The sequence below is a fragment of the Planococcus chinensis genome (assembly GCF_020071995.1).
GTDB classification, from domain to species: domain Bacteria; phylum Bacillota; class Bacilli; order Bacillales_A; family Planococcaceae; genus Planococcus; species Planococcus chinensis_A.
Map to the genome: position 1 here is coordinate 173,014 of NZ_JABWTK010000005.1, position 57,671 is coordinate 230,684.

The window sequence follows — 57,671 nt, forward strand, 5'->3', positions numbered from 1 at the left end:
AGAACGGAAGACCAAGGGGCAAAACTAGCCGTTTTCTCTACAGGGCCCGCTGTGCGAAGCCCATTCTCGAACTTGGTAAGTGAAATCATCGGCACTGCTGTTCTGGTCATGGGATTATTGTTCATCGGCGCTAACCAATTTACGGATGGGTTGAATCCGTTGATTGTTGGGGCTTTGATTATCGCGATCGGCATGTCGCTTGGCGGCGCTACAGGCTATGCCATCAACCCGGCGCGCGATTTGGGGCCGCGCATCGCGCATGCTTTGCTGCCGATTCCTGGAAAAGGCAGTTCCGATTGGAGCTATGCCTGGGTCCCTGTAGCCGGACCGGTTTTTGGCGGTATTTACGGAGCTGTTTTCTACAGTGCCGTCTTCACGGGAGATTACAACTTGCTGTTCTGGATCCTCAGCGCTGTCATGGCCTTGATCTTGGTCGGTGCAGCTAATGCTGAGTTGAAGAAAGGCCACACATTGGCGAATGAACTTGAAGACAAGTTAGTGGATGATGACGAAAAAATTGCAGAAAGAACGATATGAGGGGGAAATGAAGATGAGCAAAGATTATATTTTGGCAATCGACCAAGGAACGACCAGTTCACGTGCAGTTTTGTTTAACCACAAAGGGGAAATCGTGGAAACGGCACAGCAAGAGTTTGAACAGTTCTTCCCGAAACCGGGCTGGGTGGAGCATGATGCCAGTGAAATTTGGACTTCGGTTCTGGCTTGTATAGCGGGTGTCTTGCGGAAAGCGGATGTGGAGCCGAGCCAGATTGCAGGAATCGGCATTACCAACCAGCGCGAAACGGCGGTTGTCTGGGACCGCAACACCGGCAAGCCGATTTACAAAGCGATTGTCTGGCAGTCGCGCCAGACAGACGGCATCTGCAAAGAGCTGAAAGAGCAGGGGCATGAAGAGCTGTTCCGCAAGAAAACCGGATTATTGATCGATGCTTATTTTTCCGGCACAAAAGTCAAATGGATTCTGGACAATATCGAAGGGGCACGCGAAAAAGCGGACAATGGCGATTTGATGTTCGGAACGATCGATTCCTGGCTCGTCTACAAATTATCGGGCGGCCAAAGCCATATCACCGATTACAGCAATGCCTCCCGTACATTGATGTACAATATTTACGATTTGGAGTGGGACGATGAACTGCTGGAAATCCTGACGGTGCCAAAAAGCATGCTGCCGGAAGTCCGCCAGTCTTCGGAGATCTATGCCAATACCATCAATTATCACTTTTTCGGCCATGAAGTGCCGATTGCCGGCATTGCCGGTGACCAGCAGGCAGCTCTTTTCGGACAGGCCTGTTTCGAGAAAGGGATGGCAAAAAATACGTATGGCACGGGTTGCTTCATGTTGATGAATACGGGGGAAGAAGGCGTGGTTTCTGATCACGGCCTGCTGACCACGCTCGCATGGGGCGTTGGCGGCAAAGTGGAGTATGCGCTGGAAGGCAGTATTTTTGTCGCCGGGTCCGCCATCCAATGGCTGAGAGACGGCTTGAAGATTCTGGATCATGCGCCGGAAAGTGAAGGCCATGCCACATCGGTCGAATCGACAGACGGCGTCTATATGGTGCCGGCATTTGTTGGCCTCGGCACGCCTTATTGGGATACCGATGCCAGAGGCGCGATTTTCGGTTTGACGCGCGGTACGACCAAATCGCATTTTATCCGGGCCACGCTTGAATCGCTCGCTTACCAGACAAAAGATGTAGTGGATGTCATGATCAAGGATGCGGGCATTGAGCTGAAAACCTTGCGCGTGGACGGCGGGGCCGTTTCCAATGACTTCTTGATGCAATTCCAGAGCGATATTCTGGATGTTCCGGTTGAACGCCCGGTCATCCAGGAAACGACAGCACTTGGCGCAGCTTATCTCGCAGGGCTGGCAGTCGGTTTCTGGCAAAGCAAAGAAGAAATAGCCCAGCAATGGCAAATTGACAAAACGTTTAACAGCCAAATGCCTGCTGAACAAAGCGAAGAGCTTTATAATGGTTGGCAGAAAGCGGTAGAGGCAACCAGAACGTTCAAAAAAGAAGCAGTGAAAGCACCAATCGTTATGTAAACGAACTGAAAATCGGGAGACCGGCACCATCTGCAGATTCTATTCTGAGGATGACGCCTGGTCTCCTTTCTTACTTACGGATAAAAGGGTCATTAATATTGTTTCTAAGTTATTTGGAGGTTGAAAGAGTCCTAAAGATTTGCATATTCACATTTTTATTGGGAAAACTATCGACAGTAGCTTACTGTGCTTCTCTTATAAGAATAAAAGAGAAGCAGAGAGTCATGAGGAGGTCAATCATGAAAATGTTTTTCCACTACAACTGGATGGTCCGGGAAGAATGGTACCGGTGGTGCGAAGAAATCAGTGAAGAAGAGCTGCTGAAGAAACGGACCGGCGGACAAGGCAGCATCCTCAAAACGCTTTTCCATATAGCGGATGTCGAATGGAGCTGGATTCGTTTACTGGAGGGAAAAGACGATTTTCAGGAAGGGTTCGAAAACTACAACAGCCTAGAAAAGGTGCGTCAGCTTGATGCAGCGTTCCGGCCGGAAGTCGAAAACTTTGTGGCGAACTGGGACGAGAGCATGGAACATCGTCTACTTAAGACGCCTGGACGGGATGGAACCATCGATATCGACCAGTGGGGAGAAGTGATGCGGCATGTCATCGCGCATGAGATTCATCATATTGGCCAATTGTCGGTGTGGTCGAGGGAACTGGGGAGAGAGCCGGTGTCTGCGAATTTAGTGGGCAGGGGTCTTCCGGAAAAGAATTAAAACCAATAAAACCAGAAAGCGGCAAAGCGTATGCTGCTTTCTGGTTTTTATTCTGGGGTTTTATATTGCAAAGAAAATTTATCATTAAATAAAATAAATATTTAGAATAATTAATAATTAATAAATTTTTTATGATACAATATTGAATAATTTTAAGTTGAAGAAAGGGGCGATTACTGGAATGACAACTAAGCTTTAAAGTAAATACCTAAAATAAAAAATACGAAGTGGGGGAGAAAAAATGAAACTTGGTCTTATTCCGAAATTGTTAATGGGTCTTGGCATTGGGATTTTAATTGGCTTGTTTGGTCCGGATTGGATGATTCGTTTTACGGAAACAGGAAACATGCTATTGGGGAACCTGATTAAATTCTTCATTCCATTAATAATCTTTGCCTTCGTTGCAGCAAGTATCGCAGAGTTTTCTTCAAAAGCTGGCAGGTTGCTCAGCTTTACGATTGGGATATCTTATTTGGATACCATTCTTGCATGTATGCTAGGAGCCGTGGCAGCTTATCTAATCGTCCCAGGATTCGCTTTGCAGGCTAACCAAGCTATTGAAGCGGTAGAAATCGGCGCTCCTTTCGTAGAACTGGATATCCCGCCGATCATGGGAATCATTTCAGCGCTTGTATTAGCGATTGTGGTTGGTATGGCGTCATCGTGGGGAGAAGCGAAAGTTCTGTCCGCAGCAGTTATAGAGTTTAGAAATTTAATCGAACGCGTGATCAGAGGATTTATCGTTCCTGTTATTCCGATTTTCATCGCCTGCATCTTTGCGGGTTTAGCCGCAAAAGGAGAACTCTTTGGAACAATGGCGGTCTTTGGAAAGATGCTCGCCTTGATCCTGATTTTACAAGTCGTATGGCTGGTTATTGAATATACTGTAGCGGGAGCCATTTCAAAGAAGAGTCCGTTTACGATGTTCAAAGCAATGCTTCCCGCGTACTTTACAGCGATGGGAACCATGTCGAGTGCTGTTACAATGCCAGTTTCCCTTAAGCAAGCGAAAACCGTTCCATACTTAAACAAGAAAATTGCAGACTTTGTGATGCCGCTTTGTGCGAATGTGCATCTTTCGGGAGCGGCCATGACATTGACGATCAGTGCCATTACGGTTTCTCTATTGACCACAGGAAGCCTGCCGCCGATCGGGCTGATTATTTCCTTTATCCTAATTCTAGGTGTAATTGAAGTTGGAGCGGTTGGTGTGCCTGGAGGTTCGGCTTTAGCGGCGATTGGGATTTTGCAATCAACACTGGGCTTTGATGAAGCAGCAATCGGGCTTATGCTCGCGTTGTTCATGATCCAAGACAGTTTTGGAACTGCGACCAATATAGCAGGAGATGGTGCAATTGCAATGATTGTTAACCGTTTCTTCGGTAAAGAAGATGAAGGTTCCGAAACAGCCGAAGAACCAGAAATTGCTCTTGATTTGGAGGAAGCTCGACCATGATAAACGGCTATCTGGATTTACGAAGCGATACAGTCACATTGCCGAAAGCCGAAATGATGGACGCCATTGCCAATGCCTCTCTTGGAGACGATATTATGGGGGAAGACGCAACGGTAAATGAATTGCAAAGAAAAGCAGCGGACTTGCTTGGCATGGAAGATGCCTTGCTCGTCACTTCAGGAACCATGGCCAATCAAATCGCAATTATGAACTTCGCGCAAAGAGGCCAGGAAGTCATTGTTGGAAATGAATCCCATATCTTAAATTTGGAAGGTGCAGCGTTAGCGGCAGTTGCACAAGTCCAAGCAAGACCAATGACAGTCAAAAATGGATACTTTGATCCCGAAATAGTGGAATCGTTAATTTCTTCTGGAGATATCCAACGAGCCAAAACAGCGTTGATCTCCATCGAAAATACGTATAACTTAAATGCAGGGCAAATTGTTTCCATAGAAAATACGAAGGAAATTAAAGAACTTGCTGTTCAACACGGACTGCCGGTTTACTTGGACGGTGCAAGAATCTTTAATGCTGCCGTCGCGTTAGAGGCAGCACCGAAAGATTTGTGCAAGCACGTGGATGCCGTGCAATTTTGTTTAACGAAAGGGTTGGGCTGTCCACTTGGGTCGATTCTTGCCGGCTCAAAAGAATTCATCCAACATGCAAAAATGAATCGCCAACGACTCGGAGGTGGAATGAGGCAAGCAGGAATCATAGCGGCTCCAGGCATTTATGCGTTGGATCATATGATTGATCGTTTAAAAGAGGATAATCAAAAAGCGTATCAGCTTGCGAAGAAGTTATCGGCTGTAGAAGGAATCCATATTAATTTGGACAATGTGCAAACCAATATCATTGCTGTCAATATTACCAAAGAAGACATAGACGCTGATAAATTTATTGAGCTTCTAAAAGAAAAGCAAATTAAAGTGAAGAAGATTGGCAAGAGAAAAATACGGATGATTGTTCATTACTTGATTACGGATGAAAATATCGAATATCTTTTTGAAAACATGAAAGGCATTATGAGCGGCAGCCGAACTGTTCAACATCAGCTTTTTGATTGAAAAGGGAATGCCTTTTGTACTTTAGATCTCAAATTGCTTAAGCTAATCAAAAAACCTGAAACGCAGAAAATGCGCTTCAGGTTTTTTTTTGCTATTAAAAAATTTAGTTATCTCCTATTTAAAGAATTGCTTCCGCAATCAATTTATCCAGCTTCCGGATATCTACTTTCTTGTTCAAGTTCAACTTGAACTTACCGGCTTTCGTCCACAATTCCAGCTCTGCATTCAAATCGAACGTTCCGCCGTTTTCGGATGAATACATGATGATTGATTTAAACGGAATCGTATAGACTTCGACTTTTTTGCCGGTCATGCCTTGCTTGTCTGAAATGATGATTCGTTTGTTGGTCACTACCGCAACGTCGCGGATGGTTTTATAGGCGATGTGTGCTTCTTCTCCTGCAATAAATAAATCATTGATGGAATCCGGTATATCGATTTCTTGTGTGAACGTCCAAGCCATCATGGTATTTAAATCAGCCATTCTTTATTCCCCCTTGTCGTTTATTTTAGTTTCTCATACTCAGAGAAGTATTGTAAGTATTTGTAATGTGTAATTTTCCTTCTATATGCTTCTGCTTTTTTATAAAGGTTTTTCTAGTATATACACGAATGTATTATTATGGAAGGATTTATTGATTATTTTTAAAGCATAGAATTCATCGTTATCAGATAGAGCAGAGACAATTATAAACCTGGAAGGGAGAGATCTAACGATGTGGCAAAAGCAGAAAAATACTTTCGTAACCGGCTTCTTGCTGATCCTTCTGCCACTGCTGTTTATATTTACAGGAGGAGTTCCGACTCTCAGCAGGCTGATTGGTTTAGGGGAAGGCTTTCCCTATACAATGGCTGCTGTTCTTCTCTTCATCATCTTTATCGGTTTGCTGTTCCTGATTGTCGGTGTAGCCAAAACTGTCTTTCAAAGAATAATATGAATATCCCAACTTAACACCTATTTTCTTTGTCATCATTTCATATAGCGCAAAGCAATCATATAGCTGGAAAAGAGATGATGAAGCAGCAATAAAAATTGACTACATTCATAAGGCTCTCTTCAAGCAGGTGAACCTGCTTGAAGAGAGCTTTTTATGAGAACGTTGATATTATCAATTTTTTTATTAAAATCGTAAATTGTACAAGAGTTTGTAATAAATATTGTAATAATTATTTTTTATTTATAATATATGGAAAAATTAAATAATAAATGTTATATTTGTGTTATTAATAATAAAATTCCTTAACGAACTATTTAAAAGTTTCTATCGACAAAGAAAAGTCGTATTCCAAAAACAAAGGAGGATTTTTATGAAATTAAAATTTTGGTTAGTATCATTATTAGTTATTTCTACATTCTTGACAGCTTGTGGTTCGGAATCGGCCAATAGTAATGAGAGCTCGGAAAACACATCTTCAGAAAGTGAAGAAACAGCTGAAGAAAAAGAAGCATCCAAAGACACTGAAGCGGCAGAAGAGACTGAACAAGGAGAGACTAACTCTGAAGACGTACAAGAAGATGATAGCCTTAAGGCAACAAATACTTATACAAATAAAGAACTTGGCATTACTGGAGAAATAGGGCCGATAAAATACGAAATCCCTGGAGTCCAATTAAAAATAATGGAGCCTAAAGATCAAGCAACTGCTGATTTATTTGGAGTAGGAATCGGAGAAGAGGTTCATGCATTTACAGTACAAGTTGCTGGTGAAAATACTTCAGATGAAGACATGAGTTTTTATTTAGGACAAGCGATTGCCGTTACGAATACAAAAGAACAATTAGAGCCCGATATGTTGCTCTCTGAACATATTGAGGGTGAGTATCTAGGGCAAGTAAGACATGAAGGATTTAACGTTTATATTCTAAAGAATTCAAAGGTAGATGAATTAGAAAGTATCGAACTACGAATATCAGCGCCTAGTGATAGTAACTACGAGATTGTAGGAGAAGATGTATCACATACTATTGAAGTAAATAAATAAAAGAATAATAAAGTATTAAATTATAACCTCTGGCATTTTCTCTGCTGGAGGTTTTATAAACTAAATGAATCGGAGGTCATTATAGAGGCTATTAGATAAGTTACAATGCCCCTATATATGTGGTAAAATTATCTAAATTGTAGCTCGTAATTTGAAAGGGGTAGTCCCATGGTTTATCAATCCCGAACACAGACAGAAGCACAGCTGGAAAACGAAATGATCGCCCAGCTGGCAGGGATAGGATATGAGAAAGTAGCCATTCCTGACATCAAAACTTTACAACAAAACTTCCGGCAGCAAATCAGCCGGTTAAACAAAGAAAACTTGAACGGCACGCCGCTGTCCGACAAGGAATTTGAGCGGCTGTTGTTAAAAATAGAAGGCAAGAGCGTCTACGAATCAGCCAAGTTATTGCGCATCAAGCAGCATATTTCCCGTGATGACGATAGCACACTTTACCTTAAACTGATGGATATTCAAGACTACAAAAACAACCATCTACAAGTCACCCATCAAACGACCGTCGTCGGCCGTTATACCAACCGCTACGACGTAACCGTTTTGCTCAACGGCTTGCCGGTTGTCCAAATCGAACTAAAAAGAAGAGGGCTCCATTTTGTCGAGAGCTTCAACCAGATCATGCGCTACCGGAAAGATTCCTACGGTGGTTTATTTAACTTTCTGCAGGTTTTTGTGGTCTCAAACGGCGTAGACACGAAGTACTTCGCAAACTCGGACAAAGAGCCGCTGAAGAGCTTGATGTTTTTCTGGTCAGATAATAAAAACAAGCGCATCACAAAACTCAGCGACTTTACGGCTTCTTTCCTAGACCCGCTTATGCTGCAGAACATCCTGACCAAATACATGGTCATCAACGACACCGACAAGCATTTGATGGTCATGCGCCCTTACCAGATCTATGCGGTCGAGCGCATTTTGCACCAGGCAATCGAGAAAGAAGAAAACGGTTACGTCTGGCATACGACCGGGAGCGGGAAGACGCTGACGTCGTTCAAGGCGAGTGAACTGCTCGCGCAGGAAGAAGACATCAAGAAAGTCATTTTCCTCGTTGACCGGAAAGACCTGGACTCCCAGACGATGGAAGAGTTCAACAAATTCGAGAAAGACTCCGTCGACCGCACGACGAAAACCGGCGTCTTGGTCAAACAGTTAAAAGACCCACAGCGCAAGCGCATCATTACGACCATCCAGAAAATGGCGAATGCGGTCAAAACGGAAAAATACAAAGACATCATGAAACTTTATGAGAACGAAAAAGTCGTATTTGTGATCGATGAATGCCATCGTTCGCAGTTCGGAGAGATGAACCTCCTCATCAAGCGTCATTTCAAACGAGCACAGTACATCGGCTTTACCGGAACGCCGCGCTTTGTCGAGAACCGGAGCCAGGACGGCCGCACGACTTCCGACTTGTTCCAGGACTGCCTGCATACGTACTTAATCAAAGACGCCATCCATGACGGCAACGTTCTTGGCTTTTCCGTTGAATATATCCGCACCATCAAAGAAAAAGAAGGCGTTGATGATGTCACGAAAGTGCCTGGGATTGACCAAAACGAATTGTGGATGGCAGACGAGCGCATTGAAAAAGTTGCTAAAAACATTATAGAAATCCATGGCAATAAAACACATAATCAAAAATACACGGGCATGCTGACGGTCGAAAGCATTCCGGCAGCCATCAAATACTATGATGCGTTCAAAAAGCTCAATACCGATTTGAAAATCACCACCATCTACAGCTACGGAGCGAATGAAGAAAGCGTCGAAGACCAAGAGCATTCCCGCCATGCACTGGAACGCGTCATGGGGGATTTTAATAAAGAATTCGGCACGAATCATAAGACCGATAACTTTTCTTCTTATTTCGCAGACGTCTCGAAAAAAGTGAAGACGGCACAAATTGATTTGCTCATCGTTGTCGATATGTTCCTCACCGGATTCGATGCCAAAACTTTAAGCACCTTGTACGTCGACCGGCAGCTGAAGCACCACGGCTTGATTCAAGCCTATTCCCGCACCAACCGTGTCGAAGGTCCGAAGAAAATGTACGGCAATATCGTCTGTTACCGCAATTTAAAAGACGCCACAGACGAAGCAGTCCGCCTGTTTTCACAGACGGGCGATACAGACACGGTATTGATGAAGGAGTATAATCAATATTTGGATGACTTTAGAAAACAGCTGGAAGTCATGCATGATATTGCCCTTACACCGGATGACGTTGATGAACTTGAAGGCGAAACAAAAGAGAAAGAATTCGTCGTTGCCTTCCGTGATTTGACGCGTGTCCTGACGAAGCTAAAGACCTTTGTCGATTTCGAATTTAACCCAGAAGATTTGGGCATCAGCGAACAGACCTATAAAGACTTCCGCAGCAAATTCCTGCATCTGTATGAGAAGTCGCAAAACGTAAAAGAAAAGGTATCCGTCATCAACGACGTCGACTTTGAAATCGAATTGATGCAGACCGACCGCATCAACGTCGATTATATTCTGGAACTGCTCCGCAACATCAATTACGAAAATAAAAACGAGCGTGACACCGCAGTGCGCCGCGCCATCAAAGAAGTCAATGAAGCGTCAAGCGACGAAATGCGCTTGAAACGCGATCTATTGTTAGAATTTCTAAAAGGTGTGGCACCGACCATCACGAACAACGACTCGGTCGACCAGAAATACCGCGACTTTGAAAGCGAACGTCGCAAGCGGGAAATCCAGGCAATGTCACAAGAAATTCAAGTGGCAGAAGACAAACTGGAGTATTTCATGAAAGAATATGAATTTACCGGAGTGTCGCCGGACCAGGAAATCAACGACGCCATCAAAGCGCCGTTCAAAGAAAAACGCAAACGCGTACAGGCATTAAAAGATTTCATCTATACAAACGTACGCAAGTATTCATAAAAGAGGAGAACTAAACCATGACAACTTCAGAAAAACAACGCCAGCAACAAGCTGAATTGCATAAAAAGCTATGGACAATGGCCAACGACTTAAGAGGCCAGATGGAAGCCTATGATTTCAAAAATTATATCCTTGGATTGATTTTCTATCGTTACTTGTCCGAGAAAACAGAAGCCCGCATTACGAAACTATTGGAAGAAGACAATATTTCGTATCAGGACGCTTGGCAAGATGAAGAATACAAAGAAGGATTGGTCGAAGTCTTGCTTGAAGAAATCGGCTTTGTCATCGAACCGGAATTCCTGTTTTCTTCAATGATCACAGAAATTCTGAAAGGCGACAAAGGAACGTTCGACGTGGAACTTCTGCACAAAGCCGTCAAAGCGGTTGAAGAATCGACGCTTGGCACGGATAGCCAGCAGGACTTCGAACACCTATTTGATGATATGGATCTGACTTCAACAAAGCTTGGCCGTGACGTGAAATCACGTTCCAAACTGATTGCGAAAATCATGCTGAGCATCAACGACATTCCGTTCCTGCACGACGATGTGGATATCGATGTATTGGGTGATGCCTATGAATACTTGATCTCACAATTCGCTGCGAATGCAGGGAAAAAAGCAGGCGAATTCTATACGCCACAGCAAGTTTCAAAAATCCTGGCGAAAATCGTCACACACGAAAAGCCGAACTTGAAAAACGTCTATGACCCGACTTGTGGGTCAGGCTCATTAATGCTGCGCGTTGCCAAAGAGTCAAATGTCCGCCAATTTTACGGACAGGAATTAACAACCACAACATTCAACTTGGCGCGCATGAACATGCTGCTGCATGATTTACGTTACACCGATTTTGATATCCAAAACGACAACACATTGGAAAACCCAAAGCACATCGACATGCGCTTTGAAGCAGTCGTCGCCAACCCGCCGTATTCTGCCAACTGGAGCGCAGACGCGAAATATCTAGACGACGAACGCTTCAGCAACTACGGCAAACTGGCGCCGAAATCAAAAGCCGATTTCGCGTTTGTCCAGCACATGATCCATCAATTGGACGATAACGGCACAATGGCAGTCGTCTTGCCGCACGGAGTTTTATTCCGCGGAGCAGCAGAAGGAACCATCCGTAAATTCCTTATCGAAGAAAAGAACTATCTGGATGCAGTCATCGGCTTGCCGGCCAATGTCTTTTTCGGCACGTCTATTCCAACATGTGTACTGGTCTTCAAGAAGACCCGCAAAGCAGATGATAACGTCATTTTCATCGATGCATCAAACGAGTTCGAAAAAGGCAAGAATCAGAACAACCTGACAGACGAAAACGTCGACAAAATCGTTGATACTTATAAATCGCGTGAAACAATTGAACGATATTCATATGCTGCTAGCTTGGAAGAAATCAAAGAGAATGACTATAACCTGAATATTCCTCGATATGTCGATACTTTTATCGAAGAAGAGCCGATTGATTTAGAAGCGGTTCAAGTGAGATTAAAAGAGATCGATCAGGAGATCGAGGAAATTGACCGGGAGCTTGAGGAGTACTTTAAGGAATTGGGGGTTGGTTTAAGTGAACGTACCTCAGTTGAGATTTGATGGATTTAATGAAGAATGGGAAGTAAAGAAATTGAGTGATGTTGCAATAACAAAAGGAGGCTTTGCATTTCCGAGTCAGAGATTTAAAAATGAGAAATCGAATTATCAAGTAATCAAAATGGGGAATTTATATAACAATAAATTAGATCTCGATAGATCTCCTAGTTACCTTGAAAGTATATCGAATCGGGATCAGGAATATCTGCTGAATGAAGGAGATATTATTATTACTCTTACAGGTACAGTACACAAAACAGACTTTGGATATTCCCACATGATTACTAATGAAAAGAACCTGTTGGTAAATCAACGATTAGCTTTAGTAAAAAGCAAGGCGAATAGTGATTCCTTTTTTCTGTTAAATCTTATCCGTCATAAAAGATTTCTTCAGCAGTTTTTTACGTCTTCTATAGGTGGGACAGGTAATCAAGCAAATGTTAGCACTAAGGCTATGGAAGGCTTCAGCATTGTTACCCCTTCTCTTTTGGAACAAAAGAAGATTTCTAATTTCTTCACACTGTTAAATAATAGAATAAGTAAGCAACAGGAGAAAATTGAAAAGCTGGAGCAGTTTAAAAAAGGTATGATGCAGAAGATTTTCTCGCAGGAGTTGCGGTTTAAGGATGAGGATGGTGGGGAGTTTCCGGAGTGGGTAGAGAAAAAACTTGGGGAAATGGCAGAAGTTGTTATGGGTCAATCTCCAAAAGGAGAGAACTACTCTACAGATAATCAAAATACTGTCTTGATCCAGGGGAATGCTGATATGAAGAGTGGTAAAGTTGTTCCTCGTATCTACACTTCAGAAGTCACTAAAGCTTGCCTGCCAGGGGATATTATTATGTCTGTAAGAGCACCTGTTGGTGAAATAGCTTTAACAGATAAAACAGCATGTATTGGACGTGGTGTGTGTGCCATCAGAGGGAATATGTTTGTTTATCACTTTTTATCCTACTTCAATTTAATTAAAGCTTGGAATAGTTTATCGCAGGGAAGTACATTCGAATCAGTAAATGGCGATGATATAAAAACTCTTACAATTCCTGCACCTTCTATCAAAGAGCAAGAGAAGATTGCAGAGTATCTCACAAAGTTAGAGAAAAAAGTAGAAAAAGAAAAAGAGAAGTTGATGGTTTTGGAGGAACAGAAGAGAGGATTTATGCAGGGGATGTTTGTTTAATAAGAATTGATAATTTCATCTTGCATAGATTTGTTGCTATTTTAATAAAAATTTTGTTTTATCCTTTATAAGTATTTTTGGAGGGGTTTATATGAGCAAGGCGGTACTGATAGGTAACGGTTTGTCTGTTGGTTTGAATAAAGATTTTGCTTTACCAAGGATAACAGAAAGATTTTATAATCGACTAAATGCAGAACATAAAGGTTTTGTAAAGCATCATATGGAAAGAATAGAAAAGAATGAATACATCCAAACAGATTTTGAAGAGGCCATTGCTAGTATTGAGCAATCTTATGACGCTCTAAAGAATTATTATGATTTTATATCTAATGGGAATGAAGGAGAATATTTCAAAGACTCTTATAATCTAGAAGAACATGAACTTTATAAACATGTAAAAGCAGTGAAAGAGATTATTTATGAATACACTGCCTCAATTTTAGACTTAATAGATGGTCATGTTAGATGGGGAGAGATAAGAGATAACCTACAAGGTTTTCTAGAATGGTTGGATACTATTATTGATAGTTCTACAACTGTAGAATTTTTCACTTTAAATTTTGACCTATTGCTTGAAACAATTTTGTTAGAAACGATAGGGACAGAAAACTTTCAAGATTTTCATGTTCCACGAGATAATTGGAATTTGATTGATAATAGACGCAGATTTTTCTTTAGTCCAGATTTATCTCAAAATATGTTTGGGAATAGAAAAGTAAAATTGCATCATTTACATGGTTCACTTTCCTCCTTTAAAGATATAAAAACAGGTAAAACGTTCAAAATCACAACAGAAGATTTACGTATGCATAACGTTTACAAAAATATTTTTAATTTAAATATAACTCCCTCTATAGTAACGGGAGGAGGCAAAAGTGTGAAAGTCCAAGAGGATCCATTCAAATTCTATTACAATAATTTTCGAAAAAAGATGGCTCATGAGGATGATTTATGCGATGAGTTGTATATCATTGGCTATAGTTTTAGAGATGATCATATTAATGAATCCTTATGTAAAAGGTTAGAATTCGAGAGAAAAAAAGAAAATCCAAGATTCTTAAAAAACTTATTAATTGTTGATTTTAAATCCTCTGAGGAAGATAAAGAAAAATTTGTTAATGATATAAATAGAGCACTGAAGCTTGGACCTCGTATGAGCAATAGGTTTATTAAAAATGACCCTAGAATCAAATTTAATGGTGTTAACAATATAATTGAGGGCTAATTGTATGTACTTGATGAAAAATTTTGAACATATAATAAGATGAACTAATTAAAATTAACTCTAAACGATTCAAATGAAAAAGATAGTAAAGAGAAAATATGACGAAGAAAGAACAACTACTTGTGCCTATTATGGGAGCATGATTTAGTTATTACTATGGTTTTCCCCTTTGGAGTAAATTACTCGAAATGCTCTCTAATTTACAAAATTTTCATTTATCTATATTTTCTATCCTGACCTTCTTTTAATATCCCTACAATTGAGGAGGAAATAAATCATTAACTAGGAGTTGCATTCCTTAAATTGTTAGTTAGTCAATTAGAATATTATCCAGTATTGCTAAAAATTAATAATGTAGATGATATATTATTAGCTTCATCAATTTTGTTGAAAAAAGTAGAGGTTTTTATTAAAAACACGTCAGATTAAAAGTTTCTATAGAACTGTGCAAAATTATTCAATTTAAAGATATTGAGAGAAAAGGATACGGTGAATATTTAGAATCGATATTTGAATTTAGTTATAATGCTTTAGGGGTAATGTGTAATATTTTTAGAGACTAGCTGAAAAGTATGCTTAATGGTTTCAATCTAATAGGTAATTTTTTAAACGCCCATAAAAAAAGATTACAATAAGAAGAATATTATTACCTTACCACTCCTATTCAGTAATGGTTAAGTAAAATAATTGAAAAATTCCTTAATTTGAGCATGATATAGAAAACTTATTTCGTCGAATAAAGAAAAAGGAGAATTATGAACATTAAATTAGAATAAGAAAAAAGTTTCTTTCTTAAATTAGGGACTTAATTAAAAAATAAAATAAGAGGTGGAGAATATTGGAGAAGCAGGATGATGGTTCATATAAAGCTGAAAATTGGTTAGACTTACAAAAAAAATTATTTAGCTTTAAAGAAGATGAGAAGCATGGTCGTTTTCGTTCTTCTCTAGCATATAGAGGCGTTGATAATGCTAACTTCGATTTGGAAACTAGTTTGATGCGAATCCAAAATCAATCTATGGAATCACATCTTCTTAGAAATTTTAAAAAGTACGCTAAGCCTTTATTAAAAGATAGTCAAAATATATGGGAATTACTTTCCGTAGCACAACACTATGGTTTACCCACACGTTTACTAGATTGGTCATTCTCTCCATATGTTGCTTTACATTTTGCCACTTCAGACATTGGGTGGTTTCAAGAAGATGGAGCTATATGGTGTTTAGATATTATAAAGGTACATGAATTATTACCAAAGGATTACAAAGATAAATTAAAAAGAGAAGAATCTTATGTATTTACAGTAGATATGTTGAACGATATTAAACATGCCAAAGGATTGTCTAGAGGTGTTGAAGTTGAAGAAAGTTTGTCTGAATTTGATAATTCAAAGGATGAAGATGACTTTTTGATTTGTCTAGAACCACCTTCTATAGATGAAAGAATTATAAACCAATACGCAATGTTTACAATAATGTCGAATTCTGACCGAAGCCTCAGTAATTTATTAAAAGATTACCCGAGTATGTATACGAAAATAATTATACCAAGCGAACTAAAATTAGAAATTCGCGATAAATTAGATCAAGCGAATATAAATGAAAGAATGATTTATCCAGGACTGCAAGGAATTAGTGCTTGGCTAAAAAGATACTATACTAATACTAAATTATTGAAATCTTAAAATTAGAATAGTAAATCGCTTCCCTGTGTCAAATACTATTGAATTTATTTACTACAATTGCATCAAGAAAAAGCCGTATCCAGTGACCACAAAGGTTGACGGATACGGCTTTAGTATTTTTAAATATTCATAACTGCTCTCGACACAGGGGCAAACTAGAAACTGCTGAGAATAATATATTCAACAATAGGAGTCAAATTTTAATCAAGCTCGAAAAATGCCGTACTCCCTAAAAGAACTTCCTGTTCAACCCCAAACCTCCACGGGTTATAATCGAGCCAGGGGGAATTCTCATGAACTTAGAAAACCTGAAAACAACCGTGCCGGCAAAGCTTTATGAACGCGGCCTGGATTATTTTGAACAGGATTTTGTTGAGCAGTTGACAGAAGACGCGCCGAATCGATGGCATGCGCTGGTAATGGGCACGCGGGATTACGAGGTGTCAGTCAATTTGACGAAGGATGGGACGATTGTGGGTTCTTACTGCACCTGCCCGTTCGAACCGGATTCTCTGTGCAAGCATGAAGTGGCGGTGTGCCTGGCGATTCGCAAATACAAGAAAGAAAACGGTTCGTCTGCAGCGGATCTGCAGGCGCGATTAAAATCGCTGAAAAAAGCAGAGCTGCTGGAAATCCTGGAAGAGCTGGTGGAGAAGCAGCCAACCGTCCAGCTTTATTTGGCAGAAAAGCTTTCAAATCCTAATGGCATGGACGAAGAAAAGGCGCGTCGACTTATACAGAAGTCGGCTAACCGCGCCAGCCGCAGGGGATTTATCGAATGGGACCGGACAGACCAGGCACTCGAAGGGGTTTGGGAAGTCCTTGAGTATTTGGATGGACTAAACTCATCGCATGACGCGGAAAGAATCATCCGTCTCAGCCTGATTGTCGTCAAGGAATGCACTGAAATGCTGCAAATGGCGGACGATTCATCCGGAGGCATCAGTTCGGCGATTTACGAAAGTTTGGATAAGATAAACGAAGCGCTGGCAGAGTGGCCGGAAGATCTGGATGAAGCGACTGTCGATAATATGCTTGTCCTGCTCTATCAGCATATTCTCTTCGCGCTGGAGCAGGATATCACAGATGCGGCGAGTCATCTGGTGCAAGCGGTATTGCAATGGAATGAAAGAGGCGGTTTCACCGAGAAGTTTTATAATTTCATTGCTGATTTGATTGCCAGTGACGAGATGCAAAACAAGACATACAAGTATACAGAAGAGCGGTTCCATATGTACCAGCTGGCAATTTTGCGGCAGCAAGGAAGACAGGAGTTGGTCGAAGCCTTTTACGTGAAGTACCGGCACTATCCAGCAATCCGTAAAGCGCAGGTCCGGCAGGCACTGGATGCCGGTGAATTTGAAAAAGTGATCCGGTTGTGTGACGAATCGGAACAGCTCGATGCAAATTTCGCGGGACTCCTGAATGACTGGAAAAAGCTGCGTTTTGAGGCTTATGAAGGAATGGGCAGCACGGAGGAATTGATTGGCCTCAGCTTTGAGTTCGCACTGGACGGGGAAGAAGAATATTATTACAAACTGAGAAGACTGATGGATGTGGAGCGGTGGCCGGAGAAGCTGGAAGCCCTGCTTACGGAGATGAAGACCCGTCCACGGAGCCGGCCGCTTTATCTCGGGATTCTGATTGATGAAAAGAGATTTGAAGAGCTGCTGGACTATTGCCGGACCGATATCTCTGCAATCAAACACCTGCATCCGCATCTGGTGGCTGATTATCCGCATGAAGTGAATGAAATCTATACAACTTATATTTATCGCCAGATCGAACGGGCTTCCAACCGCAAGGCATACTGGAGCGCCTGTCAAAAAATCAAGGATTTCCAGCAGGCGCTGGGGACTGAAGCGGCGACGGGGCTGATTGAAGAGCTGGAGTTTATGTATCCGAAACGGAAAGCGCTGCTGGATGAGTTGGGGAAGATAAAGTGAAAATAAGCGGTGTCTAGTATATGCTAGACACCGCTTATTTGTTGCAGTTGAAAGGCAGTCTACAGGAAGAGGAAACAATTCTAAACTCTTCTGATAGAAACTGCCAATTGATGATAAACTGAAAAGAAAGAAAACGCTTGGAAAGAGCAAGATAAGGAGCATATTATGACTTACTCACTAGAAGCAATCTCGCAACTCGAACATTCTAAAGAATTTGCTCGGCTGCATCAGAAGTTCCATCAATTCAACCCGCTGAAAGTGCTGCGGGTTGATCAGTTTGAGATTCGCCATTCAAATATCCTGGCATGGCTGTTAGACCCGAAAGAGACGCATCAATTAGGCGGTTTTTTCTTGAAGAAATTGCTGACTCGGCTCGTGACTCGTGTCGAGAACGAAGGTAAAGGAGCGGGAATAGACTTTTTATCGTTTCTCCATAGTTCATTCCATGATGCTGAAGTGGCGCGAGAAGTGAAGACGCACACAAACCGTTCGATAGATTTGCTTGTCCATGTGCCGTCGCAGAAATTGGTGCTGGTCATAGAAAATAAATTCCATGCAGGAGAGTCAGATGGCCAACTTGCGGATTACTTGGAATTTGCGAAACTTCGTTTTTCAGAAGCTGGCTATACCATCCTGCCGATTTTTTTGACACTTGCAAATGAAGAACCTTCGAAAGATGATTATCTGTTGCTTGGATACGAAGATGTGCTCGAAATTATCGAGCAGCAGCTTGAGTTTAATAAAGAAACGACCGCAGATGCCATCTATGACTTTCTGTCGTTTTATATGGAGGTCTTAAAAGAGCAGTTGGTCCACGATGAAGTGGCTGTACAGTTGGCTTTAGAAGTATATGAAGGAAATAAAAGTTCGATCGATCTTTTATTCCTGAGCCAAAATAAAAACTTTAAAAAGCAGGCAATATATAAAGGCATTTATCAACAAATCGGAAATTTAAACGAAACAGAGAAAACAGCCCTTCGCAAAATTTACGAAGCAAAGAAAAAGACGATTGATTTCATCTTTAATATTGGCAGCAATGTATTGCGGGAAGCGTTTCTTGAATTTGTTAAAGAAGCAGAAATACCGGAAGAGGCTTATTCTGCCAATATCCGCTCCCCGAACTTTGTCTTGCCTGATTGGTTCGACTTTGAGGAAACGCTGGGCAAACCCGATTCCTCGTATTGGCTTGGCCAAGCTTTTATCATCTGGTTCGAGCGACAGGTGGGGGAGCGTTTAAAAATTACGGTAGAAATTGGTCCGATCCCATATGAAGAACGGTATCAACTGCTGACGATGCTCGAGGCGCATGGTGTCCATTTCCAACAGAATGCAAAACAGGAAGGAAAGAAATATACGCGAATCTACACAGCCTGGACAGAAGTCAAAGATTGGGCATCCAAACAGGAGGTGCTGAAAAGCATGCTGGAATTATACGATGCTCCGAAACTTAATGAACTCTTCCAGAAAATTGCCCTGTCTGTCGAGTCGATGTCAGAAAAGGCGGAAGCAGAAGAAATCGTAGAAAGTGAGCGAGAAGAGTTAACGCCTGTCAGGAAAATTCTTCCTTTTCCAACTTCAGCATTTCAAAAGTTTTGCGAGGAACACAGTATAGACGCTGCGAGCAGAAAATATCATCAAAGAAATCCTTCGTTCATTGTTCCAACTTTTACAAAGCTGGAGCAGCGATTCGGCACGACACGGATTAATTGGTGGTGGCAAAATGGGCCATTCCTTTTCTGGTTTGAGCGTTTACGTGATGGACGACTGAAGCTGGTGCTGGAACTCGGTCCATTGCACGGTGATGCTCGTTTAGCATTGATTGAGGAACTGGAAGCATACGGAGTAAATTTTAAACCGGTATCTAAATTGAAAACAGCTAAATATACCCGGCTCTATACCAACACAAAAGTGATTAATGATTGGCAGGATGAGAATCAAGTGGCTGAGGCAATGACGAAGCTTTTCAAACATCCGAAGCATCAGGAGTTGCTTGGGGTTATTGAGCGGATTGCTGTGGAGAGTTCTGTTCGTTATTAAATTGCTTTTGGAGGAAGAATAGTATGCAAGTTTAGTATAGCTACCAATGTGAAAGATACTTCAGGGTTAAAAGTTAATGGGAAATTTAATATGTGGTGTGGGAATTAATTTATAAAAATTTACATTATTTGTTGTTTTAAGTAGGAAATAAGATATAATACGATTAGTCCATTCCTTTAGGTTCCCAGTAGTGTTTCGCTGCTGAATAACAGTACAAACCAATATTGATCTGACGATCGCAGCTTACGCTGCTGAAGGCTGACGCCTTCACCCGTTCTGCATCCGCAGAGTGCTTCACTGCGTTGCGCAAATTGTGAAGGAATGGACTGTTTTATTACTTAAGTATCTCGGGGGTTCTTATGGGGGAATTGGTCTTCACTAAGGTTACGAAAGATTTGAAAACAAAATATCCTATTCTTAAAGATGTTATAAATTTTAAAGAGAAGCACTATCAGACAATAAGCATTAGGATGAAGAATGGGAAGTTACGTACCATTCATAATCCGAGCAAAGCTCTTAGATATTATCAGAGAGCAATCGTTGAAAAGTTTCTAAATGAAGTTCCTATACATATATGCTGCACCTCTTATCAAAAAGGGAAATCGTTAAAAGCAAATGTCCTTCCTCATGCCAATAATATGTACTTTTTGCATGTCGATATAGCCAACTTTTTTGACCATATAAAGTTTTCTCAAGTCCATAAACTCTTTACGGATCTTATAGAAGACAAGTATGAAGCCAAATTCTATGCCGAACTTTGTACATTAAAAGGTACCTTACCTCAAGGAGCTATTACATCACCTTCCATATCGAATGCAGTAAATTTTAGAATGGATAGCCGAATTTTTGGATATAGTAAGAAACACAATATCGTATACACTCGTTATGCTGACGACATTACTTTGTCTTCAAATGATTTTGCCTCCATACAACGTTCTTTATATGTAGTGAAACAAATTCTTCAAGATGAAGGTTACCAGTTGAACACTCGCAAAGTAAGAATTACTAAACCAGGCATTCAAAGAAAAGTGACTGGACTTTTGATTAATGAAGATCAGGAAGTTAGAGTGGGCAGAAAAAAATACCGTGAGTTGCGAAGCATGATTTACAATTATAAAAATAATACGTCGGTTACTCGAAAAGAAAACCGGGCGTTGTTTCGGAAAATTGTAGGCTGGCTTTCGTACTTAAATGTGGTAGATGAAAAAACATATTCGCTCATGGTTATGTACATTAAGAAACTCTATGGAAATACAAAAAATCCGTTTGAAACAATGCTAATCAGTAAAGAAAAGATATAAATTCTTACAGCAGAGCTGCTTATTCAGTAAAGTTGAAACAGTCATCGCTTGGATTAATTAATATCCATGTAGGTGGCTTTCGTTTGTGGTTTTGAAGTTTGGTAACGGCAACTTGATTGCATTAAGTAAGGGGGTATACAGATGATCAAAACCATCCTTTTATGCACAGTTGCCTCGATAGTGATGTTAGTGGCAACTTTACTTTTTGTAGGGGGAATTACACGGAAATGGAACAATGAAAAAAGATGGGCTGCTATCAAATGGACAGTAGTTCCAATGAGCACACTTATGACACTGCTTGCTTTATATATTACTGATTTTATTTAATACAGGAAATCTATAAGAAATTGTGATGCATGAAGTATCAATAATGACCATGAAGTCCATTACTGAAAAATTAACAAAGATTTTTTCTTAAATGTTTCAAAGAACAAAAGCTAAAATACTCCTGATCATTTCTCAGGAGTATTTTTTATTTTTTAATAAGCATTCTATACTAATACTTTGATAATTTACATGTTACAAAATTTACAAGTTGTATAGATATAACACCATAATAGGTGATATGATTAGATGAAAAATAAATGACGGGGGAATTTTTATGATAATTTTTGGATGGTTTGATGACCTCTTCAAATATATATCTGAAAGAGGTCTGGATCCTTTCACGAACGGATTTATGGCGTTTCAGTTGATTGTATTTGGAGGCTTGATAATAGCACACCTACTAATGAATCGGCATAACTACAGTTCAATGATAAAAGTGAAAAAAGGGCTTAGGGAATTGGATTCTCAAACCAATATTGAAGCGCTTAATTTTGAAATTAATAAAGTATTTAATGAAGCTTCTGACAAATCCCTCTACAAGCAGCAATGGGACAAATACTATAAGCGGATTAAAAAAGGCCAAGCAGTTGATGAGAAAATCCGAGTCGAACCTTTCTTTGGATATGATGCAATGCACGATACGCTTGGGCGTAGACATATTCTGGATTATGGAGGAGGTCTCCATGTATCGTTAGGTGTATTAGGGACATTTATAGGGTTGGCCATTGGCCTCTCCGGACTGAATGTTATTGATCCGGAAGTTTTAAGGGAAGGGGTTGCGGGCTTAATCGGAGGGATGAAAACGGCATTTTATACTTCGGTGCTTGGTGTTGTTCTCTCACTGATATGGATTTTTGTCGATAGAGCTATTTCTGCCAAAACTAATAAAGAAATTGATTGGCACATAGATAGACTGCATTATTTCTTGAATGCAGATGATGAAGAAATTTTCTTGAATCGTCTTGAAAAAATTACGCAACAGCAGTCAGAACAAATGAAAACACTCTTAACCGATGCACTAGAAAAAGCGATGAATCCATTTATCCAAACGATTGAGACCGGAAATAGAGAAATTACCAACCATTTAATTGCACAGTCAGAAACGTCGAAAGAGCATCTTGATGTCATCAAAACGCAGGGTGATGAATTGACTTCTAAAATAGCAGAGCAGATAACACCTTTTGTTGAGACAATAGAAGCCGGCAATAAAGAAATTACGAGTCATTTAATTGCTCAGTCAGAAACATCAAAAGAACATCTCAATATTATCAAAACACAAGGTGATGAATTATCTTCTAAACTCATAGAACAGATAACGTCAGCTACAAGTGAAACTATAGAGGACTTTAATAAACTATTAAAAAACTCACAAACTACTCAACAGGAAATGTTTAGTTCAATCGATGGTGTAGTCGGCCAGATTAAAGATGCGTCTACCACGAATGTAGAAATGCTTACTCGAACAAATGAAATGGTATCCAGCTTTTCTACACTTACTGATCAGATGGATTCTACACAGAAAAACTATGCGGAATCCCAGGAACAAATCGCAAATCTGGCTGCTGATATAGGATTGATGCAAGGGATGATGATACAACACGTTGAATTGCAAGGCGACTTGAATCAACAGAACCGGGAATTCATGTTGAAGTCGGATGAACTGGTGAATCAGTTTGTTGATTTTGGAAATAAAATGAGTGAAGTCCAGCAAACGATGATAGAAGATTTGGTACAGAAAACGGACATCGTTTCTCGCCGTTTTGAAAGCTTGTCCAATGAATTAGTGAAATCAACAGAACTACAGTTGAGCGTGTCGAAAGAGTCTGCTGACTTTATGGAAAGAGCCAAAACGGCAATTGCCGAATTAATTCCTTTGAGCTCTTCATTGACAGAGACCGTCACAGGACTTGGGGGATTAGCTCAGTCCTTCATGGAAATGAAAGAGGCACAAAGTGAATTGATTCCGCAGCTTGAAGGTTGGAATCAAAATTTAGCCGGCCGTATGACGGACTTCATGTCACTTACTGAAACGAACTTAAAAGAAACCACATCGCAAATTAAATATTCCAAAGAGCAATGGGATTCGACTGCTAAAAACTTTGCAGCTGTGAAAAATGAGTTGTCCAATTCATTAGGCGAGTTTAAATCAAATATTGAATCTGGTGTACAAACGACATTCCAACAGTTTGACCAGGAATTAAAAGAAGCAGTGCAGCACTTTAAAATCATCTCGGACAATTACGGAGATTCTATTGAAATTTTAACGGATTATGTAGAGCAATTAAGAAATAAGGTTGAATTAGAAGTATGAGAAGGCAAAGAAAAGAAACAAATTACTGGATGTCATATGCCGATTTGATGAGTGCCATGCTTATGGTATTTGCGTTGCTATTGACAATTGTCATTTTGGACTACCGGGAAGATATGCTGGAAAAGCAAAAACAAATCGATGCGGTCACTAATGTGAAAAATGATATAATCGCAGCTTTAACTGAAGAGTTCAAGGGTTCGAATTTGAATATTGAAGTGGATGCCCAAACGGGAGCTATCCGTTTTCCAGGGAATATTCTCTATGATACGGGTTCCTCAGAAGTTTCGAAAGAAGGGAAAAAGTTTTTAAGCACATTCGTCCCGAAATACTTCAGCATCATCTTGCAGGACAAATTCAAAGATGAGATTTCCTCAATTATTGTCGAAGGGCACACGGATAAAGAAGGTCCTTATATTTACAATTTGAACTTATCTCAGAGCAGAGCATTTTCAGTAGTAGAGGTGATTTACTCGGATGGGTTCAAAGATTTCCCATACAAGGAGTTATCGAAGAATTATTTGACTTCTAATGGCAGAAGTTTTACGGTTCCAATTAATAATGAAGATGGCAGTTACAATGCTGAAAAGTCACGAAGAGTAGAATTCCTATTTCGTTTAAAAGAGGAAGAAAGAATTGAAGAAATTCAAAAGTTGGTGAATGAAGAATGAATTTCGTATACAAGCCGGTATATATTTCTGACTGGGTAAATCGCGAAATCAAGCATCGACGGAGAACGGATTATGATACGGCTGAATTTCAGACGCTATTAAATGAATTCAAAAGTTTAATTTACTATTACGCTGATAAAAAGTACGGAGAGTTTAAAGAGTGGTTTGAAAAGGTGAATCCTAAAAAATTTAAAGTGTTTCCGTTTTTGATGGAACATATTTCACCGAAGAACAGGTGGAAACTTGTTCAAGATAAGTTGCTGCAAAGAAGTAAAAAAGATCCGCGGTTATTTGATTATGCGTTGGAAGCTTGTTATATCGATCATCGGTTTGAAGGCAATTGGAAAATTGTCCGGGAAAGCTATATAGAAAATAAAGCGGCAGTAACTCAAGGATGGTCTTCGAAAAAAAAGATTTTTTGGGATGACTTTGTCAAAGTTGAAAATCGGCAGCAGCACTTTATATTAGGCGAAATGAAGAAATCGTTAAATTTTAATGATTTAATCGATTTTCTAATGCTGAAGGAAAGCCATAGTTTTTACAATAGTGTCCTGTTGGAGTTGTTTTCCAATGGTACTCAGGAGTTTTATAAGGACCAGCAGGAAAAGTTTATTGAACTGATGAATCAGTCGGATAATGTTAAACAGCAAATACTTGCCGGAGGTTTCATTCGTTCAAATAGTGTCTTTAAGTTGCAAAAAATTAGCCAAGTGATTTACAAAAATCTTGGAACGTATGTACGCCAGCCGATGAAGTGGTCAGATGTTGGCGAAAAAGAAAAAATCGCTTTTCATGGGTGGGTAATGTCCAAAGAACTTAAGAACTTCTTCGGGAACTTAAATCAGAACCATGAACGCTTTAAGTATTGGGAAAAGTTTTCAACAAAATTAGAAAAAGTAGTTGTACTAAGCCAAGATAAAACAATGCTAATGTACTTTTATGATGTAGTGATCATTGAAGTTTTAGGGGTCGGTGCCGTATACGTATATGATAAAGATTTCTTTAATCAGAAATTTGGTCAGCGTATTGCGATGCATGAAAATGATACACAATCTAATCGATATTCTTATTCAAGACATGTGGTTCGAAGAAGTTTGCTGATGGAAAAAGAATGGGTAGTAACAGGTGGGTGGCTTACACACAATCAAGGATGGCAAGCTAATTTTGATAGGTTCCTAAGCAGAAGACTAGGTTGGGAAGTGAATGAAAATGAAATTATTCGCAAGCAGAAAATCTTTGATAATCAGTGAGTATAAGGTGGAGAATGGGAACATCCGCTTTAAGTTTTTTGAAAAAGTTAAAGCGCAGCTTAACCCGATTAGCGTTCCTTTATCAGACGCTGATTTCCGGAAATATTATAAGCTTGAAGGATTCGATCAATATGCAGCTTATGAAGAATTAAGTGAGACTGAATATATGGAAGGTCTCTCCTTACCAGTTGAACGCTATTATGAATTGATAGCTATAGAAGATTTTAAGCCCATTCTGACAAGAATGGGCTTGCCTGTATCCTTAAAAGAAGTTAAAGCTAGTTTGAAAATGGTTGGAGATTCAGGACGGGACCCGGTCTTTTCTTTGAATTTATACAATGATAAAAATGAATTGATTCAGTACGAAGGGAAAATAGAGTATCCTTTCTATGAAACGATAAACGATTCACACTACCTGCCAAAAGAGGTATGGCAACTGCACGAAGCAATTGAAGATTCTTCATTTTCTACAGGCTATGAAAAGATGGCAAAGATACAAAAAATTGCTCTATTAAATAATTTTGAAATTGATGATTTTTTAAAGCGGGAAAATTATGAGTATATTGAGGAAATTTCGATTGAACCTGAGATGCTTAGCCAGGATTTAATGAAATTAAAGATTATCGGAGAGAGTGCGGAAATCACAGAACACCTTAACAATAACCTGCAGAATTCGACAATCCGCAATGGCGATAAAAGAACACGTATTGCGACCAGCAAAAAGTTGCGCGAAGACATTTCCATCATTAAATCTCATGATGTATTGCAAGGAGATGAGATTCCTCAGTTTTTTGAGAATCCGAAATCTCTGTTCCCAGACCATGAATTTAGTTTTGATATTGAAGCTTTTTCGGAAAGAGTAAAAGGGTTTGTAGTCATAAAAAAACCGCGCCCTATTGTTCGGGAAGGAAAGTTGCAGTGGTTTGATGCTGAAACCGGTGAAGAAATTCTATTTGATGAACAAGCGTTAAAGGATGAAATTACAAAAAGTCCGGAGAAGAGTTTTTACCAGCTTAACCGTGAATTCATATACGCAGACAGTAAACTAAAGAAAGCTTTAGGATTTGGTAACGAAGAAGAGAAAACGGATAAAGAACGAATGGCTCTTGATATTTTTGATAACGAACAGGCTCTTGAGTTCGATACGACAGCTGCTTCTGAAAAGGCATATGAAGATTTTTCGGTTCCTGCTAATCTGAAAGCATCTCTTTATGATTATCAAAGAGAAGGATATAGCTGGATAGCTAGCCTTGAAAAAAGTAATACAGGCGGATTATTGGCAGATGATATGGGGCTGGGCAAAACGCTTCAGGTTATTGCTTTTCTGCTCCATCAAGAATCGCAAGGCAGGCTCGCACCTTCCCTTATCATTCTCCCTATAGCCCTTATCGAGAACTGGAAAAACGAAATCAAAAAGTTTGCTCCATCGCTAGCCGATAAAATCTATATCCACTTAGGAAGCCATCGGATAAAAGATGTAGAATACCTAAAGAGCCGGCCTATAACATTTATTAGCTACGACACTTTAAAATTAGATCAGCTTATGTTTGGACAGATTAAGTATAAAAACATAATTGCAGACGAAGCCCAAAATGTTAAATCCCATGGCACTTCTAGATCAAGAGCCATTCGGGCCATGCAAGGAGACTTCAGATTAGCAATGACCGGCACCCCGGTAGAAAACACTCTTGAGGAATTATGGTCTATCATGGACTTTGTTGAACCTGGAGCAATGGAATCTCTTGCGGATTTCAGAAAACAGTTTATAAAAAATCGGAATGACGAGCTGTTAATGGAAACATTAAAACCTTATTATTTACGCCGTACGAAAAAAGAAGTGTTATCAGGGAAGATGCCTGATAAGCATTTGTTGGAACCAAAATATTTGAACGCATCGCAAAAACAGAGTGCACTTTCTGAAGCGATTGTATCTTCATTGCGTTCAAAACAAGGAATGGTCTTAAACGCAATTATGAATTTAAGACAAATATATGCACACCCAGCAGTCTTGTTCAGTGAAGAACCGGTACTAGAAGATTCTCCGAAGCTCGTCGAATTAATGAAGGTATTGAAAACAGTAAAGAAGAAAGATGAAAAAGTACTGGTTTTTACAGAGTTTAGAAAAGTACAATCCATCTTGAGAGCTGAAATAACCAAGGAATTTGGAATTCATGTACCGATTATTGACGGAATGACAAAGAACCGTGCCGACGTCGTAGAAGGATTTAATAGTATAGCAGGGTTCGGAATAATGATTCTTTCTCCAAAAGCAGCTGGAGTGGGGTTGACTATAACTAGTGCAAATCATGTTGTTCACTATACGAGATGGTGGAATCCGGCAGTAGAAAATCAAGCCACAGATAGAGCCTATCGGATTGGACAGACTAAAGATGTCTATGTTTATCAGTTTATAACACAAGATAAACGCAACTTTCCGAATGGCACGGTAGAAGAAATTATGCATAATTTGCTTCTGGAAAAATCAGAACTTGCCGAGAATGTAATCATTCCATTTGATACTGCATCATTTCAAAATCAAGTGCTTCAACAAATTCAAAAATAGACTGAAGTTAATTCCATGTAAGCACCTCCATTCAAGATTTTCAGAGTGGATGTGCTTATTTTTTTGTAAGTTTTCCGAGGTGAAAAATATTGTACTAAATACTCTTAGGCAAAATTGAGTTCTTTGAAAAGCGGGGTAAAAATAAGGCCAATATAGATAAGGGTTAATGGATATTTAATCTTTTAGAGAGAATATATTACATTTATTTGTAATATATAGTTAATTTTTAGTATAAAGTGCTATACTGATTTTAGTTATTAGTAACTATTTATTTGTAATATAGGGGGGTATGAAGATGCATGAAGTATATTTTGATTACATTAAGGCAGAACAAATAAAGTTGTTGGAAAAACTAAAAATAAATAGTGATGAAACTGAAGTTCAAATATATATAGAACAAGCAAAATTAATACAACTCGTCCTTCAAATGTTTAAAAAAACTTCGGAGGTTCTTGAATCTCTACCAGAAGAAAAATTTGAAACAATGTATGGCTCAACGGAAAAAGAAATCGATCTACAAAGACTATATTTGAAACAGGATTGGTCTATAAAAAATTACGAAGAAAACCGCGGCGATGATCTTGCGGAAGAAATATCAGCAGTTTACAAATTCAGTCGTCTTTTAGTAGGAGGCGAATTATCCGGCATCAAAGCCTATCTTCCGGAAGAAGTAGTGCGAAAAAATGATATCGAACACGGAGATATGGTTAGAGTATATCCAATTGGTGTTTTGCCTAATGGAGATACTAAGTATGCTTATGCCCTTGAAGAAAAGATGGGAGAAGAGGCCCCAAAGAACAGAAAACAACATAATTATTGCTTAGTAGAAGAAAGTTCTTCAAATCTGATTTGTAAATCTAATAAAGATGGCATCTTTCGTGAAGACGACATTTTCCCGGTTTTTCATATCTCGGATAAAGATGCATTTAAGCATGAGTTAGCCCCAGGAGATATTGTAGACATTGCTATTGAAAATAATGATTGGCAAAAAGGAAAAGTAATTTGGAAGCATGAAATTAAATCAAAGCAAATTCAAAAAAAGCTTACCGTGAAGTCGGACAAAAAAACAAAAGTGAAATCTAGCAACCAAAATGAAGAAATAAAAAGATCTTTAAAAGGCAAGACAGTTCTAATCGTTTCGAATAAACATGACCAGTCTAGCTATGAATCTCCTATAGCTAAACGCGGCGGGAAATTATTGATGGCCGACAGGGACTATTCAGTAGACATACTGAATTCTCTAGTTGCAAAATCAGACGCTGTTATTTTAATTACTTCAGCTTGTTCTCATAGAGCGATGTGGACAGTAAAGGATAAAGCAAAAGAGCTTGGGATTCCATTTATTCCTTCCAGACATAAGGGGACGACTCATAATGTAAATCTGGCAGAACAAATATTTATGAAGGAAGAAATTTTATTTAAATAAAACAATGTGACCTATCCTCACTTGAAGATAAAACTTTAAAAAACTAGTATTTAATCTTTTTAAAATGTCATTTTGGTCTCAAAAAGAATTAAAGAATTTCATACTTGGCGAACAAGAATAAATTAAAAGAGGAGAATTAATTAATGGCTATTTTAGTACCGACAATAGAAAACATTAGGAAATTAAGACAACGACCCACACAAGGTGAAGAAAATTTACTTGCCCTATTACAGAAATTAAATGATGAATATACCGTTTTTTTTCAACCCTTTTTAAATGGCAGTATGCCTGATTTTATTATTCTTCATAAAATAAAAGGTATATTATTAATTGAAGTAAAAGATTGGAATTTAAACTTATACAATATTAAGGATAAAAAATGGTCATTAATAAGCAACGATAAGGCAAGAATAAAGTCACCCCTTAAGCAAGTAAAAGATTATAAGGATCATATATATTCTTTTATAAATGGCTTCGTCGAAGAGAGCGTTCATGATTCAAAGAAATTTGGATACGTTCAGACTGCAGTTTACTTTGATTCACTTAATGAAAAGGAATCTTTAGAGTTTTGCATAGAATGTAAATCTTATAATGAAAAAATTCATATTTTAGGAAAAGATTCGATAAATACCGATAGATTTAAAGAATTAAGTTATTTCAAAAGAAATCTCTCGAATGAATTTACATTAAGATATTACGAAGAATTTCAATTACTTTTTGCTCCCTCAGTTCATATGCTTGAACTTGGTCAGGAAATTAAATATAGCAAAAGCCAGAATAAATTAATTAAAAGCAGGAAAGAAGAAATTAAAATAAAAGGGGTAGCTGGCTCAGGAAAAACATTTGTCTTAGCAAAAAGAGCTGTTAATGCTCATATAAGAACAAAAGGTAGAGTTTTAATATTGACTTACAATATAACTTTAAGAAACTTTATACGAGATAAATTAAGTCAAGTTAGAGAAAAGTTTTCTTGGGATATGTTTCATATAGACAATTATCACAATTTCATTGGAATAATGAGTAATGAGTATGGAATCGAATCAATCGCATACAATGATACGAATTTATTTGATGGCGTAGAGACACAAAAATACCAATCAATCTTTATAGATGAGATTCAAGATTACAATCTTGAATGGCAAACAATAATTAAAAAATACTTCCTTGCTGAAAATGGAGAATTAGTAGTATTTGGAGATGAAAAGCAGAATATTTATGGAAATATATTAGATGAACAGAATATTAGTACGATTGTAGAGGATAAAGAATGGAAAGTATTAAATGAATCATATCGTTTATCTACAGTAATCAATGATTTATCGATTAATTATTATGATAAATATCTAAAAAATAGATATTTACGTTTAGAATATAATATGCAGCAAGAACTGAGTTTTAATATTGGAGATATAAGTGAAGTGAATATAAATGGCTCTAGAGATATTTTAAGATACTGTGAATATATTTTAGAGTATATACGAAAGCATAAAATCCCGAATAACGACGTCGTTATTTTAGCACGCCATATTAGTACATTAAGAGAGATTGAAAATATTTTCAGAATTCAATATGGTCTAAATGTAACTAAGACTTTTGAAAAGCTAGAAACTTACAATCATTTACTTGCAAAGTATGGAGAAGACAGTTGGCAATTTAAGGACGAGATAAGAAAAGTTCGAAAAAATGAGAAGTTTGCGTTTCGAATGAATAGGGGGACTATAAAAATGTCTACTATTCATAGTTTTAAAGGATGGGAGGCTGAAAATGTATTTTTATTCTTAGAAAATCCACTGGGAGAAGAAGAATTAGTAGATGAAGAAATTATGTACACTGGTATTACACGTTCAAAAAACAGATTAATATTTTTAAATAAGCATGACACAAAATATAAAAAATTATTTAGTGAGAATCGAGAAATTGTAAAAGAAATTAATATTACTTTAAATTCCCTACCAAATAAAGACTTCTTTGATGAAGAAACAACAAATTTCGATTCTATAAAGGATCTTCATAGTATTGAAATAAAAGAATCTGCAAATGAGGATTTTATTGAATTTGCTGGAGACTATGAGAGCGAATCAGATTATTGGGAACGTGTTGCTGAAGATTCTGATATGACACTAGAAGAATACTTTAATTCGATGGATTAATATTTCAGAATACTAGATCTTATCAGTATATAGCTGGTGAGATCTTTTAATTAGTTTTATGAATAGTGCACTATTTAATATTAGTAAATGATAAAGTGAAAGGTAAATATCACCAATTATTAAAAAAACTTTATGAACTTCTAAAATTCGTTTATGTGTGTAAAAATAATTCTAAAACGATTTCGACAATACACTCTAATCTATACTCGAGACATTCCCACACATGCTGCATCAACATCACGAGTGTATTTTTTCATCAGTATAAATTATAAAATCACACATAAGAAAAAATCAAAATTATATTGAAATCGCGTCCCTGTAAAGAACACCAGAAGCGGCCGTCATAAAGGACTACCGTAAACTGATAGAGGCGTTCAACGGCAAACAGGAGCTTGTGCTGCTGAATATCAAGTTTGATGAGATTGTTGCTGACAACGACAACATCATCAGTGCAATCGAAACGAAAGTGAAAAACATTGAAGAGAACTACAAAGTGAAAATGAACTTCGGTTTAAAAGCTTTGAAATACAGAAATCTGGAGAGTTTAAAAGAAGTGATTCCGTTGAGGATCAGCCAGCAAAAACTTGCCGCAAAAGAGATTCCTACCGAACTGCTGTTTGAAATCACTAATAAAGAAAAAGTGTATGCGTACGTGCTTGAACAAGGGAAATAATCACTTGATATTCAAAGTTGAAACCATAAAAAAGCCCGATCCAGTTGGACTCTCCACTAATCGGGCTTTTCACATTAAATAGTAATTTTAGATTTTTGGACAGTGAAATCGGTTTCCGGGTAATATGCGTCTTTCACTAACAAATTTGGTCCCAAACATTTTGCTGCGGGGCAATGGCAGCCGATGGTCTTCGCTAACGGCCGTTCCAGCCAGCGGTCAAGCATCGCCGGCAACGAATTGTTCTGGATATTGCCCATCGCTGGGGTATCGCCGAAATCAGTGACGATGACTTCGCCGGTGAAAATATTGACGTTTAACCGGGAGCGGCCATCCGGGTCATTGCGGACCGTGACATTTTTGCTTGAGTGAATGCGGTTCAGCAATTTGATATCTTCTTCGTTTTGGCTGCACGGGTAAAACGGCAAAGTGCCGAATAACATCCAGACATTTTCATCACGCGCATCGAGTAAGTCATGAATCGCTTTTCTCGTTTCATCCAGCGATAACACTTCCAATTGACTGGCGAAATCGCTTGGGTACATCGGATGTACTTCGTGGCGTGCGCATTTCATTTCTTCCACGATCTGTTTGTGGATGCTCTTCAAATGAGGCAATGTCCGTTTGTTCAGCATCGTTTCTGCCGATACCATCACGCCAGCCTCCGCCAGCGCCCGGCTGTTGTCAATCATGCGCTGGAACTGTTCGGCCCGCCGCTCCCTCGAAGGTTTGCGTTCCATATTAGCAAATCCGCCATCGACGAAATCATCGATGGTGCCCCAGTTATGGGAAATGTGCAGGACATCCAAGTAAGGTGCGATTTCCATATAGCGGTCAAGCGGCATCGTCAAATTTGAATTCATCTGGGTGCGGACACCGCGTGCATGGGCGTATTTTAATAGCGGCAATACATAATTGGCGACCGATTTTTTTGAAAACATTGGCTCTCCGCCCGTCAAACTGATTGTCCGCAAATGCGGGATTTCATCTAATCGTGCAAGGAGCAGCTCGATCGGCAACGCATCCGGATCTTTATGCGCCAGCATATAGCCGACAGCGCAGTGTTCACAGCGCATATTGCATAAATAGGTCGTGGTAAATTCGATGCTGGATAAAGTCAGTTTCCCATGTTCCTCGATATCCATATACGCTTCCCACGGATCATATTGGGGTGTGATCTTGGTAAGTGTTGTTGCAGTGTTTTCCATATATACCGAACTCCTAATAATTTTCTCGACTATTAAGTATGCGCTTTTCGAATTGCTTGTGCAAGGCTCGTTTTTAACTCTTAGTTCAATCAACCTAAACGTTTCTGGAAAATAACTGCAGGAGGCTAAACCTCATTTTCTTCGGCTCCGATGATATCCAGCGATTTTTACTTTATTTTTCTTTTACAGTGTGTGGAACAGAGGATGCAGTTAACGATTCTTTGAGCACCTGATCCCTGCTGGTATATAATGGTGAAAAGTCCTTGGAAAGGAGCGAATCTTCTATGGAGATGATTCTTGCAATATGCATCGGCCTCGCTTTAAGTGCAACAGTGGGATTCCGGATTTTTACGCCTTTATTTATAACAGGTGTTTTTGAACGAGTAGACTGGATTACGGTGACAGAAGGTTTCAGCTGGCTCGGCAGCACCCCTGCGTTGGTTGCTTTCGGAGCGGCCACCATTTTTGAAATCGCTGTGAATTATATTCCAGCGGTCGGTTCGATGATGAAAGTGATCGCAACGCCGATCGCGGCAATTGCCGGTGTTTTGCTGACAGCGTCCTTTATCGGAGATATGAATCCGCTGCTGGAATGGAGCATCGCGATCATCGGCGGCGGGGGAGTGGCTTCAGCATCGCATGCTGCGGTGACGGGTGTTAAAGGTGTAAGCGAAACCGCGCTTCTCAGTCCCGCTGTCGCCGCCGTAGAAGATATAACAGCAACGACAGTGCCAATCGCCATTTTCCTCGTTCCGGTGCTGGCAATTGTTTTTGTGGTGCTGATTCCTTTGTTGATTTTCTCTCTTTATAACAAGCGGAAGCGCCGGAAGAAAAATCGCCCCCCCGTTTAAAAACAGTTTATCGAAGTGATTGTGCCGAGCCCTATGGCGTAGGAGACCTTAGAAGAAAGTTCCTCGGACTCTTTCGAGACTTGCTCCGTTTGCTATTGGACGAAAGAAGTTTCTTTAAATCAAGCTTCGAGAAATTTTGTTCGCTTTGCCACTCCTTAACAATCGCGTCCTTGGGAAAGAAAAAATCCTAAACGATTTTGACAATCCACTACAATTTATACTTAAGACGTGACCACACCGAATCCATCAACATATCGGTTGTGGTTTTTTCTTTATGTTCATCTGTATAAATTGATTGGGAATTATGTAGCTCCCAGGGAAACTCATAATCAGAAATCCGTCTATTCAACTCTAGAGCGGATTTTTTTATACCCATTTGTGTGAGCCTGCCCAAAACAGGGAACCCTTTTATTAGCAGGGAAATACCCTGGCCGGATTGAAAAAGGAGGCTGTCAAAATGGCAGATAAAAGAGATGAAATCATTTTGCGGGGGCTTCGTGAAAATAATTTGAAGAATATTGATTTGAATATCCCGAAAGAAAAGATAAATGTTTTTACCGGCTTATCAGGTTCGGGGAAAAGCTCGGTCGTATTTGATACCTTGGCGACCGAAAGCAGAAGGCAGATGACGTTGAACTATCCGCTCTATATCCGGCACCAGATGCCGAGGTATGAACGGCCGCAAGCCGATTTGATGCAAAACTTGAGTCCCGTGGTCGTGGTGGAACAGAAACCGGTCCGAGGCAATTCGCGCTCGACGGTCGGCACATATACGGACATTGATCCATTGATCCGGCTGTTGTTCTCACGGATCGGCAGCCCGCCAATCGGCTCAGCTACAGAGTTTTCCAGTGACAGTTCTTTCGGGAAATGCCCGGAATGCAGCGGGTTCGGGGAAATCGTAGCGCCGGATATCCACAAACTCATCGACCACTCGAAGTCACTCCGGGACCGCGCGGTGAGATTCAAGCCGCTGGCACCGCCGAGTTGGCAAGGGAGGTGGATGGTGGACGGCGGCTTGTTCGACCCCGATCTTCCCATCCAAGATTACCCGGAAGATAAATACAATCTGCTCGTTTATGGTCCGAAGGAAGGTGAGCGGGCATTTAGCAAATATTATTACAAAGTGGGCAATCGGGACATCGAATGGGACGGCATTCTTCCTAGGTTTATTCGCCTGTATATTAACCGGGACCTCACGAAACTGAAAAACATTTCACAGGAAGATGTTCTGGCGGTGACGGCCAATACCCCGTGTCCGACCTGCGAAGGTTCCGGATTGAATCCGAAAGTGCTGGAAAGCAAGATCAACGGACTCAACATCGCCCAATATGACCGTTTGGAACTGACGGAACTGCTGGGTGAACTGGGGAACATAAAAGATCCGGTCGGCACATCCATCGCGCAGCAGGCCTATCCGAATGTCAAACAGCTGGTGGACCTGGGCTTGGGCTATTTGAGCCTGGCGCGGAAAATGGGGACTTTGTCGGGCGGCGAAGCGCAGCGGGTGAAAATTGCCCGTCATCTGGGCAGCAGCTTGAATAATATTACGTATATTTTCGATGAACCCAGTGCCGGGCTTCATTCGGAGGAAATAAACAAGCTGACGCATATGCTGAAAGATTTACGAGACAATTATAATACGGTCGTCGTAATCGAACACAATTTAGCCGTCATCAAAACGGCGGATGAAATCATCGAACTGGGTCCGGGAGCGGGCGTGGGCGGTGGCGAAGTGGTCTATCAAGGCGCACAGGAAGGATTGAAGAAAGCTTCTGCTATCACCGATTTGGATCATAAAGTCACCATCAATAAAAATCCGCGAAGAGCAGAAAATAGCTTCTCGATCAAAAATGCCGCTGCCAACAACTTGAAAAATGTAAGTGTTGAAATCCCGAAGAATGTGTTGGTCTCGGTATGCGGCGTATCCGGTTCCGGCAAGAGCTCTTTATTGTTTGGCGCATTTAGGGACAACTATCCCGAAACCATTTCGGTGAGCCAGGGCAGCATCGGAACGTCCAGCCGTTCGACACTTGCAACCTATATGGGGATCATGGATGACATCCGGTCGATTCTGGCGAAAGAAACAGGACAGCCGGTGGGATTGTTCAGCTTTAATTCGATCGGAGCTTGTCCGGTCTGCGAAGGAAAAGGAGTAACAACGCCGGACGTAGCGTTTGCGGATCCCGTGACCGTCACCTGTGAAGCCTGCAGAGGAACACGGTATTCAGACGAAGCCTTGTCCCATCGCCACTTAGGAAAAAATATCGTAGAAATTTTAGAGCTGTCGATCGATGAAACCAATCATTATTTAAAAATGCCGAAAATCGTCAAAAAAGTGGATACGTTAAAGGAAGTGGGGTTGGGCTATCTGACACTCGGACAGACGACAAGTTCGCTCAGCGGAGGCGAAGTGCAGCGCCTCAAACTTGCCAGCCACCTGAAAAAAGAAGGGCAGATCTATTTGCTGGATGAACCGTCATTGGGTCTGCACACAAGGGATAATGCTCATCTATTAGACGTTTTCCAGGGACTCGTCGACAAAGGGAATTCGGTCATCCTCATTGAGCACAACCTGAACTTTATCGCCGCGAGCGACTGGGTCATCGAAATGGGTCCAGGCGGTGGAAAAAAAGGAGGCGAAGTCCTGTTTGAAGGAACACCGGAAAAGATGCTGCAGTCGGATACATTGACAGCGAAGTGGTTGAGGAAGGGTATGGAGGGGTGAAAGAGTTCTTCTATGTGATGCGGCCTATCCGCTAAGTTTCATGCGAATGAATTCTTGTTTAACTCTTTCTGGATAGAATCTTTTTTAAACCATACAGAAAAACACCTCCAGCTTGTCGTTGTTGCCACATACGATGCTGGGGTGTTTTTTCCTTGTCTCATTTTATTGGGTCACTCTATTTTCGGATGACAGGTCTTTTTTGAAACTATGTTATTTATTACTGATGAACATCCGTGATCTCTTCCATCAATCCAATCCAGTCTTCTCGCTTGAAATCATACATATCCAGCTCGATCTTCCGCAGAACCAAATGGATGCTGTCGAACTTTTCGTCTGAGCGGAATCTCCACCAGCTTTTCACATTTGACGCCTTTGTGCCTGGCTCATAATACATCAAGGTGCCTTCCGGATTGATGACGTCCTCGACCCGGTCAACGTCCAAAAGATTATGCGGGAAATCAATATAGAGGCCGAGGGACGCTTTATGGGGCGCGATAGACCCAATTTTGTGCATCGATTCCGCGTCTGACTTTTCAAGGGAATCGCTCCAGGGAACCGGGTTGTGGCTGGCAATCAAGATCTTGCCTTCTGCATTCGTTTCAATCTTGCAATTCGGAAGACTGTTAAAGACTTCGAGCATTTCGTCCATTTGTCGCTTTACTGATTTGTTCATTTTGCCACTCCTTCAACTAAGCTATTCGTCCTATCATAATTCAAAACCCCACTGCTGTAAATTGAACAATATTTCCAACTGTTTCAGTATCCAGTTTTCTACATTTCTTGATGCTTAGTTCCTTAATTCACTTACAGGGAGAGAAACAATTGATTTTTGGGAATCGTGTCATTCTCTGGGAAACAAAATTAAATCGAAGACGATTTCAAGGCGAAAAAAGGTTGAATGATCATAGAATCCCGATTACCGCTCATAGAACTCCGAAAAGTGATCATAGAATCCTGATTACCGCTCATAGAAATCCGAAAAGTGACCATAGAACGCGATTAACTGCTCATAGAAATCCAAACATATAAATCGCTTTTATAATAACTCCCGTGCCAGCAACCGATAGACATTCAGCCGTTTTTCCTGGGAATGCGGGATGCTGCAAATCATGGCTTCTTCAAAGCCGTATTGCATTTGCTCCTGCTGCAATTGATTGGCGACGTCTTTTGCGGAACCGACCAAATGGATGTTGCGGCTTGCCTGGATTTGCATGCGGTCCATTTCCGTCAATGCGGAATTTTGTGCTTCTTCCGGTGTCATGAGCGGCATGATGCGGCCTTTCATCAACATGAGGCGTGAAATGTCCTGCGGCAACGCTTCGTATTCCGCTTCTTCGGCGGTTTCAGCCGTTGTCACCAAATACGATACCGAGATTTGAGGTTTCTCCATAAAAGCGGAAGGGACGAAATTTGTCCGGTAGGAATCCAAAATGTCTTTTGTCATGCCTCCGTTGAAGAACTGGGCAAACGAATAGCCAACACCCATTCTTCCCGCTTCCAATGCGCTATTGCCGCTCGAGCCGAGCAGCCAGGCTTCCGGCAATTGGATATGGGTCGGAGAAGCGATGGTTTTATTGTACAGATTGTCTTCCGGTGCTTCGTCGTTGATCAGTTTCAGTGCGGTGTCGAATTTGCCGTACATGTCATCCGTCATCGCCCGTCGTCCTTCAGACAACGCATATATGGAACTGTGGTCGCCGCCCGGTGCGCGTCCGACGCCGAAATCGATGCGGCCAGGTGCCAGTGCACTCAGTGTCTTGAACACTTCCGCCAGTTTCAACGGGGAATAATGCATCATCATCACGCCGCCTGTGCCGATCCGGATATTCTCCGTTTTGGCGCTTAGGTACGCGGCAGTGACTTCAGGCGCTGAGCTGGAAAAGGCACCGGAGCCGTGGTGTTCTGCCATCCACATCCGGCTGTAGCCTAAACTGTCGGCAAGAACCGCAAGTTCTACCGCTTTTTGCATGGCAGCTTCTGCCGTGTTTCCTGTTGTCACAGGAGCTTGGTCCAATACACTTAACTTCATCTATATGACTTCCTTCCTTATATTGCAAGTTTGCACATTAAGGAGTATAGCAGTCGGGCATTGTGAAATCACTCTATCTGCCTGTACCTGTAGGTAGGCTAAGTGGCAACCGCAAATCTTTCCTTGCGGACCTTGCAAAAGCTCGCTACGATGAAAGAAAGACTGAAGAAATGGAAGGGGCGAACGGCGTGAAGGACAAGAAGCAGGAAGTAATTGACGGTTTGACGATCAAGTATCACGCAAACGGCAAAACGATCTGGTCAAAAGGCAAAATCACCGAGAGCCAATCGGAAGGGTACTGGGAATGGTACCGGACAGACGGGACGATTAAGCGCTCCGGCTATTTTGAAAAGGGCGATCCTGTCGGGGAATGGATAACGTATGACAGTGAGGGGAAGACGTACAAAACGACGAACCGGGATAAGTGAAATTGGGCCTTTGAAACTTTTGAATCTTTTTCAGCAGGTGTTCCGTATAATTAAAGCGAGCTAGAAAAAGCTTTCACTTATTCTTTTCGAAAGGCATGATCCAATGGGTACCGTTGCACTTGTCATCTTAATCTTTTTTCTACCGTATGCCTGGTTTCTCTGGTCCAGCATGAGTTCGAAAACCGGGAAACCGCGCTGGAAAAAACCGCTGGCCGTTCTTTTGGCATTGATCCTGATCAGTGCGGGTTTAAACTATTATTTTTCCGATACATATCAGCTTTCTTTTTTCCAAAATGGATTTGAAAGCAAAGTGGCCATCGTGGTTTCGCTGGCGTTTCTGCTAGTTGTTTCAATCATCAACGTAATCACAAGCATTCTTTTCAAAGGGGCGCCCAAGTCGTTCCATAACCCGAAAGTGGCATGGGTTGTCACAGCGGTGCTCTGTGGGACCATCCTGTTTTTCACCATATGGGTGTATCCATTGGCAGAGAAAGCATCCTATATCAACAAAGTCGAGAATGCTTTAGCCTTGTCCGAGGAGCAGCAAGCCGATGAGGAAATCACCGTCGTGTTTATGAGTTCTGAAAAAGAATGCTTCCGGACTTCCACGAATAATTGCACTAACGAAACGTACAAAAACGCATTTTTCCTCAAAAACAATTTGGATACACAAAAAGAGGTCCAGGTGCGGATTCGGGCACTGGACTCCGAAGAAAAAGAATTGAAAGTCATCGAATCGGATATCATGACGCTGGAAGCAGGGGAATTGAAGCTGATCGAGACGGAAGAATCATCTGATCTCGAGAGCATCTGGAGCCGAACTTCCTTTGAAACCGATAAACGGGTTCGTTCTTATGAATCTTTGTTCCGGTACCGGGATGCCGAGTAAAAAAACTGTCAGGTCAAACAACATTCTATCTATATAAAAAATCCGCCCTCTTCAACATGAGGGCGGATTTCTTTTGGCTATCTGTGTATTCGTGTTTAAGGCTTACTCGCCGACCATGCCGTCATGATCATTATCCCGCATGTACGGGTATAACCAATGGTCGCTCATGATTGGCATGCTGAAACCAGCATCTTTTGCTTCTTTGATTGTCACTTGTCCGTTGCCGTTTGTGTCCACGCTGGAAACATCTCCGCCTGTGTTTGCAGGAGCTGACTCCACAGGGGCACTCTCAGCGGCTGCAGTGCTTGAATCAGCAGGTTCACTATCGGTTAAGCCGAGTGATGCATTGACTTCATCCGGGTTCACATTGTCGAATGTATCAACGACTTCGTTGCCCGCTACCGTATACGTGTACTGGTAGCTTGAAGGAATCTGTGTGTCCGTATCCGGGTAAGTGATGACGGCTTCAAAATTCGTCGCTCCGCCTGCATCGCGGATGACGTCTTCCATATAAGCTTGGTCACCATGGCGGTTGAGCGTGCTTTCTTGCGGGGTGATATTGTAGGCATTCGATACCCCGCCAAGAGAATCCGCAATGACATGCCCTTCGTCTAATATGTCACTTTCGACACCTGGAACCTTCGCCTCATCCGAATAATATCTGCCAGCCGATGTTACAGGTTCGCTATCATCATCCTGTAGAATGATTTCGGCAGCAACGACGCGTTCCAGTTGCCCGTGCTCATTCGTGAAGGCCCAATATTCCCGGTCCCCAAACCCGATGTCGACAACGATTTTAGGTTCGCGGTATCCGGACAAATCTCCGCCATCCACTTCGACCAGTTGGTATCCTGCGAACAAATCAGTCTTTTGTTTGGCCGCGGCTTCTGCAGCTGCTTTTTCTTTAGCTGCTAGTTCCTGTGCTGCTTTCTCTTTCGAAAGCTTCTCGGCTTTCGCTTTTTCTTCGGCTGCTTTCACTTTTGCCAGCTCTTCAGCCTTTGCTTTTTCTTGGCTTTCTTTCTCTGCTGCCAGACGCGCTTCTTCTTTTTCCTTTTCCAGCGCCGCCTGTTTTTTAGTTTCTTCCTGAGCAATCCATTGTTCTTCGGCTTTTTCCTCGGCCGCTTTTTCTTTCTGCGCTTCCATCTGTTCACTTTCGACATCGGCTGCAGTTTCAACTTCTTCTGCTGTCATTCCAAAACCGACAAAAGAGCCAATGATTACAATAAATGAAGCACCCGCCGCCAGAGCATTTTGCTTAACCGTCAGCCCTTTTTTGAACAAGGCACTAACCAATAACATAACGATGCTTGCAGCAAAAGCGAGCAAGGCAAGCAGCAATAAGACTAAAAATAAATTGCTCATTTCGTATTTTCCCCCTAATTTCTAACTAGATCTATATGACTATTTTCCAAAGTTGACTATAACATGATTAGGAAGGGAAATACTAGGGGGTGGTAAGTTTTTGTATGGAATTATTTGGATTTATTTATTGAAATGAAATTCCCTTTATCTAATAAACGCTAAGAAATCCGCTCTATTGTTGAATAGAGCGGATTTCTTCATGAATAGGAAACAAACATTTATCGGGTATGTTCGAACTCGATCGCATTCGAGTGATCCAATTATTTTTCCGCTTCCAGCACAGCCTTCACGCTGTTCGGATCAAAAAACTTATCCACTAAATCGTAGATCGTGATGAGCTCGTAAAGAATCGTGAACTCCGGCGGGAATAGGGTAGGCTCCACCGCATCGCTTGCCGTGACGCCTTTGCTGTTCTCCCAAAACAGGTTGGTAATCCGTTTTAATTGGTGCTGATGCTTTTCATGGTCGTAGTCGAGGGAATGCTGCAAGTCGTCCGCAAGTTCCGCAACGGCCTGCATAATGGTATTGCGCTCAGCGGGTGTCCACTCCAAATCATCCAGCGGGATCCGAAGCAAAGCATCCAAATGGAACTCGAGGTTATGCAGAAAGAGCAATTGCCTTTCGGCCATCTGAAGCTCGGCTTCACGGTTGCGAACCCACGGGTATAAGCTGAAATCATCCCGCTGGTAATGAATCAATTTCTCCGTCTTTTTGATTTCCGTTGTCAGCCCTTTAACAATTTCCCGGTCTTCCTGAAGATCCGCATCTCCTTCAAAGAGAATCGTATGGAATGTGTGTTCCAACAATTTGCCTGCACGTTCGCTGATGCTTTGGATGCTGTTTAGAATATCGGCCCGGTAATTCGGCGGGAACACGAACATGTTGACAGCGGTAGAAACGAGCAGCCCAATTGTCGTTGTGCCTAAGCGGATGAAGAACGCAATCAGGAAATGATCGTGGATGACTTCAACCATCGCGACAGAAGTCAATGTCGCGACGAGCAAGCCCGCGTGCAGATTGAGTCGATAACAGATGGCAATCGTGGCAATCGCGGCGAGTGTATAGGTGATCGGGGAATTCCCGAAGAAGGTAATGAAGAGAACGGCGAACGCAGAACCGATCGCAGATGCCGGGAACCGGACAAGTCCTTTTTTGATCGAATCGCTGACGGTCGGCTCAACCGTCACAATGGCCGTGATGACCGCAAAGACAGGCGGCCAGCCGAACCATTCGCAAATAATGGCTGTTAAAAAGATCGCTATCCCGGTTTTTAAAATCCGGCTGCCATTGAAATGAAAGGATCGCATCATCTGTTAACCATCCTTTCTTTTATGGAGTATTTTTACCGTATTTTAGTATATCATTCATTTCTAACTGGATTCCATGGCAATTCTGGTGATGGAGCCACTGAAATCTAGACGTACCGGGAATTTGAGTGGGTGGAGAATCAGGTGGACAGAGTCCAAAAAAACATGGGAAAATGCCCATCCATTTTCGGGTGGGCATTTTTTATGGCAGGCGTCGCATATAAATTTAAGAGAGTTTCTTCCATTAACAAGTTCTACTGATATTCCGCGTATATCGCGACCCATGTATTCACGCCGACAATGCCGTCCACTTTCAAGCCTTTGTCCCTCTGGTACTGCCGGACATTTCTGTTGGTCTCGGCTCCAAAGACCCCATCAACCGCTGTTTTTAATCCGTACTCGTTCAATGTCCATTGGAGAAGCAGCACTTCCATGCGGTTGCTTCCTTCGCGCATGATGAACTGATGCTCCGGTGCAATGTCCATCAAGTTTCTGAGTTCGGTCGGAAGTTCCCCGTCTGGATCTGTTGGTTTTTTATGCTCTGCGTAGATGGCGACCCACGTATTCACGCCGACGATGCCATCGACTTTCAAGCCTTTATCTTTCTGGTACTGCCGGACATTCTTGTCGGTCGCAGCGCCAAATACGCCATCGACCGCTGTTTTTAATCCGTACTGGTTCAATGTCCATTGGAGGAGTTTCACTTCAATCCGTGTGCTTCCTTTGCGCAGCGTGTACTGATGTTCCGGGGCGACGGTCATGAGCTTCGCAAGATTGGCTGGCAGCTTGTCTTCCTTGACTGCAGTTGCATGGCTTACAGCTTCCACCGGCTGAGAGGAGAAGGGAGAGGCAAGCAATAACCCGAATACCAGCAACATGGGAACCCATTTTTTCTTCACGGCTGATTCCTCCTGAATTTGTAGTTGCCCCCTGTGTACCCAGTTTTTGGCTACATGAAACAGCTGGGCAGAAAAATAAAATCCATCAAAATTACCGCTTTTTTGGACAGCCGAAAAAGGAGACGGCTTACCAACTATGGAGGCAATTGTTATTTCTAATACTTTACATTTATAGGGAACTGCTGTCATTGTGACCGCCGTGAAGGTATACTTTAGAAAAAGAAGCATACAGGGGGCGAAGGTTTTGGGTTTATTTGATAAATTTTTAAAAAAGCCGGAAAAAACAGCGGATTTAAGCGGCATTTCATTGAAGAAAAAGACGGCAACGATTGTGTTGGAGAAGAAAAAGCTGACGGGCGTTTCGGCCAGAGTCGGCATTGTGCTGGATATTTCAGGTTCGATGCGGAAATTGTACAACGAAGGCGTCGTACAGGACGTGGTGGAGCGCGTGCTGGCAGTCGCGAGCCAGTTTGATGATGACGGCGAGTTGGATGTTTGGGTTTACGACAACGAATTCTCACGGCTGCCGGCAGCGACCGAGGCAACATTCATGGGCTATGTGGAAAAGAACATCCTGTCAAACTCGGGCGTCCACAAATTCGGCCGCAACGATGAGCCGAAAGTGATGGAAGACGTGATCCGCAAGTACACGAAACAAGACCCGAGCGGTGAGCCGGTGTTCCTTGTCTTCATCAATGACGGCGGATGCAAACCGGGCATCAAGAAATTCATCGTCGAATCTTCAAACCAGCCGATTTTCTGGCAGTTTGTCGGCATCGGCGACTCGAATTTTGATGTCCTGCGGAGACTTGATACGATGGAAGGGCGCGTCGTCGACAACGCGAATTTCTTCCATCTCGACGACATCAGCCAAGTATCAGACGCGGAATTGTACGACCAGCTGTTGAATGAATTTCCGATGTGGCTGAAGGAAGCGAAAGGAAAAGGGATTTTGAAGTAAGCTCTCAGGCCTTCAGTTTACAAAACGTCACCCCATTGGTATATTGAGCGTGAATGCAATGTTTTACAAATACGGCTAAGGAAAGAGGTTGGACAAATGGATGTGCAATTCCCCATTGGAAAATTAGAAGTTCCTGAACACGTAACAACTGAACATGTGCAAGAATGGCTCGGGAAGATCAGCAGCTACACGGCGCGCTTAAGAGAAGCGGTCGATGGACTGGACGATGAGCAGCTCGGCAAAAAGTACCGGGAAGGCAGCTGGACGGTGCGCCAGCTGGTGCATCATATCGCTGATTCGCAGCTGACGATGTATCAGCGCCTTAGACTGGCGTTAACGGATGACAATCCGACGGTCCCGGCTTTTGACCAGGAAAAATGGGCAGAGCTGCCGGACAACGACTTGCCGGTGGAAAGCTCGGTCCGCATTTTGGAAGGCTTGAATGAACGCATCGTTGCGATTGGGAAGCGCGTGACGGACGAGCAATTGACGCGCGTTTTCACCCACGAGACGAACGGCGAAATCAGCGTTGCGACCAAACTCGCCAAACTGTGCTGGCACGAAGAGCATCATCTGGAGCATATCAAAATCGCCTTAGCGAAGTGATGAGCACTAGCTTATCGAAGTCAAAGTTAAAATAAACTTTAATCTTTAGACAAAATCCGTTCTATTTAATGATAGAGCGGATTTTTTTTACCAAAAAAGGGGAATAGGAACTTGTATATAATACCATCGGTGTCAGCTCATCAAATCGAGAAATTCCATGGTTTGATTAGGCAAATCTGCATTGGTTAGTTGTGGTCCTGGAGAAACGCTCAGGAAGGGAGTTTTTTAGATGGATCCGGTCATAGACATCATCCGCATCGTTTTGCCAATTGTTATTGTAGGAGCGATTGCTTTATTTGTAATCAGTCGGCTGAAAGCGAAACAGAAGCGAGGCACGCTCGGCAAGAAAGAAACAACAGAAGCTCAAACGCTGTTGGACAGCTTGATTCCGCTCGGCATGATTGTTGGAATCGGAGGCGGAGTGCTGATCAGTCTCTTGTTCTCCGTTTCCATGTGCCTGGCCATTCCGCTCGGCGCTGGAATTGGGATGCTGGCCGGCTACTATGCTTACGAATCTTACAGCAAAGCAGAAAAGAGCCATTCCTAGAAAATGCCGATACAGATGCAAGGGATTGAATCGATTGAGTTTGGAATCAAGGAAGCGTACGCTTAAAGCAGAAACGAGAGGAGTGGTTGGGAATGGAAGGAGCAATACCAGAATGGACGTTGAATGATGGAACGGTGCTGCCGGTTACCGGACTTGGTACATACGGGCTTTGGGGCAATGCCGGGGCGAACGCCGTCAGCAGCGGCATTTCGCGTGAAGACATCTGGGTGACGTCCAAACTGCCGGGCCGCTACCACAATTACGAGAAAGCCGTAGTGGCGATTCAGGAATCCTTGTACCGTTCAAACCTGGATTATTTTGATCTGTATGTGATCCACTGGCCGCTTCCGAATCAGGACCAATACGTGGAAGCGTGGCAAGCCTTGATTGATGCGCAGAAATGGGGGCTCGTCCGCTCGATTGGCGTCAGCAACTTCCTGCCGGAACACTTGGAGCGCATCATCGGGGAGACCGGAGTCACGCCGAGTCTGAACCAGGTGGAACTGCATCCGTTCTTCAATCAGGAAGAACAACGGAACTTTCACCAGAAACACAATATCCAAACTCAGTCATGGAGTCCGATTGCCCGGGCTGCGGATATTCTGTCGAATGAAACGGTCCAAAAAATCGCTGGAAACCACAACAAGACGGTTCCCCAAATTGTGCTGCGCTGGCAGTACCAGATCGGCTCTGTATCGATTCCGAGATCCACTTCGCCCGAGCGGCAACGGGAAAACCTGGAGATTTTTGATTTCGTTTTAAACGAAAATGAAATGGCTGAAATCGCTGCTTTGACACGTCCGGATGGCAGATTGTTTGATATGGACCCAGCGACTCATGAAGAGTTTTAAGATAAGCACATGCATCAGCACACCCGTCGCAAGACACTGGCGGGTGTGTTTTTTATTCCCTTTTGGCAGGGTTTTGCTGGAAAACAGTTTTGCCGCAAAGCCAATAAGGGAAGAGAAGGGAGAGGAGGGGTTAAAACATGAATAATTTTAAAGCGATTGTTGTGAAAGAGCAGGAAGACGAAGTGGTTTACGGCGTGGAACAAATAGGCGAGGACCAATTGTCAGAAGGGGAAGTCACCATCCAAGTGGCGTATTCGTCGATCAACTACAAAGACATGTTGGCGGTGCAGAAAAAAGGCGGCGTCATCCGGAACTATCCGATGATTCCCGGCATCGATTTGAGCGGTACGGTGGTCGAGTCGGCCGATTCCCGTTTCCAAAAAGGGCAGGAAGTCATCGTCACCGGATTTGAAATGGGCATGAGCCATACCGGCGGCTTTTCCGAATATGCACGCGTGCCAGCAGACTGGGTGGTCGCATTGCCGGAAGGTTTGAGCCTGCGGGACGCCATGGTCTTTGGAACTGCCGGATTCACAGCAGCCTTGTCCATCCTGGCATTGGAGAAAAACGGCATGGATCCGAAAAACGAGCCGAAAATCCTGGTGACCGGTTCGACCGGCGGCGTCGGAAGCGTTGCGCTGCAGCTGCTTGAAAAAATCGGCTACGGGAACATCACGGCATTGGTCCGCAAAGACCATCAAGAAGAAGTGGCGAAATCTCTCGGCGCGCATGCGGTCATTTTCCCGGACGACTTGGGCGAATTGAAAAAACCGTTGAATAAAGAGAAATTCGATTATATCCTGGATACGGTCGGCGGGGACATCACTTCCGTGTTGATCCCGCAGCTTTCCTACGGCGGCAGCATGAGTATGTGCGGCATGGCAGCCGGTGTTGAGCTGAAAGCGACTGTCTTGCCGTTTATCCTGCGAGGCGTCAATTTGCTCGGCATTGATTCGGTCAATGTGCCGATCGACAAGCGCCCAGCAATTTGGGCGAAAATGGCGAAAGACTGGAACATTGCCGGAACGACGTTGGTAGACGAGATTTCGCTCCAAGAAGTGCCAGGCACCATTGATGCCATCAAGAACGGACAGCATCTCGGACGGACGATTGTAAAATGCCAATGAAAAGCTTTGGGCAACAAAAAATAAGGAAAGGATGAGGTCACCATGAATGACAGCACGCTGAAAAAAGTAACGCTGCTTACAATATTAAATCTGGTTTTTTATTTTTTGACGCTCGGCGTCAATTACCTCGGCTCTTCCGGGTTTTTCAACGGACAAAGCCAAGGGGACATCTCCGACCAGTACATGACACTGATCTCCCCGGCGCCTTTTACGTTTTCGATTTGGGGCGTCATTTATAGTCTGGTGCTGATTACGCTGGTTTATTTGTTGATCAAACGGAAAGACGCGGGAGTCAGCAAGCTCGTCCTGTTGATCTCGCCGTGGTTTATCTTAAGTTCGGTATTCAACATGGCCTGGATCGTCGCGTTCTCGTATGAGCAACTCTTCATCTCGACGCTTTTGATCATCGGCCTGCTGTTCTCCTTGCTCCTGATCATCGGGAAAATCTATACGCACCGCTTTGAAGTGCCGGCGACTTTGGCCGGGCTCAGCTTCACGCTTTACTGTGCATGGGTGACCATCGCGACTGTCGTCAATACCTCGTTGCTATTGGTGCAGCTCGACTGGAACGGCTTCGGCATTTCCTATTCGGTGTGGACGCTGATCATCCTGGTGGTGGCCATCGCGTTTGTGCTTATTTACATCTCGCGTTACAAAAACGCTGCCTACCCGCTGCCTTTGGCATGGGCGTTCTTTGGAATCTACGGTTCGTATCGAAGCGGCCGGGTCGACCCCGAGCTGGCGACAGCCATCCAAGGGCTTCTGATTGCCGGCATCGTCATCTTTTTGATCGCTGCGGTGTGGAGATTTATTAAGAACGGGAATGCACTTTTCTATAAACATACGGGAGAAGGGCGTTCTTGATATAAAAGCAGCCGCACAAGCTTCCTTCAAAGAGCTTGTGTGGCTGTTTTTTACTGTTCAAAAATGAAGCGCAGAAAAGCTGGAGTGAAACTGCTCTGGAGAAATTGAATTGTCTACCTTATCAGTTTGTTTAGTCGGGAAATCATTCGGGAAATACTAGTTTCAGAACGATGTATAAATCAGAGGAGGAAATTGAACATGGCAAAAGTATTAGCAGTGCTATCAAGCGGACACACGGATACAGAAAACAACTACGAAACCGGCTGGTGGGCAGAAGAACTGTTTGCGCCGATGGAGATATTGGAAAAAGCGGGTCATCAATTGGATCTGGCTTCACCAAAAGGCGGCAAACCGACGCTGGACCAGGCCAGTATCAGTGAAGACTATGACCCGGAAGGCAAATACAAAAAAATGTATGAATCCGGGTTAGCGGACAACACAAAAAAACTCTCGGATGTAAACGCAGAAGACTATGACGCAGTGTTCATCGTTGGCGGCCACGGCGCAATGTATGACCTGGCAGAAAATGAAACGCTGCATCAAATCATCAATGCCGTTTACGACAACGGGAACATCGTTTCGGCCGTCTGCCACGGACCGGCGCCGTTGATCTGGACAAAGCGTCCGGACGGCAAGAGCATCATCGAGGGCTTGAACGTAACCGGTTATCCGGAAGCGGTTGAACCGGAAGGGCTTCCGGCTATCCTGCCTTTCAGTCTGGAAGGAAAAATGAACGAAGTAGCCAATTATAGCGCTGAGGAAAAAGTGGTATGGGGCAATGACCAATTGGTGACCGGACGCGATCCGTTTTCTTCTGAAGCTTTAGCCGAAGAATTGGTTAAAGCGTTCGATAAACGAAACAAGCAGGAGAACTAAGAGATGGAACCTATCCTGATTACCGCGATCCTGAAGCCTAAGGAACACATGGAAAACCAATTATTGGCGGAATTGCTCAAAGTCCAGGAATCTTCACGGAAAGAAGCGGGCTGCATGAAATACGATCTCCATCAATCCAGCGAAGACGGCACATTCGTCCTTCATGAAACATGGAAAGATCAAACTGCTTTGGAGAGCCATGCCGGCTCCAGCCATTACGAGGAATACCGCACGAACACGGCGGATCTGGTTTCAAAGCGGGAAGTATTTAAGCTGAAAGCTATCTGACTAGGTAGCAGGTTACTCAGTTTTACAAATCCAAATACAGGCCGTTGCGAAATTTATTGCAACGGTCTGTATTTCTTTTCTGTAATGAAAAAAAGCTTGTCCCGTCTATGAAACTGATGGGACAAGCTTTTTAATTGGTTAGTTGATTCCATCCTTCAATTCCACTTCCACCCCGAAATGATCCGATATCACCGGCTTATGGCTCCCATTAAAAATGACGCGCGACGACTTGACGCGTACAGCTTCCGTAGACAGAATCAGATCGATCCGAAGGTCTTCCTTGTTCTCGCTCCAGCCGGTGATTTTCCCTTTCACGGTGATGCCGTCGTCTTTTTCTTCCGCCAGTGTATAGGTGTCGTACAAACCGTGTTCCATCAAGTACGCATAGCCTTCGCCTTTAAGTGCGGCGTTGTTGTTGAAATCGCCCAGCAGGAAAACCGGCACATCTTTTCGGATGTGCTGAAGCAGCTGGTCGGCTTGATATTTGAACGGTTCTTCCGGGTCATGCCACCAGCCGGTGTGGCAGGAGTAGAAGGTGAACGGCCGGCCATCGAAGCGGATGGTGGCTCCGACAATTTTACGGGTACTATGGGAATGCATGTTGGTGTCTTGGCTGACGAAGAACGAATGCTCTTCAATGACCGGATGGCGCGTCAGGATCACCAGGCCTTCTTCATACTTGCCATACACGAGATGGGAAAAGCCCCAGACCATCGTATAGCCGGTCACGCCGAGCTTTTCCATTTCCTGAAGCAGCACCAATGCGTAATTGTCGGGTTCTACAATGTGTTCTTCCGATTCTTTGCCGAGCGACTGATTGACTTCCTGCAGCGCGATTACGTCATAATTGTTTTCCTGGATGGCTGCCGCCAAGTGGCGGATCTTCTCCAGCTGGTTTTCTTCATGCCAGGCATGGGCATTCAATGTTAGTAGTTTCATGCTTGTCATCCTCCAAATCATTTTGATCGGTGAGTTTCTTACTGAAAAAGCCGGATCGATACGAATAGATTCGCGCTGATCCGGCTTTGGAGTTGTTAAATTGCTTTAAATTTCTTCGGTTCCGCCAGTGATTTCAACGATGTCTTTGGAGTTTGCCTCAACATGGCCGGATGCTTTGATCTTCACGGATTGGCCTTCTTGAAGGTTCGTGAAGACAATCGGCGTGATGATGGACGGTGCATGTTCCCCGATATAGGCAAGGTCCATTTCCATCAGCAATTGCCCTTGTTCAACCAAATCACCTTGTTCCACACGGGACGTGAAGCCTTCGCCTTTAAGGTGGACGGTGTCAATGCCGATATGGATCAAGAGTTCCGTGCCGTCATCCGCTTTAATGCCGATTGCGTGTTTCGTCGGGAACAACGTCACGATTTCACCGTTCACGGGGGAAACGACTTTGCCTTCTGAAGGTCTGATCGCAAACCCATCTCCCACCATGCGGCCGGAAAATACCTGGTCCGGCACATCAGTGATCGGCAGGATGTCTCCCGTAATCGGGCTTGAGAAATCGAGCGTGTCCAAGCGGACGGGTACGTCTCCACCGTCTTTTGCCTGGTTGATCACATTGGATGCAGCTGTTTTTGTGCGCGGCGTTTTGCCGTTGATGATATCCTGCATTTGTCCGCGCAGGTTATCCGAGACAGGGCCGAAAATCGCCTGGATGTTGTTGCCGACTTCCATGACGCCGGAAGCCCCGAGCTTTTTCAAGCGGTTCTTATCGACCTGGCCTTTGTTCTCTACACTGACGCGCAGGCGTGTGATGCAGGCATCCAGATGGGTGATGTTCGCCTGTCCGCCCATCGCTTCCAGGATTTCGTACGGCAAGTCGCCGACAGCTTCTCCGCTTTCTTCGTCTTCTTCTTCGTCTTCACGGCCAGGTGTCATCAAATTGAACTTCTGGATGGCAAAGCGGAATCCGAAATAGTAGATGACCGCAAAGAATATACCCACGACAATGACCCAGAACCATTCCGTTCTGCCCGGCATGACGCCGAAGAGCAGGAAGTCGATCAGGCCGCCGGAGAAGGTCATGCCGATTTTCACATCAAGCAAATGCATGGTCATGAAAGAGAGCCCGGCGAATATCGCGTGGATTCCGAACAAGACCGGTGCAACAAATAAAAACGCAAATTCAAGCGGTTCGGTGATGCCTGTCAAAAAAGAAGTCAGAGCGGCTGACGCCATGATGCCGCCAACCACTTTTTTGCGTTCCGGACGTGCGCAGTGGTAAATGGCAAGCGCCGCTGCCGGAAGGCCGAACATCATGAACGGGAATTTCCCGGTCATGAACGTGCCGGCTGTGAAATCCACACCGTCCCGCAGCTGCTCAAAGAAGATGCGCTGGTCGCCGCGGATGATTTCGCCTGCAGCGTTTGTGTAAGAGCCGAACTCAAACCAGAACGGCGAATAAAAGATGTGGTGCAGCCCAAAAGGAATCAACGCCCGTTCAATCACCCCGAAAACAAAGGCAGCGAGCGTGCGGTTGGTTTCCAGCATGAAGTGGGACAGTGCATTCAAGCCATTCTGTGCGAACGGCCATACCAGGAACATGGCGATGCCGAGAAGCAAAGCGGAGAACGCCGTGATAATCGGAACAAAACGCTTTCCTGCAAAAAAGCCGAGAAATTGCGGCAAGTTGATATTGAAGAATTTATTGTACATGGCGGCTGCCAGAATCCCGACAATGATTCCGCCAAATACGCCGGTCTGCAATGTGGGAATTCCTAGGACCATGGCGTATGCCGGGTCCGTCGTCATCACCGCAGTAATGCCGCCGAACGCTTTCATCGTGACGTTCATGATCAGGTAGCCGATGATGGCAGCGAGCCCTGCGACACCGTCACCGCCGGCAAGGCCGATTGCGACGCCGACTGCAAAGAGCAGCGGCAAATTGTCAAAAACCACACCGCCGGCTTCCGCCATAACGTAGAGCAGGGACTGGATCCAGGAAGCACCGAAGAATGGGACCGCTTCCACAAATGTGTCTTGTGAAAAGCTTGTGCCGAAAGCCAGCAAAATTCCGGCTGCAGGCAAAAGTGCCACAGGCAGCATCAATGCCTTTCCGACTTTTTGAAGTGTACCGAATAAATTAAAAGACATTATAATTCCTCCTTATTGAATGGGTAGAGCGGATAAAGCGGGATGGCAATTCAACCACAAAAAAAGGCATGAGCAGAAAAGGCACGGGTAAAAAGAGGGAGGTCCCCCTTGGATTAACCGTTGCACCTTTTCATACTCATGCCTGATCGAATCAGTAACACGTATGAATTAGTTTGGGTGGGTCAAGCGCTGCAGATGAATCGTCAGATAAAGCACTTCCGCTTCGTCTACGGGCTTGTTCAATTGGTTTTGCATAACTTTTATCAGCTTCCAAGCCAGATTATAGCATACGGGGTATTCGGCTTTCAACACCTCTTGGAGTTTATTTTCTTCGCCAAGCGCTTCGCCTTGATGGACGCGGTCGATTGCCCGGTGCAGATGCTGGATTAAGCGGTGGTAATTGACGTTGTCTTTGACCAGGTCGACTTTCAATTCACTTTGGATCAGTTCCGTCAGCCGGGAGATGAGTGCGTGGTCCCGGTTGATATCGCGCAAGGCTTTGTCGGTCACCGCACTATGGATATGGAGGGCGATAAAACCGATTTCCCCTTCAGGAAACACGACGCCCATACGGGTTTCCACTTCTTTTACCACGTCTTTTGCCACCCGGTATTCTTTGGGGTACAGCGTTTCAATCTCCAGCAGGAACGGATTGGAGAACTGGATGTTTTTCTTTGCCCGTGTAATGGCGAAAGACAAGTGATCGGTCAAGGCCACATGAATGTGTTCGTTGAGCTTTTTGCCCATGTTCTCCTCGATGAACACCAGCCATTCATTGATGGAAGCAATCAGGTCTTCATCAATATGCGGAATCAGGTTGACGTATTGTTCTTTTTCCGCCTCATCCTGCAGCAGGAAGGTTTTGTCGGCATGGCCAAACGAAATGACGTCTCCTTTTTTCCGGTTAAAGCCAAGGCCGTTTCCGATCAATACGACTTCTTTATAAGCATCGTGGCGGGCAATCACCACATTATTATTCAATACTTTTTCGATAGTCAATAATTGCTCCATTTTATCTTCCATTCAAGTGAACCTCGCTCTCTGTTGCAAAAAGACTGATCTTTTTTCAGGACATGTTGGGCTGTAAGGGCCAGTGCTTACGCCATTACTGCGGCTTCTTTTTCGCTGATCTCCTGTAAGCAGCATTCGATCTTCCGTCTGTTTATCTTCATTTTACATTAGCCGGCTGAATTCCGCCTTCTGTCCGGCCTCTCTTATTCCATTGTAAGGGATGGAGGCGGCGGGGAGAACCATTATGATGAGCTTAAGTGCGTATACTTTATCCCCATCAACTTTCACCGTTTTCCAAGCCGAGCTAGAATTCTTGTAGTCACTGGGAGCTTATGCTAATTTGGATAAATGACCCAATAAAAGAAAAGAGGAATTAATTACTATGAATCCACAATATAAAGCATTATTCGAAGAAATCACCTTGCCGAACGGTGTCGTATTAAACGACCGGTTAGGCGTTGCGCCCATGACTACATACTCCGGAAATCCGGACGGCACGGTATCGGACGAAGAACTGGTTTACTACCGCCGCCGCTCGAACATCGGCAGCTTGTTCATCTCCGCGTGTATCGCAGTTTCGGAAAACGGCATCGCGTTCCCGGGGCAATTCGTGGCATTCGATGAAGACGTCATGCCGCGTTTGACGCAGCTAGCGACAGCGATGAAAGCAAATGGCAACAAAGCAATCCTGCAAATGCAGCACGGCGGACGCCAAGGGCAGCCGCAATTGATCGCGGCAAACGAAACCGTGGCACCGAGTGCTGTCGGAGGTTCTGCTGAAAAGCCGGCACCGCGTGCACTGACAGGAGAAGAAATCACAGCGATCATCCGCGACTTCGGCGAAACGACGCGCCGCGCGATTGCAGCCGGTTTTGACGGAGTGGAAATCCACGGCGCCAACACGTACCTGATCCAGCAGTTCGTATCGGAAGTGACGAACCTCCGGGGAGACGAGTGGGGCGGCAGCTTGGAAAACCGCATGAAGTTCCCGCTTGCGGTTCTTGCCGAAGTGAAGCGTGTGGCAGCGGAATACGCCAACGACGAATTCATCATCGGCTACCGCCTGTCGCCGGAAGAATACGGCGAGCTGGGCATCGGCTATACGATTGAAGAAACAAAAATCCTGACAGAGAACTTGATCGAAGGCGGCGTCCATTACCTTCACGTCTCGCTGATGGATTTCAAAAAGCGCCCGCATAACGAAGAAACAGAAGGCAGCATCGTTGAGATCCTGTCCAAGCAAATTGCCGGACGTGTAGCGTTTGTGGTTGTCGGAAGTGTTACAAAACCGGAGCACGCCGTCGCAGCGCTCGAAGAAGGCGCCGACATCGTCGTAATGGGACGCCAAGTGCTGGTCGATCCGGAATGGGCCGAAAAAGTGAAACAAGGTAAAGAAGACGACATCAACGAAACCATTCCGCATGAAATGATCGGCAAGCTCGACATTCCAGGACCGCTTTGGAGCTTGATGTCTACGTACAAAATGGTGGTGATCGAAGAACCGGAAAACGTTAACGCTGAATAAGATTGTGAAAAGCTCCTTGGCCATTTTGGCCAAGGAGCTTTTTTGTTATGCTTTTGCTGTTTTTCGGTTCTTTTCATTTTCATCGATCAAAGCCGTGCCGACCAAATCGCCGGTCACGTTTAATGCGGTGCAGCCCATTCCGACGAGCGCATCAATCGCTGTGAGCAGCGCCACGGCTTCGATTGGCAAGCCGAGCTGGACAAAGACGGTTGCAATCATGACAATGCCGGCTCCAGGAATGCCTGCCGTTCCGATGGACGCAAGCGTTCCGACGAGTACCACCATCAGCATATCCGAAAGGCTTAGCGGATCGCCGACCAAATTGGCAGCGAACACCGCGGAAACGGCGATCCGAATCGCTGCGCCGTCCATATTGATCGTTGCCCCAAGCGGAATGCTGAAGCCGTAAAGGCTTTTCGACAAGCCGAGATTTTTCGCCGCGGTCAAGGTCAGCGGCAGGGTGCCCGAGCTGCTTTGCGTAACAAACGCGGTAAGCATCGGCGTACGTGCATATTTATAGAAGCGGCCCGGTTTTATTTTGAATAGGATCAACAGCACCGTGTAGATGACAATTTGTACCGCAAGCGCGGCATAGAGCACAAGAATCATCTCGCCTAAAGAAAAGAGCGTATCCAACCCCTGGCTGCCGACCGTTTTTGCCATGATGGCAAATACCCCGATCGGCACGTATTGAAGAATGACTTTCAAAATCAGCAGCGTCGCTTCGTTCAAGGCATCGATGGATTTATAAAGATGGTTGCCCAGTTCGTCGAGTTCGTGGGAGCTGCGCATATAGGAAATGGCAATTCCGAAGGCGAACGCCGTAAAAATGATGCCAAGCAGATTCAGCTCGCTGAACGCTGTGAAAATATTGGACGGGACGATATTCAAAAGAACACTGACAATGCCCGGATTTTCAGGAACGTCAAAAGTTTCGCTGCCATCAAGCTGCATGCCGGTGCCCGGCTGGAAAATACTCGCGACTGCAAGGCCGACGATGATGGCAAATGCGGAGCTTAAGGTGTAGTAAATGAACACTTTGCCGCCCATGCGTCCAAGGTCGCCGATGTGGGTCTGGTTCACGCCAACAATCAGCGTAAACAAAATAAGCGGGATGATCAGGAACGTCAATAAGCTGAGAAGCAGGTCGCCAAACGGTGCAAGCGCCGTGGCATCTTCTCCGAAAACGAGCCCGACCCCAATGCCCAGAACAAGAGCAATAGTGATTTTTAAAATTAAAGATGTGTCTAAATAGGCTTTCCAAATTGCTTTCATAATTTCCTCCAAAAGTTTAATGTATTCTAATAAAAGTTGATAAGTTTACTAGGGATTAATTCTAAAGTTATATTAGGAAAAGAAGTTTGTCAAAATGAATGCTCAAATAGCTTGTTTTATGCAATAATGCATGAACTGCTGGTAGAAAGCTTTATTCATTCTGTACGAATCTCAAAAATAAGTTTATGGGAAACCGATATTGATTAGTGTTGCATAGACTTTTAAACAGGCGACAAACGGCCGGGTGAAACCGGCTTATGGAAACAAGCAAATGGAGTGGAAAATAGAGCATAGGAAAAGCCAACTTCGGTATCCATCCCGAAGTTGGCTTTGTGTTGTTTATCTGGAGTTAATTTCGTACCGGGTCAGAAGGCACC

48 protein-coding genes (2 of these 48 only partly in view) are annotated in these 57,671 nt (G+C 43.0%); 36 read left to right on the forward strand and 12 right to left on the reverse strand.

The genetic code is table 11. The features are described 5' to 3' along the window. From HU147_RS10100 to HU147_RS10120, 5 genes are all read left to right on the forward strand, one after another. Positions 1-537, forward strand: the 3' portion of a protein-coding gene (locus HU147_RS10100; RefSeq protein ID WP_224076108.1) for an MIP/aquaporin family protein. Its footprint begins 327 nt before the window's first position; only the last 537 of its 864 coding nucleotides appear in the window; the start codon falls outside the window, past its left edge; it ends in the stop codon at positions 535-537. Between the two features lie 13 nt (positions 538-550). Further along, a complete protein-coding gene (glpK, locus tag HU147_RS10105; RefSeq protein ID WP_224076109.1) occupies positions 551-2,074 on the forward strand; it encodes a glycerol kinase GlpK in 1,524 nt (507 codons plus the stop codon). Between the two features lie 239 nt (positions 2,075-2,313). Beyond that, on the forward strand, positions 2,314-2,793 hold the full coding sequence (locus HU147_RS10110; protein ID WP_224076110.1) for a DinB family protein: 480 nt from the start codon (positions 2,314-2,316) through the stop codon (positions 2,791-2,793). Between the two features lie 241 nt (positions 2,794-3,034). Beyond that, entirely contained in the window at positions 3,035-4,249 is a 1,215-nt protein-coding gene (locus HU147_RS10115) for a dicarboxylate/amino acid:cation symporter (RefSeq protein WP_036802405.1), read from the forward strand. After that, positions 4,246-5,316: a threonine aldolase family protein gene (locus HU147_RS10120; protein ID WP_224076111.1), complete on the forward strand. Its 1,071-nt coding sequence runs from the start codon at positions 4,246-4,248 to the stop codon at positions 5,314-5,316. Before HU147_RS10115 ends, HU147_RS10120 begins: the two co-directional genes overlap by 4 nt. A 118-nt stretch (positions 5,317-5,434) precedes the next feature. Here HU147_RS10120 and HU147_RS10125 read toward each other — a convergent pair whose 3' ends face one another. Continuing rightward, complete coding sequence (locus tag HU147_RS10125) at positions 5,435-5,800, reverse strand: PH domain-containing protein (RefSeq protein WP_036802410.1); 366 nt, start codon at positions 5,798-5,800, stop codon at positions 5,435-5,437. 232 nt (positions 5,801-6,032) lie between these two features. Here HU147_RS10125 and HU147_RS10130 point away from each other — a divergent pair, with 232 nt between their 5' ends. The 18 genes from HU147_RS10130 to HU147_RS10215 all read left to right on the forward strand — a co-directional run bounded on the left by HU147_RS10130 (position 6,033) and on the right by HU147_RS10215 (position 32,566). Next, a complete protein-coding gene (locus HU147_RS10130; protein WP_224076112.1) occupies positions 6,033-6,254 on the forward strand; it encodes a hypothetical protein in 222 nt (73 codons plus the stop codon). A 370-nt stretch (positions 6,255-6,624) separates the two neighbouring features. Further along, the gene (locus HU147_RS10135) at positions 6,625-7,299 is read left to right on the forward strand and encodes a hypothetical protein (protein ID WP_224076113.1); all 675 of its coding nucleotides are present in this window, start codon (positions 6,625-6,627) and stop codon (positions 7,297-7,299) included. Positions 7,300-7,467: 168 nt separating this feature from the next. Further along, positions 7,468-10,227: a type I restriction endonuclease subunit R gene (locus tag HU147_RS10140; RefSeq protein WP_224076114.1), complete on the forward strand. Its 2,760-nt coding sequence runs from the start codon at positions 7,468-7,470 to the stop codon at positions 10,225-10,227. A gap of 17 nt (positions 10,228-10,244) precedes the next feature. Then, a complete protein-coding gene (locus tag HU147_RS10145) occupies positions 10,245-11,828 on the forward strand; it encodes a type I restriction-modification system subunit M (RefSeq protein WP_224076115.1) in 1,584 nt (527 codons plus the stop codon). Continuing rightward, positions 11,803-13,005, forward strand: a complete 1,203-nt coding sequence (locus tag HU147_RS10150) for a restriction endonuclease subunit S (RefSeq protein WP_224076116.1) — start codon at positions 11,803-11,805, stop codon at positions 13,003-13,005. Before HU147_RS10145 ends, HU147_RS10150 begins: the two co-directional genes overlap by 26 nt. A gap of 91 nt (positions 13,006-13,096) precedes the next feature. Beyond that, positions 13,097-14,230 carry an SIR2 family protein gene (locus HU147_RS10155; RefSeq protein WP_224076117.1) on the forward strand — a complete coding sequence of 378 codons (1,134 nt, stop codon included), beginning with the start codon at positions 13,097-13,099 and terminating at the stop codon, positions 14,228-14,230. A gap of 838 nt (positions 14,231-15,068) precedes the next feature. Then, positions 15,069-15,914, forward strand: a complete 846-nt coding sequence (locus HU147_RS10160; protein WP_224076118.1) for an FRG domain-containing protein — start codon at positions 15,069-15,071, stop codon at positions 15,912-15,914. Positions 15,915-16,207: 293 nt separating this feature from the next. Next, positions 16,208-17,860 carry an SWIM zinc finger family protein gene (locus HU147_RS10165; protein ID WP_224076119.1) on the forward strand — a complete coding sequence of 551 codons (1,653 nt, stop codon included), beginning with the start codon at positions 16,208-16,210 and terminating at the stop codon, positions 17,858-17,860. A gap of 165 nt (positions 17,861-18,025) precedes the next feature. After that, complete coding sequence (locus HU147_RS10170) at positions 18,026-19,897, forward strand: PD-(D/E)XK nuclease family protein (protein ID WP_224076120.1); 1,872 nt, start codon at positions 18,026-18,028, stop codon at positions 19,895-19,897. Positions 19,898-20,256: 359 nt separating this feature from the next. Continuing rightward, positions 20,257-21,198 carry a retron St85 family RNA-directed DNA polymerase gene (locus HU147_RS10175; protein ID WP_224076121.1) on the forward strand — a complete coding sequence of 314 codons (942 nt, stop codon included), beginning with the start codon at positions 20,257-20,259 and terminating at the stop codon, positions 21,196-21,198. Between the two features lie 141 nt (positions 21,199-21,339). After that, positions 21,340-21,525, forward strand: a complete 186-nt coding sequence (locus tag HU147_RS10180; RefSeq protein WP_224076122.1) for a hypothetical protein — start codon at positions 21,340-21,342, stop codon at positions 21,523-21,525. A gap of 274 nt (positions 21,526-21,799) precedes the next feature. Next, a complete protein-coding gene (locus HU147_RS10185; RefSeq protein ID WP_224076123.1) occupies positions 21,800-23,836 on the forward strand; it encodes a MotA/TolQ/ExbB proton channel family protein in 2,037 nt (678 codons plus the stop codon). Positions 23,837-23,865: 29 nt separating this feature from the next. Next, entirely contained in the window at positions 23,866-24,504 is a 639-nt protein-coding gene (locus HU147_RS10190) for an OmpA/MotB family protein (RefSeq protein WP_224076124.1), read from the forward strand. After that, positions 24,501-25,754, forward strand: coding sequence for a hypothetical protein (locus HU147_RS10195; protein WP_224076125.1), 1,254 nt, complete (start codon positions 24,501-24,503; stop codon positions 25,752-25,754). The genes HU147_RS10190 and HU147_RS10195 overlap by 4 nt, the downstream gene beginning before the upstream one ends. Beyond that, a complete protein-coding gene (locus tag HU147_RS10200) occupies positions 25,708-28,317 on the forward strand; it encodes a DEAD/DEAH box helicase (protein WP_224076126.1) in 2,610 nt (869 codons plus the stop codon). The genes HU147_RS10195 and HU147_RS10200 overlap by 47 nt, the downstream gene beginning before the upstream one ends. A 295-nt stretch (positions 28,318-28,612) precedes the next feature. Then, on the forward strand, positions 28,613-29,743 hold the full coding sequence (locus tag HU147_RS10205; protein WP_224076127.1) for a DUF2325 domain-containing protein: 1,131 nt from the start codon (positions 28,613-28,615) through the stop codon (positions 29,741-29,743). A gap of 143 nt (positions 29,744-29,886) precedes the next feature. After that, a complete protein-coding gene (locus tag HU147_RS10210; RefSeq protein WP_224076128.1) occupies positions 29,887-31,893 on the forward strand; it encodes a nuclease-related domain-containing DEAD/DEAH box helicase in 2,007 nt (668 codons plus the stop codon). 394 nt (positions 31,894-32,287) lie between these two features. Then, positions 32,288-32,566 (forward strand): hypothetical protein, encoded by a 279-nt coding sequence (locus HU147_RS10215; RefSeq protein ID WP_224076129.1) that lies wholly within the window; start codon positions 32,288-32,290, stop codon positions 32,564-32,566. A 74-nt stretch (positions 32,567-32,640) separates the two neighbouring features. Here the strand turns inward: HU147_RS10215 and yfkAB are convergent, their stop codons facing one another. Beyond that, positions 32,641-33,771, reverse strand: coding sequence for a radical SAM/CxCxxxxC motif protein YfkAB (yfkAB, locus tag HU147_RS10220; RefSeq protein WP_224076130.1), 1,131 nt, complete (start codon positions 33,769-33,771; stop codon positions 32,641-32,643). A 284-nt stretch (positions 33,772-34,055) separates the two neighbouring features. Between yfkAB and HU147_RS10225 the strand changes: the two genes are divergently transcribed. Beyond that, the gene (locus HU147_RS10225) at positions 34,056-34,622 is read left to right on the forward strand and encodes a DUF4126 domain-containing protein (RefSeq protein ID WP_224076131.1); all 567 of its coding nucleotides are present in this window, start codon (positions 34,056-34,058) and stop codon (positions 34,620-34,622) included. Between the two features lie 457 nt (positions 34,623-35,079). After that, on the forward strand, positions 35,080-37,350 hold the full coding sequence (locus tag HU147_RS10230) for an ATP-binding cassette domain-containing protein (protein ID WP_224076132.1): 2,271 nt from the start codon (positions 35,080-35,082) through the stop codon (positions 37,348-37,350). A 217-nt stretch (positions 37,351-37,567) separates the two neighbouring features. On the opposite strand, the gene HU147_RS10235 is transcribed toward HU147_RS10230, so the two are convergent. Together HU147_RS10235 and HU147_RS10240 are read right to left on the reverse strand one after the other, a co-directional pair. Further along, complete coding sequence (locus tag HU147_RS10235; RefSeq protein ID WP_224076133.1) at positions 37,568-38,023, reverse strand: hypothetical protein; 456 nt, start codon at positions 38,021-38,023, stop codon at positions 37,568-37,570. 363 nt (positions 38,024-38,386) lie between these two features. Continuing rightward, positions 38,387-39,379 carry an MsnO8 family LLM class oxidoreductase gene (locus HU147_RS10240; RefSeq protein WP_224076134.1) on the reverse strand — a complete coding sequence of 331 codons (993 nt, stop codon included), beginning with the start codon at positions 39,377-39,379 and terminating at the stop codon, positions 38,387-38,389. A gap of 62 nt (positions 39,380-39,441) precedes the next feature. On the opposite strand from HU147_RS10240, the gene HU147_RS10245 reads away from it, so the two are divergent. Together HU147_RS10245 and HU147_RS10250 are read left to right on the forward strand one after the other, a co-directional pair. Continuing rightward, entirely contained in the window at positions 39,442-39,807 is a 366-nt protein-coding gene (locus HU147_RS10245) for a hypothetical protein (protein WP_224076135.1), read from the forward strand. A gap of 103 nt (positions 39,808-39,910) precedes the next feature. Further along, positions 39,911-40,696, forward strand: a complete 786-nt coding sequence (locus HU147_RS10250; RefSeq protein ID WP_224076136.1) for a hypothetical protein — start codon at positions 39,911-39,913, stop codon at positions 40,694-40,696. A 102-nt stretch (positions 40,697-40,798) separates the two neighbouring features. Here the strand turns inward: HU147_RS10250 and HU147_RS10255 are convergent, their stop codons facing one another. The 3 genes from HU147_RS10255 to HU147_RS10265 all read right to left on the reverse strand — a co-directional run bounded on the left by HU147_RS10255 (position 40,799) and on the right by HU147_RS10265 (position 44,264). Beyond that, positions 40,799-41,728 carry a DNA/RNA non-specific endonuclease gene (locus HU147_RS10255; protein ID WP_440137297.1) on the reverse strand — a complete coding sequence of 310 codons (930 nt, stop codon included), beginning with the start codon at positions 41,726-41,728 and terminating at the stop codon, positions 40,799-40,801. 590 nt (positions 41,729-42,318) lie between these two features. Then, positions 42,319-43,368, reverse strand: coding sequence for an aromatic acid exporter family protein (locus tag HU147_RS10260; RefSeq protein ID WP_317985511.1), 1,050 nt, complete (start codon positions 43,366-43,368; stop codon positions 42,319-42,321). Between the two features lie 251 nt (positions 43,369-43,619). Beyond that, positions 43,620-44,264, reverse strand: coding sequence for a peptidoglycan-binding domain-containing protein (locus HU147_RS10265; RefSeq protein WP_224076137.1), 645 nt, complete (start codon positions 44,262-44,264; stop codon positions 43,620-43,622). Between the two features lie 244 nt (positions 44,265-44,508). Here HU147_RS10265 and HU147_RS10270 point away from each other — a divergent pair, with 244 nt between their 5' ends. The 8 genes from HU147_RS10270 to HU147_RS10305 all read left to right on the forward strand — a co-directional run bounded on the left by HU147_RS10270 (position 44,509) and on the right by HU147_RS10305 (position 50,384). Continuing rightward, positions 44,509-45,225, forward strand: coding sequence for a vWA domain-containing protein (locus tag HU147_RS10270; protein ID WP_224076138.1), 717 nt, complete (start codon positions 44,509-44,511; stop codon positions 45,223-45,225). Positions 45,226-45,321: 96 nt separating this feature from the next. Next, positions 45,322-45,831, forward strand: a complete 510-nt coding sequence (locus HU147_RS10275) for a YfiT family bacillithiol transferase (protein WP_224076139.1) — start codon at positions 45,322-45,324, stop codon at positions 45,829-45,831. 229 nt (positions 45,832-46,060) lie between these two features. After that, positions 46,061-46,378, forward strand: coding sequence for a hypothetical protein (locus HU147_RS10280; protein ID WP_224076140.1), 318 nt, complete (start codon positions 46,061-46,063; stop codon positions 46,376-46,378). Between the two features lie 92 nt (positions 46,379-46,470). Then, positions 46,471-47,229 carry an aldo/keto reductase gene (locus tag HU147_RS10285; RefSeq protein WP_224076141.1) on the forward strand — a complete coding sequence of 253 codons (759 nt, stop codon included), beginning with the start codon at positions 46,471-46,473 and terminating at the stop codon, positions 47,227-47,229. A gap of 137 nt (positions 47,230-47,366) precedes the next feature. Further along, positions 47,367-48,356: a YhdH/YhfP family quinone oxidoreductase gene (locus tag HU147_RS10290; protein ID WP_224076142.1), complete on the forward strand. Its 990-nt coding sequence runs from the start codon at positions 47,367-47,369 to the stop codon at positions 48,354-48,356. A 42-nt stretch (positions 48,357-48,398) separates the two neighbouring features. After that, the gene (locus HU147_RS10295; RefSeq protein WP_224076143.1) at positions 48,399-49,220 is read left to right on the forward strand and encodes a TspO/MBR family protein; all 822 of its coding nucleotides are present in this window, start codon (positions 48,399-48,401) and stop codon (positions 49,218-49,220) included. Between the two features lie 198 nt (positions 49,221-49,418). Next, entirely contained in the window at positions 49,419-50,096 is a 678-nt protein-coding gene (locus HU147_RS10300) for a type 1 glutamine amidotransferase domain-containing protein (RefSeq protein WP_224076144.1), read from the forward strand. Positions 50,097-50,099: 3 nt separating this feature from the next. Beyond that, positions 50,100-50,384, forward strand: a complete 285-nt coding sequence (locus tag HU147_RS10305; RefSeq protein WP_224076145.1) for a putative quinol monooxygenase — start codon at positions 50,100-50,102, stop codon at positions 50,382-50,384. A gap of 138 nt (positions 50,385-50,522) precedes the next feature. On the opposite strand, the gene HU147_RS10310 is transcribed toward HU147_RS10305, so the two are convergent. From HU147_RS10310 to glcT, 3 genes are all read right to left on the reverse strand, one after another. Then, a complete protein-coding gene (locus tag HU147_RS10310; RefSeq protein WP_224076146.1) occupies positions 50,523-51,323 on the reverse strand; it encodes an endonuclease/exonuclease/phosphatase family protein in 801 nt (266 codons plus the stop codon). 105 nt (positions 51,324-51,428) lie between these two features. Further along, the gene (gene ptsG / locus HU147_RS10315) at positions 51,429-53,483 is read right to left on the reverse strand and encodes a glucose-specific PTS transporter subunit IIBC (RefSeq protein WP_224076147.1); all 2,055 of its coding nucleotides are present in this window, start codon (positions 53,481-53,483) and stop codon (positions 51,429-51,431) included. 168 nt (positions 53,484-53,651) lie between these two features. Next, positions 53,652-54,494 carry a glucose PTS transporter transcription antiterminator GlcT gene (glcT, locus tag HU147_RS10320; RefSeq protein ID WP_074509897.1) on the reverse strand — a complete coding sequence of 281 codons (843 nt, stop codon included), beginning with the start codon at positions 54,492-54,494 and terminating at the stop codon, positions 53,652-53,654. 382 nt (positions 54,495-54,876) lie between these two features. On the opposite strand from glcT, the gene HU147_RS10325 reads away from it, so the two are divergent. Next, on the forward strand, positions 54,877-56,019 hold the full coding sequence (locus HU147_RS10325) for an NADH-dependent flavin oxidoreductase (protein ID WP_224076148.1): 1,143 nt from the start codon (positions 54,877-54,879) through the stop codon (positions 56,017-56,019). Between the two features lie 45 nt (positions 56,020-56,064). Here the strand turns inward: HU147_RS10325 and HU147_RS10330 are convergent, their stop codons facing one another. Together HU147_RS10330 and HU147_RS10335 are read right to left on the reverse strand one after the other, a co-directional pair. Then, positions 56,065-57,294, reverse strand: coding sequence for a dicarboxylate/amino acid:cation symporter (locus tag HU147_RS10330; RefSeq protein ID WP_224076149.1), 1,230 nt, complete (start codon positions 57,292-57,294; stop codon positions 56,065-56,067). Positions 57,295-57,659: 365 nt separating this feature from the next. Further along, a protein-coding gene (locus tag HU147_RS10335) for a DUF2207 domain-containing protein (RefSeq protein ID WP_224076150.1) crosses the window boundary here: on the reverse strand, positions 57,660-57,671 show its final stretch. It continues 1,653 nt past the right edge of the window; 12 of the gene's 1,665 nt are visible here — the last part of the coding sequence; its start codon lies beyond the right edge, outside the window — the gene reads right to left on this strand; its stop codon occupies positions 57,660-57,662.

Coding starts and splice junctions, on each gene's coding strand:
- glpK (WP_224076109.1), top strand. CDS start 551: ATGAGCAAAGATTATATTTTGGCAATCGACCAAGGAACGACCAGTTCA.
- HU147_RS10110 (WP_224076110.1), top strand. CDS start 2,314: ATGAAAATGTTTTTCCACTACAACTGGATGGTCCGGGAAGAATGGTAC.
- HU147_RS10115 (WP_036802405.1), top strand. CDS start 3,035: ATGAAACTTGGTCTTATTCCGAAATTGTTAATGGGTCTTGGCATTGGG.
- HU147_RS10120 (WP_224076111.1), top strand. CDS start 4,246: ATGATAAACGGCTATCTGGATTTACGAAGCGATACAGTCACATTGCCG.
- HU147_RS10125 (WP_036802410.1), bottom strand. CDS start 5,800: ATGGCTGATTTAAATACCATGATGGCTTGGACGTTCACACAAGAAATC.
- HU147_RS10130 (WP_224076112.1), top strand. CDS start 6,033: ATGTGGCAAAAGCAGAAAAATACTTTCGTAACCGGCTTCTTGCTGATC.
- HU147_RS10135 (WP_224076113.1), top strand. CDS start 6,625: ATGAAATTAAAATTTTGGTTAGTATCATTATTAGTTATTTCTACATTC.
- HU147_RS10140 (WP_224076114.1), top strand. CDS start 7,468: ATGGTTTATCAATCCCGAACACAGACAGAAGCACAGCTGGAAAACGAA.
- HU147_RS10145 (WP_224076115.1), top strand. CDS start 10,245: ATGACAACTTCAGAAAAACAACGCCAGCAACAAGCTGAATTGCATAAA.
- HU147_RS10155 (WP_224076117.1), top strand. CDS start 13,097: ATGAGCAAGGCGGTACTGATAGGTAACGGTTTGTCTGTTGGTTTGAAT.
- HU147_RS10165 (WP_224076119.1), top strand. CDS start 16,208: ATGAACTTAGAAAACCTGAAAACAACCGTGCCGGCAAAGCTTTATGAA.
- HU147_RS10170 (WP_224076120.1), top strand. CDS start 18,026: ATGACTTACTCACTAGAAGCAATCTCGCAACTCGAACATTCTAAAGAA.
- HU147_RS10175 (WP_224076121.1), top strand. CDS start 20,257: ATGGGGGAATTGGTCTTCACTAAGGTTACGAAAGATTTGAAAACAAAA.
- HU147_RS10180 (WP_224076122.1), top strand. CDS start 21,340: ATGATCAAAACCATCCTTTTATGCACAGTTGCCTCGATAGTGATGTTA.
- HU147_RS10185 (WP_224076123.1), top strand. CDS start 21,800: ATGATAATTTTTGGATGGTTTGATGACCTCTTCAAATATATATCTGAA.
- HU147_RS10190 (WP_224076124.1), top strand. CDS start 23,866: ATGTCATATGCCGATTTGATGAGTGCCATGCTTATGGTATTTGCGTTG.
- HU147_RS10195 (WP_224076125.1), top strand. CDS start 24,501: ATGAATTTCGTATACAAGCCGGTATATATTTCTGACTGGGTAAATCGC.
- HU147_RS10200 (WP_224076126.1), top strand. CDS start 25,708: ATGAAAATGAAATTATTCGCAAGCAGAAAATCTTTGATAATCAGTGAG.
- HU147_RS10205 (WP_224076127.1), top strand. CDS start 28,613: ATGCATGAAGTATATTTTGATTACATTAAGGCAGAACAAATAAAGTTG.
- HU147_RS10210 (WP_224076128.1), top strand. CDS start 29,887: ATGGCTATTTTAGTACCGACAATAGAAAACATTAGGAAATTAAGACAA.
- yfkAB (WP_224076130.1), bottom strand. CDS start 33,771: ATGGAAAACACTGCAACAACACTTACCAAGATCACACCCCAATATGAT.
- HU147_RS10225 (WP_224076131.1), top strand. CDS start 34,056: ATGGAGATGATTCTTGCAATATGCATCGGCCTCGCTTTAAGTGCAACA.
- HU147_RS10230 (WP_224076132.1), top strand. CDS start 35,080: ATGGCAGATAAAAGAGATGAAATCATTTTGCGGGGGCTTCGTGAAAAT.
- HU147_RS10235 (WP_224076133.1), bottom strand. CDS start 38,023: ATGAACAAATCAGTAAAGCGACAAATGGACGAAATGCTCGAAGTCTTT.
- HU147_RS10240 (WP_224076134.1), bottom strand. CDS start 39,379: ATGAAGTTAAGTGTATTGGACCAAGCTCCTGTGACAACAGGAAACACG.
- HU147_RS10250 (WP_224076136.1), top strand. CDS start 39,911: ATGGGTACCGTTGCACTTGTCATCTTAATCTTTTTTCTACCGTATGCC.
- HU147_RS10260 (WP_317985511.1), bottom strand. CDS start 43,368: ATGATGCGATCCTTTCATTTCAATGGCAGCCGGATTTTAAAAACCGGG.
- HU147_RS10275 (WP_224076139.1), top strand. CDS start 45,322: ATGGATGTGCAATTCCCCATTGGAAAATTAGAAGTTCCTGAACACGTA.
- HU147_RS10280 (WP_224076140.1), top strand. CDS start 46,061: ATGGATCCGGTCATAGACATCATCCGCATCGTTTTGCCAATTGTTATT.
- HU147_RS10285 (WP_224076141.1), top strand. CDS start 46,471: ATGGAAGGAGCAATACCAGAATGGACGTTGAATGATGGAACGGTGCTG.
- HU147_RS10290 (WP_224076142.1), top strand. CDS start 47,367: ATGAATAATTTTAAAGCGATTGTTGTGAAAGAGCAGGAAGACGAAGTG.
- HU147_RS10295 (WP_224076143.1), top strand. CDS start 48,399: ATGAATGACAGCACGCTGAAAAAAGTAACGCTGCTTACAATATTAAAT.
- HU147_RS10300 (WP_224076144.1), top strand. CDS start 49,419: ATGGCAAAAGTATTAGCAGTGCTATCAAGCGGACACACGGATACAGAA.
- HU147_RS10305 (WP_224076145.1), top strand. CDS start 50,100: ATGGAACCTATCCTGATTACCGCGATCCTGAAGCCTAAGGAACACATG.
- HU147_RS10310 (WP_224076146.1), bottom strand. CDS start 51,323: ATGAAACTACTAACATTGAATGCCCATGCCTGGCATGAAGAAAACCAG.
- ptsG (WP_224076147.1), bottom strand. CDS start 53,483: ATGTCTTTTAATTTATTCGGTACACTTCAAAAAGTCGGAAAGGCATTG.
- glcT (WP_074509897.1), bottom strand. CDS start 54,494: ATGGAGCAATTATTGACTATCGAAAAAGTATTGAATAATAATGTGGTG.
- HU147_RS10325 (WP_224076148.1), top strand. CDS start 54,877: ATGAATCCACAATATAAAGCATTATTCGAAGAAATCACCTTGCCGAAC.
- HU147_RS10330 (WP_224076149.1), bottom strand. CDS start 57,294: ATGAAAGCAATTTGGAAAGCCTATTTAGACACATCTTTAATTTTAAAA.